The sequence below is a fragment of the Pseudomonas batumici genome (assembly GCF_000820515.1).
GTDB classification, from domain to species: Bacteria; Pseudomonadota; Gammaproteobacteria; order Pseudomonadales; family Pseudomonadaceae; genus Aquipseudomonas; species Aquipseudomonas batumici.
Window position 1 is genome coordinate 55520 of sequence record NZ_JXDG01000031.1, and the last position, 57011, is coordinate 112530.

Here is a 57011-nt window from a genome sequence, read left to right on the forward strand (position 1 = left end):
GCAAGTCCTCGGCCTCCAGGCGAAAGCCGCGTACCGCCGACTCGACCTGGACCTGCTCCAGCCGCCCACGGGCCAGTTCGAAGAGCATCGCCGGATCACGTTCGGCACTCAGCAGGCCGACCTTGATCCGCGTGTCCGCAATCCCGGCATGTTCCAGGATCAGTTCGAAACGCTGCACGCCGCTGTCACGTCCACAGAGAAATGCCGACAGGTCCCCGGTCAGGCGCCGCAAGGGAAACAGCAGGGCTTGGTGCGAAGTCACGTCGAAATTCAGCTCGATCCGCGCCGCGAAGCGATCCGGCGGCAGGTAGAACGCCAGGGCCAGCGGTCGCTCGCCGAGCAAGGTGTCGAGGTGCTTGAGCAACGACGCCTCGAAGCGCCGGGCCAGGCTATGCCGGGGCAAGGCCAGCACCTGGTCCAGGGTCCGCAGCCCCATGCGCGACAAGGCCGTGGCCGCGTCTTTTTCCAGCCCGGCCCGGTCGATCGGCATCGGCCCCAGGGCCTGGCGCAGGGCTTCATCGTCCACCAGCGCAAGGCCATCGTAGGCATTGGCCAGGACCCTGGCCGCCGCCGGATTCGGAGCGACGACAATCCGGTGACGAAAACCCAGGTCGCTCAGTTCCTTGCGCAGGCGTGCTTCCAGCTGCGGCCAGGGGCCGAACAAGCCCAGGCTGGATTCGATCTCGAACAGCAAGGCGCGGGGATAACGCAGGCTGACCTGGGAGCTGAACCGATAGGCCCAGGCGGCGAGAAACTGTTGCCACTGCTCGATTTCAGCGGGGTCGTATTCGGCGCTGGCAAACGCCTTGGTCAGGGCATGGGCGGCGGTCAACGATTGCCCGGGACGCAGGCCCAGGGCCCGGGCCGCCGCGTTCACCGCCTGTATCACCCGGCGTTGCGGCGACCCCGTCAGCAGCGCCAGCGGCGCTTCAGGTTCCGGGGTACGGCGCAGCACACCGTCCAAGGCCAATTGCGGAAAAACAATGCAAACCCAACGCATGCCGACCTCAATGCCCTGTGTTGAAGGCAATCGGTGCCGAATGCGCCAGCCCGCCCCGGCACTTGAGCACGCGCAACTGGGCGGGCCGGCCTTCGACGGCAAGCCGCAGGGCCGCCGGTGACGGATTGATCGCCTCCTCCAGCGAGCGGTAGGCGAAGGCCAGGGTCTGGCCGCTTTCCGCCGCCACCTGCAAACGCCGCAAGGCCCGGTCGTCGACCTGTTGCGGCCAGCACAGCACCGCCCCGCAACTGCCGGAGCGCAGGCACTGTTCGGCCGCCCACAAGGCATCACGCGCTGCCGCCTGGATCACCGACAACTGCCGCAGGTCCACACCCGCGCTCAACCACGCCTGGGGATAGGGCACATGGGGCGGCGCCACCAGGACGATCCGTTCGCCCCGGGCGGACAGGCGCGCCAGGGTCGGCCAGACCAGTTGCAACTCACCGACACCCTCGCCGGCGATCAGGATTTCGCTCAAGGCCGACTCTGGCCAGCCGCCACCGGGCAATACCGCATCCAGCGCGGCATGCCCGGTCGATGGCAGGCGGGGGGCCTGTACCGCGGGCCGACCTTTCCAGACCCGGCGCTCGTTCAGCAGCGAATCCAGTGCAACCACGGCGCCCATCACCCTGGCCTCACCAGGCCGCAGAACACGCCTTCGATGGCCAGTTCCTGATGCTCGGGGTCGATGACGATCGGCTCATAGGCCGGATTGCGCGCCAACAGGCGGATGCCCGTGGCACTGCGTTCGAAGCGCTTGATGGTGACCTCGCCGTCGAGCCGGGCCACGACGATCTGGCCGTTGCGCACCTCGCCCGTACGGCGTACCGCCACCAGGTCACCGTCGAGAATCCCATCGCCGATCATCGAGTCGCCCTGCACCCGCAGCAGGTAATCCGGTGTGCGGGAAAACAGCGTCGGGTCGAGCAGCAGCCGGCGATCCACCTGGGCATCGACATCGATGGGCCGCCCCGCCGCCACCCGGCCCAGCAGCGGAATATCCAGCAACTCGGCCCGGGGCGCCTGATCGAGCAGGCGGATGCCCCGCGCCTGATGGGCATTGACCTCGATAAAGCCGGCCTCGGCCAAGGCCACCACGTGCTTGCGCGCCACGCTGCGGGAGGCGAAACCGAAGGCCTCGGCGATCTCGGCGAGGCTCGGGGGCTGACCGTTTCGCACGATGCGCTCGCGGATGAAGGTCAGGATGGCGGTACGGCGGGGGCTTAAAGTCGTCATGGAGTACATTTGTACTCCTGTGAGATTTTCCTGACAAGAGCCGTCAGTCAGAGACAGGACCCCGGGCGCCACGACGCCGTGAAAACCGAATGGCCGGGCCCGGATGGCATCACCGGCATTCGTTTTAATGTACGAATAAAACTACAGAACTATCCCACATATAAAACACTGTAAGAATTTTCTACAGACATTATCAAGACACTTTCAAAGCCCGCCCCTGAAACTTTCATAAAATTAATAACCTCAACATTGAAAAACAAAATCACCTTGCTATATTCACTCGCACATCCCTCTTGTTAAAACAGCCTTCCGGCCTGTTATTTCGCCTTGTGCCCTAAAAGTTTCAACCGTTATCTGGAGATCACCATGCCCGCGTCCAATACAAACAATCAGGAACGTCTCGCCGCTATTCTGGGGCGCGCAATCAGGGACGAGTCATTCGCCAAGGAGCTGCACAAGCATCCGGCCAATGCCGCCAAATATATGGGCATGATCCTGCGTATCGACGAGGTGGTGGCGTTCAAGGGCCTGGACGTTGCCCAGTTGGCGACGACCTCGACAATCCTGCGCAGCCCTCTCGCGCCTCACATCACCTTCGACCAGCAGCGGATTCGAATGGATTAAACCTGCGCAAACACGCTTGATGTATCACAAGGGTAGTGATCGTGAAGTTATTACCCCGCCACTGCCGTGAATCAATTCCCACGGACGGTTATTGATTCCCGCCACTACCCAAGTACGGTCAAGATTTAAAAATCCAATACGTCTATTTCTTGAAGGCGCGTCATTGCGCGCTCGTCATTCATCGAGTCAGATCCCATGGACGCCCACATGACCACCCGGCCGCAACCCCAGCTCGACGACCTCTTCCAGCACAACACGTTTTTACCCGACGCCACCCCGGACAGGTTTCACCGCCTGCTGGATCGGCTCAGCCAGCAGCGCTACAGCACGTTCGCGGCACTCTATGCCGAATGCTTCCAGCGCTTTGAAGGCAGCGCCCGGCTCAATCCGTTTTTCGCCTGTGCGACGAACCTGATCCTGCTGCCGGTCGCCCAGCGCCGCCTGATCATCAACGACCCGGTGTTCCGGATCTGGATGGCCCTGGCGTTCCAGCATGCCAACGCGGTACTGAGCGGGCACACGGACAACCCGTCGTCCTTGCAGGGCATGCTGCTGGAACTGCCGGCGGTCCTGCAACGCATCACCCAGACAGCGGCCGACCACCAGTACTCGAACCATCCGCCGATCCGGCGTTTCAACGTCGATCCGCTGATCGCCGCCGCGACACCGCCCGGCTATGAATTCCCCGAGGACGAAAGCACGCGCCGGCAGCTGGAGCGCAGTGGTTACTCCATCCATTTCTTCCGCGACGTGGTCAGCGTCGCCCTGTCACGCATCGCCAACACCTGGCCGGCCTGCTACGAGCAGTTCCGGCACCTGGTCAAGCTGATCTGCTACCTGCCCGACGGCACCTTCCGCAGTTGTTCGGCGGCGCGCTATACCGGCGCCATCCTGTTGTCGGCCAAGGACCACTCGATCCTCGACATCGAGGAGTCACTGGTCCATGAAACGACTCACCAGTTACTGTACAGCCTGGTTGAAGTCTGCCCGATCATCGATGAACAACGCGCCGGGGAACGCCTGTTCAGCCTGCCCTGGTCCGGCCTGCAGCGCGATCTCCAGGGTTATGCCCATGCCTTTTTCGCCGCGCTCGCCCAGGTCAAGTACCTGGAGCGCGTGCGTCAGCGCCCGGCCGCGGAGATGCAGCAGGCGGAAGAACGGATGCTCGGTATCCTGCGTGGCCTGCTCAAGGCCCTGCCGGAACTCGAGGCCTGCGACGACTTCTCGCCCCGTGGGCGGATCCTCCTGGACAATCTCGCCCAGGAGGTGCATGCCCTGCGCAACCGCCATGCCGGCCTGCTGAGCCGCCCCACAACAGTAGGTCCCCGCTCGGCCCTGGGCATGGCCATGTAGGCGCCGCCCATGGCGTGTGGCCTAGTTGGGATCGAGCAAGCCGCCCGCCCAGTTGCGCGACACCCGGCTGCCGGTGAACTTCGCCACCACCGAGCCCTGCGCTATCAGGCGGTCCCGGTAGCGGGTGACCATCCGCCCGGCCTGGGCTGCGTGCAGGATCACTTCGGAAGAGGCGTCCCCCGGACGCCCGAGGATCCGGGCAAACCGTTGCCCCTCCTCGACGAAGTCGCCCAGTTCCTTTTCGAAGACCAGCACCCCGGGCCGTGGCGCCAGAATCGTCTCCATATGCCCCATCTCCACCGCTTGCACCGGCCACTGTGCCAGCGGCCGTACCTCGTCGATCACCCCGACGCTACACAACCAGGCGTACAAGCCGTCGGCATCCTGCCCGGCCAGGCGATCGCTGACATCGGCCTGGCCGCGCAACTCCAGGGTGGCGGCGAAACGCTGCGCGGTATCGCCGTCGCGTAGCCAGGGCGCGATGAGGGTTTCCTCGAAAGAACCGTCACCGCCCTCATCCCAGATAATCGCCAGGTCCATCTTCAGCGCCGCCGCCAGCGCCCGGCCCCTGGGCCAGAACGCACGATGGACATAGACATAGGGCAGCGCTTCGTCATCGGTATGCAGGTCGAGCACCAGGTCCGCCGTGGCCGCCAGTTCCACCAGGCTTTTTTGCCAGTGCTGGACATTGGTCGCCGGCCGCCGCAACGCCTGCGACTGGTCGAACGAGCGGTTGAAATTCTGCCCGGTGGCGTCATGAAAACGCCCGAGAATCCGCCCCTGGCGGAACTGCCCGATGCCCAGCGGGTTGGCCTGTGGCACCAGCGTCACGCTGCCCTTGAGACGACCCTCCGACTCGGCTTGCCGAAGGCGCGGCATCAGCAGGTGCAGCACCAGCATGCCGGCGATTTCATCGGCATGCACCCCGGCCTGCACATGCACCTTCGGGCCGTTGCCGGCGCCGTCGAAACGCCAGGCGCCAACCCGCAGGTCCTCGCCGTTGTTACCCCGGACATTGAACGAAATATCCTGCGCCATCCCCTTGCCCTCCCCTCATGAGCGTTGAAAATCAGTTCGTCGCCAGCCTCGACAGTGGAAATTGAACGTACGTTCAACTAAGCTCGCCGATCTGGCACCGCATCCAAGGACTCCCGTGAGCACCGACACCCGCAAATTCCGTCGCGCCGAACCCGACGAGCGCCGCGACCTGCTGATCGCCGCCACCCTGCGCTGCCTGGCCCGGGACGGCCATGCCGGCATCTCCGTGCGCCGCATCGCCAGCGAGGCCGGCGTCTCCGTCGGCCTGCTCAACCACCACTTCGGCAGCATCGATGCACTGATCGCCGACACCTACCACAAGCTCGCCAGCGAGCTGACCAGCACCCTGCACGAGGAGGTGCGACAAGCCGGCAGCGCCGCCGAAAAGCTCGACGCCTTCCTGGTCGGTTCCTTCTCGCCACGGATCATGGACCCGCAACTGCTCGGGGTCTGGGTGGTGTTCTGGAGCCTGATCCGCCACTCCGGGCACGTCAGCCAGTCCCATGAAAAAAGCTATCGCGCCTACCTCGACCTGATCCGCCAACTGCTCGACGACTTGGCCCGCGCCGAAGGTTTCACGATCCACGACAGCCGCCTGGCCGCCATCGGCCTATCGGCGATGCTCGACGGACTCTGGCTCGAGTGGTGCCTGAACCCCGAGACCTTCAGCCCCGCCAACGGCCTGCATATCTGTCGCTGCTGGATAAAGGGGTTGCGTCACGGAGCATTCGGCACCGACGACGTCCTGTGAGGCGTGGCGGCCGAAGACCATCGCCAGGGTGCCGCTGAGCGCGATCAGCCCGGCGCCGATGATCAGCGACACGTCCATCAGCGTGCCCCAGATCAGGCTCGACAGCAGGAACGCCCAGATCAGCCCGGTGTACTCGAACGGCGCCAGCAGGGTCGCGGTGGCCCGCTGGAAACTGGCGAACAGCAGGAACTGGCCGATGCCGCCCACCAGCCCCGCCCCGAGCATCCCCAGCCAGGCCGGGGTCGACGGCGGGGTGTGGGCCCAGGGCAGCGCCAGCGCCATGCAGATGACAAACACCCCATTGGTGATCAGCATCTGTTCCAGCACCGAGGTCTGTTCGTCCACCTGCCGCAGCTGGATGTAGGTAAAGGCCCAGCACAGCGCCGCCAGCAGTGTCAGCACGATGGGCCAGGGGTCGGCCATGTGGCTCGGGCGACAGGCGATCACCACGCCGCTGAAACCGATGACCAGGGTGAACCATTGCCAGCCCGTGGCGCGCTCCTTGAGGATCAGCGCCGCCAGCACCGTGACCATGATCGGCGCGGAGAAATACAGGGTGGTCATCTCCGCCAGGGTCAGGTCCCGCGCCGCCGTGTAATACAGCAGCCAGGCGACGATCGACAGCAGCCCGCGCACCACCAGCAGGCGCCGGCTGGGCGACTGCCAGGCGCGCCGGACCAGGCACAGGCGCCCGGCCAGCAGGCAGGCCACGACCACCACCAGGCCGCGCCAGAACAGCACGGTGATCACCGAATAATCCGCCACCAGCCACTTGATCGCGGCGTCCTGCAAGGCCAGGAAGGCATACCCCAGCGTGCACAGGCCGATGCCCTGCAGCGAACGATCGACCCGTGGCGTCGTCATCAGACCGACCTGCGCAGCGGCGTCCCGCGCCGTTCGGCGAAGGCAAACAGCGCCTCGATCAGGAAGGTCAGGCAGACATAGACCCCGGCCACCAGCAGCAACGGCTGGTAGACCTGCAGGGTCTGCGCGCGCACCACGTTGGCGGCCCCCAGCAGGTCGATCACCGCAATGGTCGAGGCCAGCGCCGTGGACTTGAGCAGCATCACGCTCTCCCCCGCCAGCGTCGGCAGCAACAAGCGCAGGGCCCGCGGCAGGCGCACCCGCAACAGCGACTGGCGCGGCGTCATGCCAAAGGCCGAGGCCGCTTCCATCTCGCCCTTGGGCACCGCCAGCAAGCCCCCGCGAATCACTTCGCCGACATAGGCACCCACCGACAGCACCAGGGCGAACACGATGTACCAGTAGCCGTCACGCAGGTAGGGCCAGAGGAAACTGCCGCGAATCAGCGGAAACTGCGCGAACAGGCTGCCCAGCCCGTAGTAGAAGATGTAGATCTGGATCAGCAGCGGCGTACCGCGCAGCACGCTGGTGTAGAACAGGCTGGCCTTGGCGACCAGGCGGTTTTTCGACAACCGGGCCAGGGCCACCAGCACCGCCAGCACGAACCCCAGCACACTGGAGATCAACAGGAGGCTGATGCTCGTTTGCAAGCCGCGACCCAACAAGGCCACGTATTCAAATATCCACGCTGGAATCATTTCATTCACTCCGCCAAGGGCATCCAGCGACGGATACGTCGCTCGAACCGTGCCGACAGGCAGTTGGACACCAGCGTCACCGCGTAATACAGCGCGGCAGCGGTGAGGTAGAACAACAGGTAGTGGCGCGTCGACCCCGCGCCCTGCTTGGCGGTGTACAACAGCTCGTTGGTGCCGACCACGCTGATCAGCGCACTGTCCTTGATCAGGTTGATCCACAGGTTGGCCATCCCGGCCATGGCATAGGGCGCCATGATCGGCAGCGTCACCCGGCGGAACAGAGCGAAACCGCTGAGGCCGAAGGCCCTTGCCGCCTCGATCTGGCCATAGGGAATCGCCTGGATCGCCGCCCGGAAAATCTCCGAGGCATAGGCGCCCTGAACCAATCCCAGCACCAGGATCGCCGCCAGCGGACCGCTGACATTCATCGCGTCGTAGCCGAGCTGGGCCAGCCACGCGTTGAGCAGCATGGAACCGACGTAGTACAACAACAGGATCAGCAACAACTCCGGAACCGCCCGGAACAACGTGGTGTAGCCGCGCATCAGCGCCGCGATCGGTTTCGGCGCGCCCAGCTTGAGGCACGCCACCACCAACCCGATGAGCAGCCCGACCGCAAAGGCCCCGGCCGATATCTGCAGGGTCATCCAGAGCCCCTTCAACAGCGCACTGCCCCATCCCTGTTCGCTGAAATCGATCAATTCGAACATCGCTGGCATTTCAGTCTCCAGTCAGCGGCCTTGAAAGCACCACCTCACCTGTGGGAACCGGGCTTGCACTCATACCGGTCAACCAACCTTGCAATACAAACCCTGTGGGAGCTGGCTTGTCGGGACGCCGCATCGCAGCGATGAGGCCCTTAAGCCTTGCGGTGCTCATCCAGACGCCATCGCCAGCAAGCTGGCTCCTACACAGGTTCTGCGTTTTCCATAGGTTTTTTGTTCAGGTCAGAACGCAGGTTTCACACTGGTACCGAAATAGCTCTGGGAGAGCTCGTCATAGTCCTTGCTCGCCAGCAAGGTCTTGATCGCCTTGTCGAGACGGGCCTTGAGCTCGGTGTCATCCTTGCGCAGGCCGGCGCCCACGCCCTTACCGAAGATCGGGTCATACGGCACCGCGCCCAGGTAGGCCAGGTCCTTGGCATCGGCGGTCTTGATGAAGGCCACCATGGCCGTGGCGTCCGCCATCATCAGGTCGATGCGCCCGGCAATCAGGTCGGCGTTGGCCGAATCCTGGGTGTCGTAGTACTTCACATCGGCGATCTTCTCGTAGTAGGCCTTCAGGTAGCTGGCACTCACGGTCGAGTTCTGCACGCCGATGATCTTGCCCTTGAGGTCATCCGGATACTTCTTCACCGAAACGCCCTTGGGCCCGACCAGCGCGACCGCCGAATCGTAGTAGGCCTTGCTGAAGGCGATCTGTTTCTCACGCTCCTCGGTCACCGACATGGAGGAGAAAATCACGTCGATCTTCTTCGCCAGCAGCGACGGGATGATCCCGTCCCAGGCCACTTCCTTGATCTCGCACTCGGCTTTCATTTCGCTGCACAGCTTGTGGATCAGGTCGACTTCAAAGCCCTTCCATTCACCGTTGGCCTGCTTCTCGGTGTACGGCGGATAGGGTTCTGCCGCGACCGCGAATCGGATGGGTGCGGCCTGCGCCGCACTCATGCCGGCCAGGAGGACACAGGCCACGCCCGTCAACCAGTTTGCCAAACGTCGATTTCCCATGATGTTGCCTCGTTTTTTTTATATGCGTTAGCGAGTCTGATGAGCGTTGACGAATTGCCGGCAACGCTCGCTGCGTGGGTGTACGAACACTTCATCCGGCGAACCGGTTTCCTCGATCAGCCCTTGATGCAGAAAGGCCACTTTGGAAGAGACATCGCGTGCGAAGGCCATCTCATGGGTCACCAGGATCATGGTCCGGCCTTCTTCGGCGAGGGAGCGAATCACCCGCAGCACTTCCCCGACCAGTTCCGGGTCGAGTGCCGAGGTGGGTTCATCGAACAGCATGACCTTGGGCCGCATGGCCAGGGCCCGGGCGATCGCCACCCGTTGTTGCTGTCCCCCGGAGAGAAACGCCGGGTACTCGTTGCGCTTGGCCGCGAGGCCCACGCGTTCAAGCAAGGCTTCGGCCCGTTCAGTGGCCTCGGCACGGCTCTCACGCAGGACCTGGGTCGGCGCTTCGATGAGGTTCTCCAGCACCGTACGATGGGGCCAGAGGTTGAAGTTCTGGAACACCATGCCCAGGCTGGAGCGGATGCGCACCAGCTGCCTGGCATCGGCCACCAGCGGCGCGCCAGGCCGGTCGAAATTCAGGTGAATGCTTTCGCCGTCCACCAGGATCCGGCCCTGGTCCGGCACTTCGAGCATGTTGATGCAGCGCAGCAAGGTACTCTTGCCCGAGCCGCTGGCGCCGATCAGCGAGATCACCTCGCCCTCGCGAGCCGTCAGGGACACGCCCTTGAGCACCTCGATATTGCCAAAGCGCTTGTGCAGCCGGTCGACCTCGATCATGGTCCTGGTCGCGGCCGGTTCCGCGGCGCTTTCAACCGTCACGCGGCTGATCGGCGGCCGGGGCGCTTCGCCCATGAGTCCCCGGACAAACTCGCGGATCCGCTGGCAGGCCTGGGCCAGGCGTTCCTCGCCGAGGGTGAAGGAGATCCGCACAAAGCCTTGCGCCGGCTCACCGAAGGCCGCCGCATCCAACACCGAGACCCCGGCCTCGCGAAACAGACGCCAGGCAAACTCCAGGGAGCTGAGTCCGGTGCCGCGTACATCCACCAGCACGAACATGCCGGCATCGGGCTTGAGTACCGTAATCCCCGGGCAAGCGGACAGGCCCTCGACCACCAGGTCGCGGCGCCGGCGATAGATCTCGCTCATCCCCTGGGTCACTTCATCGTGGGCCTGCACCGCCTTGAGCGCGGCCTCCATGACAAACCCCGGCAGGCCGTAGAGCATGCTCAACACCAGAGTTTCGGCATGGCCGACCAGGACCGGGTCGGCGACCAGCCAGCCGATCCGCCAGCCGGTCATGGCGTGGGACTTGGACAGGCTGCCGATGGTCACGCAGCGCTCGGCCATCCCCGGCAGGGCCGCCAGGCTGACGTGCTCGCGCTCGAAGGCCAGGCTCTCGTAGACCTCGTCGACCACCACCCAGAGGTCATGGGCGATGGCGAGGTCAGCGATGCCTTGCAGCTCTTCGCGGCTGAGCACCACGCCGGTGGGGTTGTTCGGGTTGGAGAAAAAGATCGCCCGGGTGCGCGGCGTGATGGCCTTGGCCAACCGCGCGGCATCGAGACGAAAACCGGCGTCCGCCTCGCACGGCACCCGCACCAGGGTCGCACCGGAGGCCTTGAGGGTGGCCTCGTAGGTCACGTACATCGGGTCCAGGGCAATCACCTCGTCACCGGCACTGAGCAGGCACAGCGAAGCGATGAACAAGGCGTTCTGCGCGCCGGCCACGGTGATCACGTTTTCGGCTTGCAACGGGCGCTCCAGGCGCTGGCTGTAACGCGCGGCGATGGCTTCGCGCAGGGCCAGGCGACCGGCGATTTCGGTGTAGTGGGTGTCGCCTTCGCGAAGCGCCTGGATGGCCGCCTCGGTGATGAAATCGGGGGTAGGGAAATCCGGGTCGCCGACGCTGAGGATGATCACATCCTCGCCACGACGCTGGGCTTCGAACGCTGCGTGATGAATATCCCAGGCGGCGACGCCGTCACCGCAGATCCGCTCGACAAAAGGTGAAAACCGCATGCCAGTGCCTCGTTCTGATTGGAAGAAACGCAAGCCCGCAACCCGCCGGGATGGAGCCAACATAGTCGAAGCTGAACAGTCGTTCAACAGGAAAGATCGGTCAGCTTCGCGTTCAGCGCAAACAGGTCGTTTTCACGACAGTCGCGCCGCTTTTCAGCACTGGATCGCCTTGGTCTCGACGAATTCCGCCAGCCCTTCCTCACCCCATTCGCGACCGTTGCCCGATTGCTTGTAGCCACCGAACGGGGCCCGGTAGTTGAAGGCGGCGCCGTTGACAAAGCACTGTCCGGCGCGCAGCCCGCGCGCCAGCTCCAGAGCCCGCGCCGGGGTGCCGGCCCAGACCGCGCTGGACAAGCCGAAGGGCGATTCGTTGGCCAGGCGCACGGCCTGTTCCTCGTCCTCGTAGGGCAGCAGGCACAGCACCGGACCGAAGATTTCTTCCTGGGCGATGCGCATGCCGTTAGCGACCTCGGCGAACAGCGTGGGACGCACGTAGAAGCCGCGTTCCAGTCCGGCCGGCAACGAAGCGCCACCACTCAACAGCCGGGCGCCCTCCTGTTGGCCGACGCGAATGTAATCGAGCACGGTGCGCCGCTGGGACGCCGAGCACATCGGCCCGAGAAAGCTCTGCGGGTCCAGCGGGTCGCCGACCTTGAGGCTTTCGCTTTCGGCCCGCGCCAGCTCCAGCGCCTCGGCATAGCGACTGCGGGGAATCAGCATGCGGGTCAAGGCGGTGCAGGTCTGCCCGGAGTTGATCATCACGTCCTGCACGCCATGGCGCACGGCGGCGCCGAGGTCGGCATCGGCGGTGATCAGAAAGGGCGACTTGCCGCCCAGCTCCAGGCAGACCCGCTTGACCGTCGGCGCGGCGGCCATCGACACCCGCACGCCGGCGGCGGTCGAGCCGGTGAACGAGACCATGTCCACGTCCGGATGCCGGGCCAGGGCTTCGCCGACCTTGGCACCGGGTCCGCTGACCAAGTTGAAGACCCCGGCCGGCAGGCCGATAGCGTCGATCATTTCGGCCAGCAGGAAGGCATGCAGCGGGGTTTCCTGGCTCGGCTTGACCACCACCGTGCAACCCGCCGCCAGGGCCGGCGCTAGCTTGCCGATCAGTTGATGCAGCGGGTAATTCCACGGGTTGATAAAGGCACAGACGCCCACCGCTTCGCGGATCACCAGGGAGTTGCCGACTTCGCGCTGCTGCTCCATCAGCGCGGCGATTTCGGCGTAGCTGAGCAAGCCCTCCAGCGGACCGTCGACCTGCACCGACTGGCACCATTGCACCGGCATGCCCAGCTCGGCGGTGATCAGCGCGGCCATCTCCCCGGCGCGGGCCTTGAGTTGCTGGCCCAGCGCGAGGATATAAGCGGCGCGCTCACTGGCCGGGGTTCGCGACCAGTTGGGAAAGGCCCGGCGTGCGGCGGTGACGGCGTGTTCGACATCCCGTTCATCACCGAGGGGGACGTGCCCGGTGATGGCTTCGGTCGCCGGGTTGATCACCTCGGCGACACCGCTGCCATGGGGCATGACCCAGTCACCGTTGATATACAGATGGGTGTAGGTGCTCATTGTTATTGTTCTCCATCAGTCGGTCTGGAAAGTCTGTCTGGCAGTGTGGCGAGCGGGCTTGCCACAAAGACTCAGCGAGCGCAGGCGTGCTTCAGCTCGATCAGGGTCACACCGGCATGGGCGAAACCCGCCCGCAGGTCGCGCTCCAGCTCATCCAGGCTCAGCGGCTCGCACACGGTGCAGCCGAACGCCCGGGCCAGCAGCGCGAAATCCGGATTGCGCGGCAATACCCCCACCGGCTCGATATCCAGGTTGAGCATGTCGTCGCGGATCTGCCCGAGGGCGTCGTTGTTCCAGAGCAGCACCACCAGCGGGCTGTCCAGCTCCTCGACGGCGGTGGCCAACTCCTGGACCGTGTAGAGAAAACCGCCATCCCCCACCAGCACCAGGGCGGGACGCTGCGGGGCGCCGAACTTGGCACCGATCCCCGCCGGCAACCCGTAACCCAGGGTGCCGTAGCCGGTGGGGTGCAACCAACTGCGCGGGGCCCGGCTGGCAAAGGCGTAGTTGCCGGTGTAGGCCAACTGGGTCATATCACTGCTGATCACGGTGTTCGCCGGCATCGCCGCCGCAATGCGGTCGAGAATGTGCTGGTGGATGCTCTGCAACGGAGCATGGCCGGCGCGCACAGCGGCTCTCAAGGTCGCCACCGCCGTCACCGCTTCCCGGGCATCCCGGGGCTGCAGCGGCAGGCGTGTCAGCAAGTCGGCGAGGGTCTGTTGCGCATCCCCGTGCAAGGCCACGGCACAGGGATAGAAATCGTTGAACTTGCGCGGGTCGATATCGACCCGGATCACTTCGCCACTCAGCGGCAGGCGTTCACGCCAGTAATCGGTATCGGCCATTTCGGTGCCGACCGCGAGCACCACATCGGCTTGCGCGATCAGTTCCCAGCCCGGCTCGACGCACAGGCTTGAACCGGCATTCAACGGCGCATCCGGGGCCAGCAGACCTTTACCGGCGACGCTGGTGAACAACGGCGCGGCCAGGCGTTCGCTCAAGGCCTGCAATTGGGCCCCGGCGGCCAGCGCGCCGCCACCGGCGATGATCATCGGCCGCCGGGCCTGTTGCAGCCGCCGGGCGGCCTCTTCCAGTGCCTGGGCGCTCGGCAACCCGCGCCCGGGGCGGCGCACAACCTCATGGCTCCAATCACGGCTGATCGATCCGGCCAGCACATCCAGCGGCACCGAAATATGCACCGGGCGCGGCCGCTCGCTGTCGAACACGGCGAAGGCGCGGGCGATCAGTTCCGGCAGGTCATCGGTGCTCAGGGCCACCGCGGAAAACGCGGTGATGGGCGCGGTGATCGCCCGCTGGTCCTGGGTTTCATGCAGACAACCCCAGCCTTTGCCCAGGCTGGCAGTGTGGTTGACGCTGGAAATCACCAGCAGCGGAATCGAGTCGGCGTAGGCCTGGCCGATGGCGGTGGCGGCATTGGTCACGCCGGGGCCGCTGATGATGAAGCAGACACCGGGCTTGCCGCTGACCCGGGCATAACCGTCGGCCATGAAACCGGCACCCTGTTCGTGGCGGGTCAGCACATGCCGGATGCCGCTGCCGGGCAGGCCGCGATACAGCTCCAGGGTGTGCACGCCGGGAATGCCGAACACCGTGTCGACACCATAGTGGGCCAGCAGGCGTACCAGGGCCTGGCCGCCGGTGAGCGGGGTGGAAGCAGCTTGCGGGGTCGATTGGGAGATCATGGTAGCCCTCGTCTTGTTGTTCTGCGTGATGGGGGACCGCTCGACGATATTAAACACTTGTTCAATAGCATGGCAATCCTTTCACGGAGCCCCCAAAAAAGCCGCCAATTCGATCCAACCCATTGTTTTAAAAAGCAATAAACCCATCGCTGATTGCGCCCGGCGCGGACCTGTTACATCTTTGAACATCCTCGCCTCCAGCATTAATTACCGCCCGCCGCCTTGGGCTTGCGCGTTGAATGACGTCCATCACGCAACGACAAGGACCCTCGACATGAGCCCTCCGATCACCCCGAGCGAGCCCCCCGCAGGCGCCGCCGCGTCGGTTTCACTGGAACACGCCATCGAGCATTTTCTCCGCGACCTGCCCGACGAGACCGCCCGACGCATTCGGCTTGCCAGCGGTATCGACAGCCCCGCCTTGCGCGCCGCCTACAGCGAATCCCGACAGGTGCCGGCGCTGCTGCTCGACACCCGCGCACGCTTCGAACTGGAGCAGGAGATACAGCACTTCATCGACGGGCTGAGCCATGACCCTGCCCCCATCTCCGGGGTGACGTCCCTGTACTGGCAGTTGCAACTGGTCAGCCTGGAACTGATCTGGCCAGCGACGAGTGTGTTGCAGGTGTACGACTCCCCCGGGGATTCGGCCGCCGCCGAGTACGGCCCCGACCTGTCACCCAGCCTGCCGAGGGTGCGGGTCAGCCGGGCCCGGGTGCTCGATGGCACGCTGTGGAGCAGCGTTCTGCAACACATGAGCCCGGCCCAGAAAGAGTCACTGCTGGGCGCGCAGTACGCCACCCTCGAGACCCAGTTGTCGGCGCTCAAGCGCAAGGCTGCCCCCCTGCTGTCCTCTCGCCGGGAGGAACTGTTCGACAACCTCCATGCCTTCAGGCAGCAATCCCGTGATCCGCTGGTGAATCTGCTGCGCACCCGAATCCCCTTGCTCTCCCTGTCGGCGGCCCAGGAACTGCTCGCCAACTCGACCGAGCCTGACCTTCAGTCGCTGAAACTGTCCGAGGGCGAACTGAGCGAGCGTCAACGGCTCGACGCCCACTGGTATCTGCAAGAGGAACGCCTGAACCAGGCCTATGAGGGTCTCTTTCTGCAGAGCCGGCAGCGCAACGACGACACTCACCGGCTGATACTGCACACCCTCGCCACCTTGCCGAACTGGCCGCCGAGCGGTGTGCGGCTGGACCTGCGCGACCAGACGCCGGACGGCGCCCTCCTGACCAGCGTCGGCGACCCACAGGCACAACAGATCCACCTCATCCTGCGCCGCGATGGCCACTTCACCCTGCATGCCGCCGAAGGTCTGGTGCAAGCACCGAAGCCCGACCTGCCCGCGGTCCTGGCGACCCTGCCCGACTCGCTGCGCAACCGACTCGGCCTGACGGACCGCCAGGCCATCCAGCGCCTGCTACGCCAGCACCCTCCTCTTTCACGCGCCCATCTACGCGCCTTGCTAGGACTCCCCCCCATGGAACCCTCACACCGTCTTTCCGATGGCAATGGCTACCAACAGGATCCCTCCACCAGCTTCGCCGCCCCCGACCCACTCGCCCAGAGCCAGCGAGCCACCTTCGATGCCCTGGCCGCCACCAATGAACGCACCCTGCTGCTGGCGCGCCAGCAGCCTAATTTCCGCTGGTTCGCCGCGCTGCTCCTGGGCCGGCAACTGGCGCGCGACTTTCCCCAGGCGGCCTCGAAGGATCCCGATGGGATCTTCCTCAACACCTATGAGCAAACCCTGTACTGGCCCCTGTCGGACACCGAAGAACGCGGCGAGCAGGTCCGCTATCGCGCTGTCAGGCAGTCGCGCACGCTGACGGAGGTCTTTACCCGGCACCTGGCCGGCAATGTCCAGACGTTCGACCCGGCCACGAACGGCTTCTACGCCAACCCAACCGACGCCTACGCCGAACAGCAACTGAGTGGCCTGGACCTCGGGCGCTTCGGCAAAACCCTGGATGACGCGAGCCTTGGCTTCGACACGCGTCTTGCAGAACACCTGGACAGTTTCTGGATCAGTGCCGCGCCGCTGCTGCGGGAAAACCTGCAGACCCAGATTCGCCTGGAAGCGCAGTTGCGCGAACTGGATCTGAACCTGGATAAAAGCAACCGGGAGGACCTGGAGCGGGTCCTGGACCACCCCACCCATGAGCAACGCCTGAAAAAATTCCCCGGGAGCGGGCCGGTTCATGTCTACCGGATCGCCTTGCAACCGCAGGGCCTGATTCTGCAAGGCTGCCTGGTCATCACCCGCAGTCCCGATGAGGACACTTACAAACTGCCTGCGTTGCTCTATCAGATCGGTCGCGGCCTGGAGCAATTCACTTCGTTGCAGGCACTGAGGAAGAGCCTGGTCCAGCGCCTCGATGACGAGGTCGAGCGCGAATCGCTGCTCGATCTGCTGCCGCAGAGCCAGCGCACCTGGAGTCCCGCGAGCGCTGCCGATCGCAGCGCGCCGTTCAGCTTCCGGATCGAAGAAGGCGATCCCTTCCAGCGCCTGGTGGACGGCCTGCTCGCCAAGCAGAAAGCCGATTTCATCGATACCTGGCGCTTCGCCAAAGGCGCTCCGGGCCTGCACAATGATGTCGGCGAGTTCGCCCGGCAAGTGAACGGCGCCATCAGCCTGGCCAGGTTGCTGGATATCGTCCCGGTCCTCAGGCGGCGCAATCGCGACCTGATGTTCAGCGACCTGTTGAACCGAATCAACAGCATCAGCCCGGACGAACAGACCCGACTTGCCGCCTTGTGGCGGCCCACCCTGGAAGCCAACCCGGTCCCGGCTTCGCTCAGCGACCTGCCGGTCCTCAAGGCCTACGCCGCCGGTCTGCTGAAGACTCATCTGCAACAGCACTATCCCCAGGTCCTGATCGCCCCCGACAACATCGTGGTGCATGTCACTCGCACCACCCACCACCTGAGCCCGGCCTGGCAAAGCCATCCACCGGTCGACAGGGTACGTGCCCCCCGCAGTCTGTCGTTGACAGCCCTGGCGCTGGAGAACATCAAGGGCGTGCGCCTGGGCGAAACGGTCCGTTACAAGGCCGAAATCAGCAATCCGACAGGGCCTGCATTCAGCCTATCGGACAGCCAGGTGCGGGGTATCGTCACCGCCGTGGACGCACCTGGCCGCTACAAGACGCTGCTTGAGCAGAAACTGCTGGGCCCGGACCATGCGTCGCTGCGCGCGACCTGGCTCGAAGGGCAACGGGCACGGATGAAGCTGCAGGCCTATGTCGCGCGCCTGAGCGGGGATTTTCTCGATCCCAAGGACAGCGCCCTGGAGCGTGGCTACAGGCGCATCGAACATCTGCTCAAGTACCCCTCGGCACAGCGCCGCCCGCTGCTGGATGGCTACGCGGTCCACGCCAACTACCTGATGCTCGGCGGTACGGACCAGGCACGCAACGGCATGACCATCGACGAGGTACTGGTCATCAGCACCAACGCCCCCGCCAGCACCTTGTTGCTCTACACGCCGCAAGCTCCCGATGGGAAAGCCTGGCGCGAGCTGGCGGATGCCTCGGCGATCAAGGCGTTGCTACGCCGGCAAGACTGGAAGAACTACTGTATCGCACGGGCCGCCCGGAACGAACAATGGGACCCAGCCAAGCTGTTCGCCCGTCAATTCCCGCTGGTCCGTTACGTTCCCATCGAAGGCGATCTGTTCACCACGCTGTACGAGGCCAGGGCCAGGCATCTGATCAACAGCGTGGAATACTTCGCAGCCAGCAACCAACGGGTGGGCAGTGAAACGCTCTGGTACTGGATCAACGCGGGCTGGCGCTTCGTCATGGAGGTAGTCCTCGCCGCTGCCCCCTTGCAGCTCAGCCTGCCGGTCTATCTGTTGCGTGGCATGTACGGCCTGGCCAACTTCGGCCAGGCACTTGCCCTGGGTCATCATCAGGAAGCCGAGGAGGCGCTGATCCAGACGCTCCTTGACGCCGCGGCACCCTTTCCAATGCAACCGATCAGGCCCCTGTTGCGGCAGCTACGGTCGCTTCCCGGCGCGAAGACTTCCCGTCTGGTCAAGACCAGCCGGATCGGCGACGACGGTCTCCGAGAATCGCTGCTGACCGCGGAGCCTTCGACGGCGACATCCCTCAGGTCCCTGGCCTCGGACCTCAAGGACTATGAAGTTCGCACGCCGCCGGAACTGGACTATACCCGCAACGGGCTGTTCGTCGACCGCGCGACACGCAAGGAACAGTACGTGAAACTGGAAGGCAAGTGGTACCGCACCGGCTCCCGGGGTGACAAGCGCTACGTGCTCAAGGAACACTACTGGGCGGAAGACATCGAGCTCGTCCAGGTCGGCAACCATTGGCAGGCCCTGCCCAGGAATCGCCTGCTGGGCGGCGCACCCGAGACGGTCGGCACCGCACGTTATGAGATCCCGGCCGCTCACCGGGGGGCGCTCGAAGAGATCATTCGCTCGACCACCGCAAGGCTTGATCCTGCTTGGGTTGTTCCGAGTGCTACCGCACTGGAGCGGCAGGCCGCCGCGCAAGTGCACTCAATCTCGCAACGGTTGCTTGAAGACGCACACAGTTTCTTCGCCGAAAGACCGCTCCCCGTGGCCAGAACACTGGCGCCCGACCTGCTGGAGGCCGGGCTGGCAACACAACTGATCGGACGTGGCTACCGGACCGGGAACGGTATCGTCCTCAGTGCCGCCTACCGGGGAAGAGGCGGCCGCAGGTTCCTGATCGACAACATGCAGTCGCTCGCCACGGAACACCAGGTCAAGACCCTGTACCTGGAAAACCTCCTGACGGACTTCGACCAGGTTCACCTCAATGATTTCCATCGTACCGGCGTCATGCCCCAACGCCTGAGGGACACACTGAGACGGCAGGATGCCGCTCAGGGCATCGACCCGAACGGCCCGCACGCATTGCATGAGGTGATTCGCAGCGCCCAGGAGAATGGCATTCGCGTCCAGGCGCTCGACTGTGCCACGAGCTACCGCCAGGGCCTGGGCGGCTACACCCCGGATCGGGCCAAAACCCTGAAATACTATGGCCGCCAAGTCATCATTGCGGACCAACTGCAACAGGGCCCGCATCGCTGGATGGCCCTGACCCAGGACTCACACGCCGGCGCCCTGCGCCGCGAGCCGGGCCTGGCCGACCTGTTGGGGGCCGTCAACCTGCGAACTGTCGATGTCGGCGGGCAACCCTTGCCGTTGCGCGTCCTGCGTGATCCAGGAGAGTTCACCCAAGGCAAATACGCACAGGATATCCAGCCAGTACAAGGCGATGCGAAGCTGGAAGTGAACGTGGCGCCCCAAGCTCTGCCCCAGGTACCGAAGCCTCACAGGGGGCTGCTGATCAAGCCCGGGGATTTCCTACTCGAACAAACCGGCGATCAGTACACGATCGTCTACCGGCCGATCGATCCCCAGAACCCTGGACGCCAGTTGGTCGCGCGGGAGCAGCCGGTGATACGGAGCCAGCTTCCCGACGGTTCAGAGGTGTTTCATATCGATCTCGAGGGCCCTCTGAACATCAAGATCCGTGGAATCCAATACAAAAGCATTGACGACCTGATATGGGTACTCAAGCAAGCCGATATGCAACAAGTGGTCGAACTCAGCAGCGTCAACTACCTGCGCCAGCCCAGGCTCGACACCCATCCAAAACTCACCCAGGCAGGCATGTTCACTATCGAAATGGCCCCGCAGGGGCCTGTGATCATCAATCGTTCCAAGAACCGCGCCCTGGTCACGACGCTTATCCGAACCGACAGGGGCACTGGCAAGTTCTATATCGTTCATCCGCGCTGGGGATTCAACGAAACCCGGCTGTTCGCCAGCATCGACGACCTGAGCCAGGCGCTGGTCAAGGAGGTGGCGCTGGTACGCCTGGTCGAATCCACCAACGTCTGATTCAAGCCGCCCTTGAGGTCCGGGCGGTGAACAGATAGCCCGCCCCATGGATGGTCATGATCAGTTCCGGCGCGGCCGGGTTGTCATGGAGCTTGCGCCGCAGGCGCCCGACCAGGACATCGATGGAGCGGTCGCTGGGCAGCCATTCGCGGTTGCGCAACTGCTCCATCAACTGGTCGCGGCTCAGCGTGTGGCCACTGTTGCGCATAAACACGTTGAGCAACTGGAACTCACCGTGGCTGAGCAGGGTTTCACTGCCGTCGCCGGCCTTCAGGCGACGGCGGTCGGCGTCCAGGGTCCAGTCGGCGAAATGCTCGAGGTGCGGGCTGGACAGCGTCGACATGACCGGTTGCAGGTGACACACCCGGCGCGTCAGGTTGCGTGCACGGGAAACCAGCTCGCGCAGATTCAGGGGCGTATCCAGGTAGTCGTCGGCACCGCACTCCAGGCCGGCGATCCGCTCGGCATCGTCGTTGTGCTCGCCGATGAGGATGATCCCGATCTCCGAGCGCTGCCGCCATTGGCGGGTCAGGTACAGGCTGTCCGCCCCCGGCAGCTGCCTATCGAGCAACACCAGCGCCACCGGGGAATGGCTCAGGCAGGCCTCGGCCTGCTCGGCGGAGTCGACACAGTGAACTTCATACCCATCCTGGGTCAGACACGCCTCCAACTGTTCACGGATCAGCCGATCGTCCTCGACGATCAGCACGCGCGGCATCACCTTCATGACCTGGCTCCTGTTCGTGCCGCGAACGGCCGATGCTTGGAATTATGCGAAGCGGTAGGCATTTGCGATGCACTGTAGCGCTTGTTGAACAGTTGATCAACAAGCCGCGAAAAGCTATTGGATGAAACGCCGGTAGCCGCCCATTTGCAGGCCATCGACCCAGGCTTCACAGATCTGCACGCCCTGGGCCGGGGAAAAGGTGCTGGGGTTGAGCCCGCATTCCAGCCACAGGCCGTCGAGCAAGGCGCTCAGGCCGATGGCCGCCAGGCCGCTATCGAACCCGCTCCAACCCTCCTCTTCGGCCAGTAGGGTCAGGGCATTGCCCACGATGGTGCGGTACTCGCCATAGGAGTGATCGTGCGCGCGGTTGATGGCCTCGGCGGTTTTCACCGCGCCCCAGAACGCCAGCCAGGCTTCGAGCAGTTCGGGGTCGAGCAGGCGCTCGGAGAACGACGCTTCGAAAAACGCCGACAGGTGCCGGCGGGCGCCACTGCCCGCCTTCGCCACCGAGTCGCGCAACAGGCCCATGACCTGCCCGGTGATCTGCAGGTAGGCATCGGCCACCAGTTCGTCCTTGCCGGCGTAGTGATGGCTGATCAAGCCCACCGACACCCCGGCTTCGGCGCAGATCTTGCGGATCGAGGTGCCGACAAAGCCGTACTTCTTCAGGCAACGCAAGGTCGCGGCGACCAGATTGGCCTTGCGCAATTCGGGGTCCATACGCAGAAAACGCGCTTCCTCGGCCATAGTGCTCCTGCCCTCTTCAAGGTCGATGGCTGACTGTACAACGTCATGTCAGCGGATGGGATACAGCGCCTCGTCGAACTGTGCCAGGCGCGGGAAGACCAGGGGACTGTCCTGGTCGAGGTTTTCCAGGCGCTGATGGTAACCGACCAGGAATTGCTCGCGGGCATCGGCACTGATATAGGGCACGTGCCAGGCCACGAACGGCGGCAGCACGTCGAGTCCGACATAGGCCAGGGTGCCACGCAGCAGCGGGCGCAACATGTCTTCCAGTGGGCCGTGGATCGCGTCCTCGCCGAACATGTGCTCGCGCCCGCCGAGGGTGACGCTGACCAGCGCTTTCTTGCCCGCCAGGCCGCCCTGGTCGTAGAAGCGCTTGCCGCCGTAGCAGACGCCGGACACCAGCACCCGGTCGATCCAGCCCTTGAGGATGGCCGGCACGGAGAACCAGTAGATCGGGAAATTGAGGATCAGCAGGTCGGCCCAGAGCAGCTTGTCCAGTTCCTCCTGGATGTCCGGGGCGAGGCTCCGGGTCTTGACGCCGAGCCGTTGTTCCAGGGCGTAGACCAGGTAGTCGGGGTTGTCCCGGGCGGAGAAGTCCTCGGCGCTGGCGACCGGGTTCCAGTGCATGGCGTAGAGGTCGGACACGTTCACGGTGTGGCCCTGGGCTTGCAGGGTCTGGACCGCCTGGTCACGCAGCGCGGCGGTGAAGGATTGCGGTTCGGGGTGGGCGTGGACGATCAGTACGTTCATAAGGGGTTCCTGGGGGTCGAAAAATCTGTTTTCAGATCGGTCACTTATCTTGAAAACACCTTCCCCCTGTAGGAGCCGGCTTGCTGGCGATGAGGCCCTTGAATCATGGGGTGACCGTCAGGCCGCCATCGCTGGCAAGCCAGCTCCTACAGGGTTTTGCGTAATGCACAGAATCCGTGTTTGACGCCGGACTGTAGGAGCAGGCTTGTCGGGGCGCCGCATCGCAGCGATGAGGCCAGCAAGATCGCCAAAAACCTCAAGCCAGACGAATCAAGGCATCCACCGCCACCGCGCCCTCAGCGTTGACCAGCAGCGGATTCACATCCAGCTCCAGCAGCGCTCCGGCGTTTTCACAGGCGTAGTCCGCCACCGCGCGAATCGCCTTGACCAGGGCCAACATGTCTACTGCGGGCCCGCCACGAAAGCCGGTCAGCAGCGGCGCACAGCGCAAGCCCAGCAGCGCCTGGTGAATGGCCTGGTCGGTGGTCGGCAGCAACAGGCTGCAACTGTCCTTGAGCAACTCCACCAGAATCCCCCCGGCGCCGATCACCAGCGCCAGGCCGAAACCGGCTTCGCGCTTGATGCCGACAATCAGCTCCGCCAACGGCGCCGAGGCCATGCGCTCCAACAGCACCTGGTCGAAGACCAGCCCCGGCGCATGCCGGGCCAGGTTGCCACGCATCGTCTCGAGCGCGACCTGCAACGCCGCCTCGTCCTTGAGGTTGAGGGCGACGCCACCGGCCTCGGTCTTGTGCGGCAAGTCGGCGCTGACCACCTTGAGTACCAGCGGATACCCCAGGTTGCGCGCCTCGGCCAAGGCCTGCTCCGGAGGGCACAGTCGACCTTCGGGCAACGGCAGGCCGAAGAGTCGCAAGGCCTGCTTGGATTGCCATTCATCCAGCAGCCGGCCGCTGCCCGCCCACGCGCGGGGGCACACGAGCGCCAACGCCGCCTCGCCCCCCGCCAGCAAAGCCTCGCGCCGACGGCGGTAATGCGCGATCCGGCCCCAGGCCGCCAACCCATCCTCCACCCCTTGCAGCGCCGGTACGCCGTGTGCGTGCAGACGCTCGCGGGCATGGGCCGGCAGCAACTCGGGAAAGGCCGAGGCGACGAAACCGCGCTTGCCATGCCGCTCCAGGCATTCGCAATACAGCTCCAGCAAGAGGTCGCACTCCTTGCGCTCGCCGGTAAATTGCGCCGGATAATCGAGCACCAGCAAGGCGGCATCGGCCGGGGTACGCAAGGCACTTTCCAGCATCTTCTCCAGGGCGTCGCGATCGCCCCAGATCGCCGTGGTGAAGTCCAACGGATTGACCAGGTTGGCGTAGCCGGGCAGCACCTGCGCCAGCTCGCTGCGCTGGCCGTCGTCCAGTGCGGGCAAGGTCAGGCCGTTGCGCTCGGCATAATCGGCGATCAACCCCGCATCGCCACCGGAGCAGGCCAACCCGGTCAGGCTCGGCCCCGCCGGCAAATGACCGCAGGCCGCGGCCTTGAGGGTTTCGACAAAACTCACCGGGCCACTGACCCGGATCACCCCGAGGCGCTCGAACAGGCTGTCATACAGCGCATCGGAACCGGCCAGGGAACTGGTGTGACTGAGGGCCAGTTCGGCACCGATCTGCGAAACCCCGGTTTTCAGGGCGATCACCGGAATGCCTTTCTCCAGCGCCTTGTACGCGGCACGGGCAAAGCCCTGGACGTTCTTCAAGCCTTCCAGGTGCAGGCCGATGGCGGTGACGCGCGGCTCATCGAGCAGCACATCCATCAATTCCGCCACGCCCAGTTGCGCCTGGTTCCCCACCGAGGCCATGTAGGCCAGGGGCAACGAACGGTCGCTCATGGACAGGTTGTAGGCGAAGTTGCCACTCTGGGTCAGCACCGCCACGCCCTTCTCCACCGCCTTGCCGCCATGGGCCACGGGCCACAGAGCGACGTTGTGCAGGTAGTCGAGCAAGCCGTAGCAGTTGGGCCCGAGCAGCGCCATCTCGCCCGCCGCCTGCAGCAGTTGTTCCTGCAAGGCCTGCCCCGCTTCACCGGTTTCGGCAAAGCCGGAGGCATAGCAGATCGCCCCGCCCGCGCCCCGGGCCGCCAGTTCGGCGACGCAGGCCAGGGTCAGTTCACGGTTGGTGGCGATAAACACCGCGTCGGGTCCACAAGGCAGGTCTGCGACCGACGCCACGCAGGGAATGCCGTCGAGCTCGGCATGCTGCGGGTTGACCAGCCACATCCGGCCCTGGAAGCCGCCGTCGGCGCAGCGCTTGAACGCCCGCGCCATGCTGCGCCCGCCGACGAACGCCAGGTGGCGCGGCGCGAGCAGGCGCTTGAGGTTGTCTCTGATGGACATCGTGTTCTCCTGGTCCGATCAGCGCAGCAGTGGCCGCAGCAGTTCACGGGAAATGATGTGGCGCTGGATTTCCGAGGTGCCTTCCCAGATCCGCTCGATCCGCGCATTGCGCCAGATCCGCTCCACCGGTCCTTCGTCCATCAGGCCCATGCCGCCGAAGATCTGCACCGCTTCGTCGGCGGCACGCCCCAGCACTTCGCTGGCGAACAGCTTGGCCATGCCGGCCTCGCCGTCGGTCATGGTGCCCTGGTCCATTTTCCAGGCGGTGTGCAGGGTCATCAGTTCGGCAGCGCGGATTTGCGTGGCCATGTCCGCCAGCTTGAAGGAGATGCCCTGGTAAGTGCCAATGGCCTGGCCGAACTGCTTGCGATCGGCCGACCATTGCAGCGCCACATCCAGCGCGCGCTGGGCCTGGCCGACACAGTTGGCCGCGACCATCACCCGGCCGGCGGTCAACCAGGCATTGGCGACCTCCCAGCCCTTGCCGACTTCGCCGAGGACCTTGGAGGCCGGGACGCGGCAGTCGTCGAAGAAGATCTCGCTGGTGTGATAGCCGCGGTTGCTCACGCATTTCGGGCCACGGCGAATGGTCATGCCGGGGGTGTCGCGGTCCACCAGGAACGAGGTCACGGCGTTGCGCTTGCGGCCGTTGTGTTCGTAGGTGTCGGTCACCGCGAAGACGATGGCGAAGTCCGCATGCCCGGCATGGCTGATGAAATGCTTGCTGCCATTGAGCACGAAGTCATCGCCATCGCGTACCGCGCGGGTCTTGATCGCGTTGGCATCGGAACCGGCGCCCGGTTCGGTCAGGGCGAAACAGTCGACCTTTTCACCGCGCACGCACGGCAACAGGTAGTCCTCAATCTGCGCGCCGGTGCAGGCCATCAGGATCTTCGAAGGCCGGGCGACGAACACGTGCAGCGCCCAGGACACCTTGGACAGCTCGCGCTCGATCAGGGCCTGGGACAGGTAATCGAGACCGCCGCCGCCGACTTCCTCCGGCATGTTGAAGGCATAGAAACCCGCGGCAATGGCCTTGGCGCGAATCTGCGCGGCCAGCTCCGGCGGTACCGCGTCGGCGCGGTCAACGGCTTCTTCATGGGGCAGCAGCTCTTTCTCGACAAAGCTGCGCACCGCGTCGACCAGCATGTCCTGCTCTTGGGTCAGTTGGAAATTCATGGAATACCTGCTGTTCGATTACTGGCCGATAAAATGGGGGAGGCGTTTTTCCACGGCGGCCTGCAGCGCTTCGGCGCCATCGCGGCTGCGGCCGCAGAGCAGTCCGGCGGCCTGTTCGGCCTGGAGCTGTTCGGCCAGGCTGCGCTGGACGCCGTCGCGGATCAGCACCTTGGTCTGGGCAAAAGCGAAGGTCGGACCCGCCGCCAGTCGAGCGGCCAGTTCGGCGACGGCGGATGGCAGTTGCTCATCGGCGCAGACCTCACTCACCAGGCCCGTGGCCAGGGCGCGGTCGGCGCCCCAGAGTCCGTCGAGGAACAGCAGGCGCTTGGCCTGCTCCGTGCCGATCAGCCGCGGCAGGTGCCAACTGGCCCCGGCGTCCGGCGAATAGGCCATGCCGGTGTAGCCGGCCTTGAACCGCGCCGATTGCGCGGCCAGGCGGAAATCGCAGCACAGGCTCAGGTCCATCCCGGCCCCCACCGCCGTACCGTTGATGGCGGCAATGGTCGGCTTGGCGAAGCCGTGCAGGCGGTTCATCAGGACATGGGCGGTTTCGGTCCAGCCGTAGCTTTCGAGGATCCCGCGGCGTTCGGCATCGGCCCATTCGGCGAGGTCCGCGCCGGCGCAGAAGCTGCGTCCGCTGCCGGTCAGCACCAGTACCCGTACCGCCGGGTCGGCGGCGTGGCGATCGAGCAGGTCGATCAGTGCCTTGAGGGTGGGAATGTCCAGCGCATTGCGTTGCTCGGGACGGTTGAGGGTGATCCGGGCGATGCCGGCCTCGACCGTGTCGAGCAGTGTCGGGTGGGAGGTCATGAAGGGCCCTCGTCTTGTTGTTCTTGAGCGTGAGGTGAAGTGCTGGCGTCGATACTAAACAAGTGTTCAGTAAGACCGCAATCTCTCGGAAAAATCCGGGGAGCGCCGGATTTAAAGGGCAAGTCATTGATTGAAAATGAGATTTATAAAATCGAAAGCGATGCTGCGGGCAAGTTGTTACATCTTCGAACAACTCCCCCTGATGACGGCCCTGGCGGCGAGGCAGGCGAAACAGAGGGCTCGGGACAATCAACACGGCTGATATCGACTATGCCTGTGATCGTCTTACTCCGGCGCCCGCCAGTCTCTAGACTCGCTTTCCACCTGTTCCAGAGCCTTCGCCGATGAATACCCAGACTCACGCCGCCCCCGTCATGACCCGTGCCCTGGTGATGCTCTTCGCTTTCTGCTGCGGCGCCATCGTGGCCAACATCTACTACGCCCAGCCGATCATCGAACTCATCGCCCCGGACCTCGGTATCTCCGCCCACAGCGCCAGCCTGATCGTGTCCCTGACCCAGATCGGCTACGCCCTGGGCCTGTTTTTCCTGGTGCCGCTGGGCGACCTGCTGGAAAACCGCAAACTGATGCTCGGCACCGCGATGATCGCGGTGATCAGCCTGGTGGCCGCCGGCCTGGCCCGGCAGCCCGGGGTGTTCCTGGTGGTGTCGCTGCTGATCGGCTTCAGCTCGGTCTCGGTACAGATCCTGATCCCCCTGGCCGCCCACCTGGCCCCTGAAGAATCCCGCGGACGCGTGGTGGGCGGGATCATGGGCGGCCTGCTGCTGGGCATCCTGCTGGCACGGCCACTGTCCAGCGTGGTCGCCGATCACTTCGGCTGGCGCACGGTGTTTATCGCCGCCGCCGTGCTGATGCTGTTCATCATGCTGGTGATCCTCACCACCATGCCCAAGCGCCAGCCCAGCCACAGCGCCAGCTATGGGCAACTGCTGGGGTCGCTGGGGAAACTGTTCCGCGACCAACCGGTGCTGCGTCAACGCGCCTGGTACCAGGGCCTGATGTTCGCCACCTTCAGCCTGTTCTGGACCGCCGTGCCCCTGGAGCTGTCGCGGGTCCACGGCCTGTCGCAGTCCGAGATCGCCCTGTTCGCCCTGGTCGGTGCGATGGGCGCCCTCGCCGCGCCGCTGGCCGGTCGACTGGCGGATGCCGGGCATACCCACCGGGCGTCCTGGCTGGCGATGTTGCTGGCGACCCTGAGCTTTGCCCCGGCATTGATCCATCCGGCCTACAGTGTGATCGGCCTGGCGGTGACCGGCGTGCTGCTGGACTTCGCGGTGCAGATGAACATGGTGCTCGGACAGCGCTCGGTCTACGCCCTCGACGCCGCCAGCCGCGGTCGCCTCAACGCCCTGTACATGACCAGCATCTTCATCGGCGGCGCCAGCGGCTCGGCCCTGGCCAGCATGCTGTATGAACAAGGCGGCTGGCTGGCGATCATGGCGCTGGGCAGCGCGATGCCGCTGGTGGCGCTGTTGAGTTTCCTGACCGTAGCCAATCGCCAGAAGCGTCAGATGGCGCTGGCATAATCCCGACAAAGACAACGTTCCCCTTGTATGATCTGCGCTTTGCACACCACAGGGCGTGGATCATGACCGCAACGAAAGACCGGGTTCGCATCGTCGACAGCACCGTCCTCTCAGACGACTGGTACCTGCTGAAGAAAACCACCTTCGACTTCCTGCGCAGTGACGGCACCTGGCAGCGGCAAAGCCGCGAGACCTATGACCGTGGCAATGGCGCGACCATCCTGCTGTTCAACCGCGAAAAACAGACCGTGGTGCTGACCCGGCAATTCCGCTTCCCGGTGTTCGTCAACGGCCATGACGGCATGCTGGTGGAAGCTGCCGCCGGCCTGCTGGAGAACGCCTCGCCCGAGGACCGCATCCGCGCCGAAGCCGAGGAGGAAACCGGCTACCGCGTGCAGAACGTGCAGAAGATCTTCGAGGCCTACATGAGCCCGGGCTCGGTGACCGAGAAACTGCATTTCTTCCTCGGCGAATACGATGGCGACAGCAAAGTCAGCCACGGTGGCGGCCTGGAAGCCGAGGGCGAGGACCTGGAGGTGCTGGAGCTGTCCCTGGACGACGCGCTGCACGCCGTGCGACGCGGGGAAATCGTCGATGCCAAGACCATCATGCTGTTGCAGTACGTGGCCTTGAACAAGACCCTCGACACCCCGCGCTGATCCCGGCTCACACTGGCGCGTAGGGCAAGGCCCGCTTGTGCGCGGTCCTGGCGTAGGCCGCCTCGATGATTGCGCGGGCCTGCGCCGACACCGGCTGCCCCATCAGGTAGGCATCGATCTCGGCATAGCTGCAGCCATAGGCGACCTCGTCCGGCTTGCCGGGCAGCAGCTCCTCCAGATCGGCCGTCGGCGCCTTGTACACCAGTTGCTCCGGCGCCCCCAGCGCCGAAGCCAGCCGACGCACCTGGCCCTTGGTCAAGCCGGACAAGGGCGCCAGGTCGCAGGCACCGTCGCCGAACTTGGTGAAGAAGCCCATCAACGCCTCGGCGGCGTGATCGGTGCCGACCACCAGCCCGTTGACGAAGTTGGCGAGCGCGTACTGGGTCATCATCCGGGCCCGGGCCTTGACGTTGCCTTTGACGAAATCCACCTGCACCGGCGTTGCTTCCAGGCCCTCGACGTCAAGACTGCCCATCAACCCCTCCACACAGGCCGAGATATTCGCGGTGCTGACCTGGTCCGGCCGGATAAACGCCAGGGACGCCTGGGCGTCGCTTTCGTCGGCCTGGGTCCGGTATGGCAGGCGCATTGCGATAAAGCGGGCCGTGCCACCCTCCTCCCGCAACTGCTCCACCGCCAACTGACACAGCCGACCGGCCGTCAGTGAGTCGACGCCGCCGCTGATCCCGAGCACCAGCGCCTCGCAACCGGAGCGTTTCAACACCGCCTTGATGAAATCGATGCGGCGGGCCAGTTCTGCCGTCTCGTCGCCCTGTGCCAGTTGCCGGTTCACCCCAAGCGCCGCGGCAATACGATCCTGATTCTCGGTCCCCATCTCACACCCCCAGTTGCTGGTTGATTTCAGTCACATTGAACACCTGCGCCGCATAACGCAGGAACGAAGGGTCTTCACAGACGTTCTTCACCGGGTCATCGGAAAACTTCACCACCGGTTCACCGTGGACCCGCACCAACTTCATCACGATGCTCAGCGGTTCGACCCCCTCGACATCGCAGGCCAGGCTGGTGCCCATGCCGAAGCCGAACCGGGCCTTGCCACGGACGTGACGCAGGATCGGCAGGCACGTCTCGAAGTTCAGGCCATCGGAGAACATCAGGTCCTTGGTCATCGGATCGATCCCCAGTTGCGCATAACGCGCCAGCACCTTGTCGGCCCAGGCAAGCGGGTCCCCCGAATCCTGGCGCAAGCCGTCGTAGAGCTTGGCGAAATACAGGTCGAAGTCCTTGAGGAAAAAATCGGTGCTGATGCAATCGGTCAGGGCGATCCCGAGACGGCCGCGGTATTCGCGCACCCAGTTTTCCAGCGCCGCATTCTGGCTTTCGCGCAGACGGCCGAGTTGCTGGTGCACCATCAGCCATTGGTGGGCCATGGTGCCGATCAGCGGCAGGTCGAACGCGTAGGCCAGGTGCGCATTGCTGGTGCCGACGAACACGCCGGGGAAATCACGCCGCATGATGTCCACCACCTCGCGCTGGGCGCGGAACGACAAGCGCCGGCGGGTCGAGAAGTCCGAGACCCGCAGGTCGGCCAGTTCGTCGCGGCTGAGGTTCTTCTCCAGCCATTCGAACTTCTGGTAGAGCTTGCGGCTGACGTCTTCCAGAGCCACTTCCGGGTATTTTTCGCGATTGCGCAACTCGCTGACCAGCGCCAGCACCGGCTGTTCGAACATGATGCAGTGCAGCATCGGGCCACGGACGCGGATGCTCAGTTGACCGTCGACTTCAGCGACCTGGATGTAGCGCAGATTGAAGCGGAACAACTCGAGGAATTGCTCGAAGTCCGGTGTCAGGTACTCGCGAAAACGCCGATTGAACAGGAAACGCAATTCGCCTTCGCGCATTTGCAGGTCGGCGAGTTTTTCAAGCTCCAGGCGCAGCTCGGGGATCAGGTGCGTGAGTTTTTCCCGGGAACGCACGATGAACTGATACTCCACCTCGACATTGGGGTACTGGTGCAGCACCGCCTGCATCATGGTGAAGGTGTAGTAATCGGTGTCCAGTAGTCCCTGGATGATGCCGCCTTCGCGGTTGAATGCACTTTCCATGACTTACTCCTTGTGGCCCGCCGCGCGGACCAGTTCTTCGCGACTGTCGACGACCTCGACACCTGCCTGTTGCAGGTCGTGGACCGCCTGCTGTGCGCCATCGGCACTGAGGGCGCGACAGGCCGGCAGGTAGACGATGACCTTGAACCCAGCCCCCGCCAGTTGCAGCGCAGTGGTCTTGACGCAGAAATCCAGGGCCAGGCCGCCGACGATCACCTGGCGGACTTGCCGGGCGTTCAGGTACTCGATCACACCGGTGGAAAGCTTGTGATGGAGGTCGTGGAAGCAGGCGCCGTAAGGGTGCAATGCCGGCTCCACGCCCTTCCAGACGAAGTAGTCGTAGTCTTGCGGCGCTGGCAGTTCGTCGAGCAGGGTGAAACCTTCGGTACCGGGTACGCAGTGGCTGACCCAGGTCAGGTCGGCGTGCTCGAGGCCAGTGGGCTTGAGCATCTCTTCGTGGGAGCCCACCACCCAAGGCGCCTGGGGACTGTGGGCGTCCTTGCTGCCGACGCGGATATCGGCCAGCGAGGCCATGAAGTTCAGCTCGGCACCGATCAGGTGGCCGCCCACCACCGGCAGTTCATCCGGGCAGAGCGGCGTGAAGCCCTTCTGGGCATCGACATCGAAGGCGGCGGTCTTGATCACTTGAGCGTTCATGGCGGGTTCTCCCTTTGCGATGAGACAAAGGTACACGTCATGTACTTTCAAAGCAAGCACGATATTTCTGATTTTAAGCAGTTCAAACCTTGATAGGATTTTTTCAAAAATAAGTCTCTTGATAGATAAGTACATGACGAGTACCTTAAAAACAAAGGAGACCCATCCATGTACGAACTCGCAATCTACGGCGGCGCCTTCAACCCCCCTCACGCCGGTCACGCCCGGGTTATGATCGAGGCGTCCCGTCACGCGCGCTCGGTGTGGGTGGTGCCGTCCTTCAGACACCCCCATGGCAAGCGCATGGCCGAGTACGAGCGGCGCCTGGGCTGGTTGCAATCGATCGTCGAACGGGTGCGTCCGGCCTGCTCGTCGACGATTTCGGTGTGCCGGATCGAGCAGCAACTGGCTCGGGACAACGAGACGCCGGTCTACAGTTATGAGCTGCTGTGTGCCCTGGCCGAGATGACCGGCCTGCCCACCCGACAGATCGCCCTGGTGGTCGGGCACGACGTCGCCGCGCAGTTGCCGGACTTTCATCTGGGCGCGCAACTGCTCGAACGTTTCTCGGTACTGTGCGTGGAAGAACAGGCTGGCGTACGCAGTACCTTGCTGCGCGAGCGATTGGCGCTGGGCGAAACATTACCCACCCACTGGATGGCACCCGGGATGGATCCGGTAGACTACGGCGTCTATGCCGCACACAGGAATTGATATGCCGGACCGTACCTCCACCGCGCCGAAGAAAAGCGACTACCTGCACACCGTCGACCTGTGCGTGCTCTTCTACTGTCGTGACGCCCAGTCCTTGCAAATCCTGCTGCACCAGCGCGAGGCCGATCCCTTCCAGGGCCATTGGGCCTTACCCGGCGTGGTGGTCAACGGCGCGGTGGCCGACCTGACGCTGGAAGACGCGGTGGAACGCTTGCGGGCCAGCGACAAGGTCGACCTGCCGCTGGCCTGGATCGAACAGGTGGGCACCGTGGGCGACGCCTTTCGCGACCCGCGCTGCTGGTCGTCCTCGACTTTCTACCTGGCCATCGTCAGTGAAGAGCCGAGCCTGAACGAGCAACAGGCCTGGTTCGATCTCGACAGTGTCGCCAACGGTTCGGTCAGGCTGCCCTTCGATCACAACGCCCTGGTGGCGGCGACACAGGAACGACTGTTTTCCAAATCGCTGTACAGCAGCCTGCCGCTGATGTTTCTCGGCCCCGAGTTCAGTGCCCCGGAAGCCACCGCGATCTTTTCCCGGGTGCTGGCGCGGCCGGTGCTCAAGACCAGCACCCGGCAACGCTTGCTGAAGATGACCGACGCCGGTTACCTGCGTGAAACCGGGCGCAAGAAACAGGGTGACGGCGGTCGACCGCAAGCCACCCTGGAAAACCTGAAACCTGATGCACTCTATCTGTTCGACCGCTGCTTTCTGGAGTAACGCCACGTATGAAGCCCGACACCGCATCCCAATGCCTGCTGCACACGCCCTACTTCGATGTAGTCAAGGAGCGGGGTTATTTCATCGTCAAGGAACCCCAGGCCATCAATGGCGTGGTGGCGGTGCCCGTGCTGCCGGACGGACGCCTGATGCTGGCGGTGCTGCAACGCCGGGCCATTGGTGCCCAGTCGATCGAGTTCCCCCGTGGCGCCATCGACAGCGGTGAGACCGCCACCGATGCCGCCGCTCGCGAGCTTCTGGAGGAGACCGGCTGGCCGGCCCTGAAGGTCACGGAACTGGGTCTGCTGCACAGCAACACCTCACTGATCGCCAGCGCGGTTTCCGTCTGCCGGGTGGACATTGATGGCGAGGCCGTCGAGAGCACCGATGGCGAGGTCGACAAGGTGCTGTTCGTCAGCCTGGCACAACTCAAGGCGATGATTGCCGCAGGCAAGATTACTGACGGGCATACCTTGTCGGCGGCGATGATGCTGATCGCCCATGCAGAGGTTGCGTCGTCGTAGGCCGACGCTCTCCACCCTCCACCTCCCGCCCCACCCGGCATTCCCCCATGCCGGGACCTCCATCATTACCGTCGATGGTCACCATCGACCCAATGAAGTTCTCTTAAAAATCCAGGCGCGTAACCTTTGCTCCATACCCAACGCATAACACCCGGAGCACACCACCATGAAACGCCAACTCTTCCTCGGCCTTGCTTTCTCGGTACTGGCAGTCAACGTTTTCGCTGCATCCTCGGCTCAACCTGTCGTCGCCCACACTCAACAAGCTGTCGCTGAAGGCGGTTCTGATCGCCTGATCGATCGCCGTGTGGCTGAAGGTGGCTCCGATCGCCTGATTGATCGTCGTGTAGCCGAAGGTGGCTCTGATCGTCTGATCGATCGCCGTGTCGCCGAAGGTGGTTCTGATCGTCTGATCGATCGCCGTGTGGCTGAAGGTGGCTCCGATCGCCTGATCGATCGTCGTGTAGCCGAAGGTGGCTCCGATCGTCTGCTCGATCGCCGTGTGGCTGAAGGTGGTTCCGATCGCCTGATGGATCGTCGTGTAGCTGAAGGTGGTTCCGATCGCCTGATGGATCGCCGCGTAGCCGAAGGTGGTTCCGATCGCTTGATGGATCGCCGTGTAGCCGAAGGTGGCTCCGATCGTCTGATCGACCGCCGCGTAGCTGAAGGTGGTTCCGACCGTCTGATCGATCGCCGCGTAGCCGAAGGTGGCTCCGACCGTTTGATCCAGAATCGTGCATGAGTCGCTTTACTGCAGCATCCAACCAAAAGCCCGGCCTTATCAGCCGGGCTTTTTTTGTCCGCATCGGTGACGCGTCAGATCCCGTCGCGAGCAATGTCCATCGCGAAGTAACTGAGGATGATGTCCGCCCCGGCGCGCTTGATCGCCCCCAGGCTTTCGCGAACGACACGGTGCTCGTCGATGGCCCCGGCCAGGGCGCCGAACTTGATCATCGCGTACTCGCCACTGACCTGATACGCCGCCAGCGGCAAGCGTGACGCTTCGCGGATATCGCGGATGATGTCCAGGTAGGCACCGGCCGGCTTGACCATCAGCGCATCGGCCCCTTCCTGCTCGTCCAGCAACGATTCACGCACCGCTTCGCGCCGGTTCATCGGGTTCATCTGGTAAGCCTTGCGATCACCCTTGAGCGCCGTGCCGCCGGCCTCGCGGAACGGCCCGTAGAGCGCCGAGGCGAACTTGGTCGAATAGGCCATGATCGAGGTGTCGAGAAAACCGGCGGCATCCAGGGCGCTGCGAATGGCCTGGACCTGCCCGTCCATGGCCGCGGACGGCGAGATGAAGTCCGCCCCCGCCTGTGCCGCCACCACCGCCTGGCGCCCGAGGTTTTCCAGGGTGGCGTCGTTGTCGACGGCATCGCCATGCAGCACACCACAGTGACCATGGGAGGTGTACTCGCAGAAACAGGTGTCGGACATCACCACCATTTCCGGTGCCGTGTCCTTGCAGATCCGCGCCATGCGCGCGACCAGGCCCTGCTCGTTCCAGGTGTCGCTACCCGTGGCGTCCAGGTGATGGGACACGCCGAAGGTCATCACCGACTTGATCCCGGCCCGGGCGTAACGCTCGATCTCGCTCGCCAGTTTCTTTTCCGGAATCCGCATCACCCCGGGCATGCTGGTGATGGGCACGAAGTCATCGATGCCCTCCTCCACGAAGATCGGCAATACCAGGTCGTTGAGACTGAACTCGGTTTCCTGGAACAAGCCGCGCAGGCTTTCATTTCGGCGCAGGCGACGCAGGCGCGTCGTCGGAAATAGCTGTGACATCGTGTTTCCCGAGGCGGATTCAGAAGCTGCCGAGCTTAGGCCAGTCTCGCGCCGATTTACACCGACAGATCAAGAAAGGTCTGTTACGAAGGCTGCAACAGTGCCGCACTCGGCGAATTCGCCGGTTGTACCCGGCAACCCGCTGAAAACAAGACTTACCGGTCATATTTCGTCCATTCGGCCCTTTCCCAATGTTGTAAGAAATCACGAATTTGCAAGATGTAGTGCTTAAAAATATTCACTACAAAATGATTGACGCCTGCTTTCAGCGCTTGCATGATGGGCCCGTCTCCCCGATCGGGAGCGTTGCAAAAGCTGTTGCTACAACAGGCTCGACAAGCCGTCGAGCTGTTCCGGATCTGTACTGCCCACAAGGCAGATTGATGAAGCTGACCTGGCGTGATCGTCCCAACGGGCGATGAGCACTGGCCTAACGTCCTCAAAATGCTTGTGGCTGACTTCGTTACTGTCGTCGGCGCCGTTCAAGGATCGCGCTGCTGCTTGTTCTCGTTGAAACGTTGTGTGTAGCAGGCTTTCACCTCCGCTACACGAATCACGCCCAGGGCCGGCGCCACACTCGACGGACACCACTGTCCGCGTGCGGCTCCACAGCGATTCGCCGTCTTGGCATCGATACACGCGTAAACCAGACAGATTAACGAGTGGTCAAAGGGGCTTTAACATGAATCTGAACAATCAACCGACTATCGATCAACTGGCTCGACTGTTCGCATCGCGCAAGGACAGCCACGACGACCATATCCTCTGGATCAGCGAAACCGGCGATGTAAAACTCGACGGTCGCTCGCCCTACACCGACGAGCGCGCCTTCAGCCAGGCCAAGCCCGAGCTGTTCGCCTGCATCAAGATGTACCGCCGGGGTCAGGGCTACGTCGGCAAGAAAGCGGCGGCGGACAACGACTTCATGGGTCGCGTGCTGCAAACCCTGAAGTCGGAATGGGCCTCCCACCACGCTCTGCCGAAGAGCGCTTGACGACTGCTACGGCCGAGTTTTGTAGCAAAGCTGACAGGACTCAGTCATTGAACGGGAAGCTGTGCTTCCCGTTCCTTCCCTCTTACACCTTCTTCCTCGCCACCTGAGTCCGTTTTTTTCGACTGGCCGACTTCACCGCGGCTTCCCTTCCCGGCCATAGCGAGACGCCTAGCGCAATAAGAATCACTGCGCCCAGACCACACACCGCTATCATCACAAAATTCGCGTTCCACTCCCCCCTCGCGACAGCTTCGCTTCTCCACGCCATCCATGGATGGTCTGGCGACACCCTCAGCCCTTCGGCTGCCGCCTTATCGCAGAATCGTTTCGCGAGCGCGTTCTGCTCACTATCGCTGATCACAGGATCAGGGTGACGGCCATACCTCGGCGTATCTGGCGGCGTCCAGGTTTCCTGGTGGTGACGAGCGAAGTCGTCCCCGTAGCTGAACGCGGCCGAAACTTCCCACCACGAGTCCTGTTTGCTGTAGCGCATGTTCATCGAACATTGATCGACTCGAGCCGCAACCGATGGCCAGTCGCGTGCTTGCCAAAGCGTGGCGGCATCGTAAAGCGCCATGCCAGCGCAAACGAGGAAGACTATCCCGAACACCATGAGGACAATCGAACGAATACCGGAGAAAAAGCTTATGGCCGAAGTAAAAAGTCTCTGCATGATTTCCTTGAGAGGTGGCGATTTATTTAGCATCCGGAATAGACAAGGGTATCGGACACGCATGAAAAATAAATCTATCCCCTTTTAGCGGCCCCTTCGAATCATGCGCGACACTCGATGCTCAACACACCGTCTGCCGCTGTCGTACAGGCAATCCTGAGCGGCAGAAAACACTCGATCACCCGAATATTGCTTTGCAGATGCTCGGTCATGCCGGGCGTGGTGAAACTCCCGCCACCGGCCAGCGCCATGGGCAGCAACAACTGATCGGCCAGGTGCTCGCCCACCGCGGCGCTACTGTTCAACCAGCGCCTGGCGGCCTCGACCGCTTCATCAGCCACGGCCTCGGCCCGCAAGCGGGCTTGTCCGAACGCACAGAACACCTCGGTCATCTGCTCACAGCGGTATTCCAGCAACACCGCGTTGCCAGGACCTTCAGCCGGATCGATCAGCAGCGTACGGCGCGACTCGCCCGGGAAATCCAAACGACTGCCGACCCTGGCCAACTCGCGCTCGGCCACAGACTCGGCAACCCCGCTGAGCAATACGCAGGCTTCACGCGCAAGCACAGCTCCCCGCTCGCCCAGGTGCAAAGGCTTCAACAGCGAAGGCTGGATAAAGGCCTCCAATTCACCGCCCCCCGCCGGCACAAAACCATGACGCGAGAGCTGCAACTCGACCTTCGCGCCCATCCGCCGCAACAGCGGCAACCAGGCACGTTCGAGAAACTCGAACGGCGGCGCCAACGGGTTATGGGTTCCGCCGGTAATCACCACACGGCTCGGCACTGGCGCCTGCAACAAGGCAGGCAAAACGGTTTGCAGCACCAAGGTGCAGCTCCCGGCCGAACCGATAACGAAGCGAAAATCCCCACCACGAATCGGCCCCGGCTCGAAATACAGGCTTTGCGAACCGAGTTGCGCGCCCTCCACCGTCGCCCCACAGACCTCGGCGGACGCCAGCACCGCCGCCAGGTGCTGGCGCATCAAGCCGGGACGACTGCGCTTCGCCCGAATATTGCCGATCCGCAGCGCCCGCCCTGTCACCATCGACAGGCTCAGCCCGCTGCGCAACACCTGGCCGCCGCCCATGGCGCCATCCAGTTCGATCACTTCCCTTTCCATATCCTTCCTTTACACATAGGTGCGAACCATCTCCCTCAGGTAGCGGTCCAGGCGCTGGCTGTCTTCAGTGGTACGCGGAAATACCGGTACCGGGCGTTCCAATTGTGTTTCGATGAACCCGTGCAGCGCCGGACGCCGAGGGCCGTAGGCCGATTCATCGGCACTGCGCTTGAGCCTCAGCAACTCATCGACCTCCTCCAGCAGCCGCGGGTCGTCGACGGTCTTGAGCAAGGCGTCGAACGTCATGGGCGGACGCCCCAGCCCCATATCGATCCAGCGCACCGCCAACAAGGGTCGCAGCACGTAGAAATATTTCTTGAAACGCACCGTCTCGCCCTGCAGGTAGCCGCGAAAGTTCTTCCTGGCCATCGACAAGTAGTGATTGCGCGCGGCCGGCGGGCTATAGAACGCCTCTGCCAGTTCACGCAATTGCCGGGTCGCGACTTCTTCGCTGCGGTACACCAGGGGCGAGTCGAGCCACTCGAGCAAGGTCGGGTTGGACTTGCGCAATAACCCGAGGGTCTTGCGCAGTTCCCAGCCGCTGATATCCAACTCGTCGTCCAAGGGCCGTTCGATCACATCCCGCGCTTCGCTGACCTGGATGAACCAGTCCGGCTTTTCCACGTAGACAAACCGTACGTCGTAATCACTGTCCGTCGACGAAAAGCCCCAGGCACGGCTACCGGACTCACAGGCATACAACACCTTGACGTTGCGCTCGCGCTCTATCCGCGCAAGCTCCTCCAGCACCCGGGCGCGCATGGCGTTATCCAGCGGGTGACGCTCTGTATGTTCCATCTTTATGTCCTTTCAATCCGTTCTATCCCTTTACACACACCACCTGCCGCAAGGTGTGCAGCACTTCCACCAACTCGCGCTGGGCGTGCATGACCTGGTCGATGTCCTTGTAGGCCATCGGAATTTCGTCGATCACCGCCGCATCCTTGCGGCACTCCACATGGGCCGTTGCGCGGACCTGGTCCTCGACGGTGAACAGTTGCTTGGCCCGGGTGCGGCTCATGGTCCGACCGGCGCCATGGCTGCAGGAGCAAAACGACTCCTCGTTGCCCAGCCCGCGAACGATGAAGCTCTTGGCTCCCATGGAACCGGGGATGATGCCCAGTTCGCCCTTCTTCGCCGACACTGCGCCCTTGCGGGTCACCAGGACCTCTTCGCCGAAGTGCCGCTCCTTCTGCACATAGTTGTGATGGCAGTTCACCGCTTCCAGCGCCGCGTCAAACGGCTTGCCGATCACCTGGCGCGCGGCGGCGATCACCGCCTGCATCATCAGCGCACGATTCTGCCGGGCGAAGTCCTGAGCCCAGCCGACCGCTTCGACGTAATCGTCAAAATGCCGGCTGCCCTCTTCGAAGTACGCCAGGTCCCGATCCGGCAAGTTGGCAATGTGCCCACGCATATCGGCCCGGGCCAACTCGATGAACAGGTTGCCGATGGCGTTGCCAACACCACGTGAGCCGCTGTGCAGCATGAACCAGACGCGATTCGCCTCATCCAGGCAGACTTCGATGAAGTGGTTGCCTGAACCCAGGGTCCCCAGGTGGTTGCGGTTGTTGGTCTTCGCCAGCTTGGGGTACTTGTCGGTGATTGCCTTAAAACGCGACCCCAGCACCGACCACGCCAGATCGGTCGAGGTCGGGATATGATCCCAGGCGCCCTTGTCCCGCCCGCCGCGAGTACTGTTGCGCCCGTGGGGCACCGCCCGTTCGATGGCCGTGCGCAAACCGTGCAGGTTGTCCGGCAGATCGCTGGCAGTCAGCGATGTGCAGGCGGCAATCATGCCGCAACCGATATCCACGCCGACTGCCGCCGGAATGATTGCGCCCAACGTGGGAATCACGCTGCCGATGGTCGAGCCCTTGCCCAGGTGCACGTCCGGCATAACCGCCATGTGCTTGAAGATGAACGGCATCTTCGCCGTGTTCATCAGCTGCTGGCGAGCCTCGGGCTCGACCGGAACACCCTGGGTCCAGAGTTTGATCGGCTTGCCGTTGGCGACTTCGAGCAGGGTGTAAGTCTGTGCTTGCATACGCGGTTCGGCCTGGACTGGAAGCAACTGAATACCAATAACTGAGTTTATTTTTTCAACCTTGTAACAAAAAAGCTACTCACCCTCTCCACAGCTCAAACTCCGTGAAATCACGGGGACCGGTGCTCGTGCTCCGGTTCAAAAAAGCTGGCTGAGGTGGCAAGTTGATCAATACACGATTTTCCTGCGTGGGCTGCGGCAAATGCTGCAACGACCACCATGTTCCGCTGACACTGGCCGAGTCCCGGCAGTGGGCGGCAGACGGCGGTACCGTGATCATCCTGGTGGAGGCTTTCCTGGAAAACGGCCATGGCGTTCCGGCCTTGCAGTTCGAACATGCCCGGCGGCGTTCGACCAAGGTGCCCAGCGGCACGACCCATGCCTGGCTGGCGGTAACGTTCGCCGCCTATAACAAGGGCCCCTGCCGCAACCTCGACGCCGATAACCGCTGCGCCATCTATGAGCGGCGGCCGTTGGTATGCCGCATCTATCCGGCGGAAATCAACCCGCACATCCCATTGCGCCCCGGCATGAAGGATTGTCCGCCCGAATCCTGGGAACAGGGAACGCCCCTGATCGTTGGAGGCCAGCTGGTCGACAGCGAGCTGGCAACGCTGATCGAGCGCTCACGCCAGGCCGATCGGGACGATATCCAGCAGAAAGCGGCGATCTGCACGCGGCTGGGCATCCGCACGACCGCCCTCAAAGGCGACGGTTTTGCCACCTATCTGCCCGACATGCAAGGCTTTATTGCCGCGGCCAATGAGGTCTGCGACAGCCCACAGGCAGCCCCGGACAACACACCCTGGGGGTTTCAACTGGCGAATCCGTCGACCGCGCGGATCCTCCTTGAACACGGCGCCGCACTGAGCCAGCCAGACGACGAGCGCTACGCGTTCATCCCACTGCAAATCCAGGATTAAGGCTGCCGAACCCGCCATCCGCCACCGTACTCCGGCCAAAAACGCCAAGATGGCGTTTTTTCAATCTCTAAATGCCGCTTTCTGTATTGCCCTCGCGGTATCCGTCTACGATTCTGTAAGAACGGTCACGATGGAATGTGACCCCCCGCCCAACAAAAACAGCAAGAACAGCCAGAGAGAGCCGTCCATGAAAACCGTCGCAGAGCTGTTGAAACTCAAGGGTAGCCAGCATCAGGGCGTGCATACGATCGCCCATGACCATACGGTGTTCGAAGCCCTGATCCTGATGGCTTCGAAAAATGTCGGCGCCCTTCCGGTAGTCGACAACGGCCAGGTAGTAGGCATCATCAGCGAACGTGATTACGCCCGCAAAGTGATCCTGCACGGACTCAGTTCGGTCACCACCAAGGTCCACGAGATCATGAATGCCCCGGTCATCACCGTGGATTCACGCCAGAACGTGCAAACCTGCATGAACATCATGACCGACAAGCATCTGCGCCATCTTCCGGTGGTCGACGACGGGCAACTGATCGGCTTGCTGTCCATCGGTGACCTGGTGAAGGAGGCCATTGCCGAACAGGCCGACCTGATCCGGCAACTGGAACAGTATATTCGCGGTGAGTAAGACCGGCCCCCGGGGGCATGAACAGGATCACGGCAGGCGCGAGCCCACTCGCGCCTGCCGCGTCGATTACCGCCGGAGAATTATGTCAAAATGTTTATGAAGCCCAGGTAATACGGGGCTTTCGGCGATATTTCCGATTTTTTCACAACGCTTTCACTTGACTCCCACCTGCGCGTCTCTACATTCCCCCTCCGTCCGCGCCCAGCCTTGTCCACCCTTTACAGTTTTAAACATCGACAGCCTGGATCGGACCATCAAGTACATGCATTGTGCGTGATCCGCTCAAACCCTAGCCGCGGCGCTCACCGCTAAGGTCGACCCATGAACCCTCACGTCTTTCCCCTCTCCGCCGAAACGCTCAGGCGCTGGTCCGTACCGGTACTGCTGCTGGGCTTCGCGGTGTTCTACCTGCTGCCTCTGATGAGCCACGGCCTGTGGATTCCCGACGAACCCCGCTACGCCCAGATCAGCCAGGAGATGCTGCTGAGCGGCAACTGGACCTCTCCGCACTTCATGGGCCTGCGCTACTTCGAAAAACCCATTGCCGGCTACTGGATGATCGCCATCGGCCAGGCAATATTTGGTGACAACCTTTTCGGGGTGCGTGTGGCGTCGGCTTTCTCCACCGGCCTCAGCGTGCTGCTGACCTACCTGATCGCCCGACGCCTGTGGAACGACCCGCGCAAGAGCTTCGCCTCGGCCTTGCTGTTCATGAGCTTCGGCTTGATCGCCGGGCAAGCCGGCTACGCCAACCTCGACCCGCAATTCACCCTGTGGTCGAACCTGAGTCTCTTCGCCTTCTGGTTCGCGGTCGACAGCACCGAGCGACGCCATCGCCTGTACGCCTGGGCCGGGCTGGGCCTGGCCTGCGGCATGGGCTTCCTGACCAAGGGTTTCCTCGCCTTGCTGCTGCCGGTACTGATCGCCCTGCCCTACATGCTCTGGCAGCGTCGCCTGGGTGAACTGTTGCGCTATGGCCCGCTGGCGGTAGTCGTGGCGGTCATCGTCGCGCTGCCCTGGGTGTTGGCGGTCAACGCCCAGGAGCCCGACTACTGGAATTTCTTCTTCTGGCATGAACACATCCAGCGCTTTGCTGGTGATAACGCCCAGCATGCCCGGCCCTGGTGGTTCTACCTGCCGCTGCTGGTGGTGTCCTGCCTGCCGTGGTCGGTGCTGCTGGTCCCGACCTTCAAGCAGGCCTGGCAGGAAAAGCGCCAGGCCGGCACCGGCTTCCTGTGGCTGTGGTTCCTGTTGCCCCTGGCCTTCTTCAGCCTGAGCCGAGGCAAGCTGCCGACCTACATCATGCCGTGCCTGTTGCCACTGGCGCTGATGATGGGCAATGCGTTGATCGATCGCGTGGCCCGTGCCGAAGGCCGGCTGCTGCGGATCAATGGCTGGCTCAACCTGGTCCTGGGCGTGGTCGCCCTGGTCGCGCTGATCTACCTGCAAACCAGCCGTTCGATCTACAGCAACAGCCATGCGGAAGTCTTCAATCTCTCGCTGGTGTTCATCATGCTGATGGGTTGGATCATTGCCAACGCCCTGCAAGCGTTGCGCCCGCTGACCCTCTGGGCCATGCCGGCGCTGGGGATCGGCTTGCTGGTGGCGCTGCTGCCGGCGGGCATGCCGGCCAGCATCATCAACGAGAGGATGCCGGATCAATTTATTGCAGAACATGTCGATGAATTGCGCCAGACCAACCGCCTGCTCAGCAACGAACTGGGCGCCGCCTCCGCGCTCTCCTGGCGCCTGCAACGTCCGCGGGTGGATTTGTTCAACACAGCGGGTGAATTGAAGTACGGTCTCGACTATCCTGATGCCGCCGAGCGGCAGGTCAACTCCGCCAGCATCGAACAATGGATGACCGAGGCCCGTAAACAGGGCTCGGTCGGTGTAGTCCTGCGCGTCAAGAGCGTGGACGAAATGCGTGAAGTCGAGCAGCTTCCACTGGACGGCAAGCGTTATCAGAAGGGTAATACCATCATCATGATCTTCCCGCAGACCCAACCATGAATCCCCACCCCATGAATCAAAGTTTCTGGAAAACCGACAAAGGCGCACTGACGCTTCTGCTTATCGTAACCGCCCTCCTGCTGCTGGTTGGCCTGGGCCAACGGGAGTTGTGGGGCGCGGAAACGCGCTGGGCCAACATCGCCCTGCAGATGTTGCAGTCGGGCAACTACTTCGACCCCTACCTCAGGGGGTCTCCCTACTACGACAAACCACTGCCCTCCTACTGGCTGATCACCGCCAGCGCCGGCCTGATGGGTGGCCTGGGCCACTGGTCGCTGCGACTGTCGTCGGTGATTGCCGCCTGGCTGACGGTCTGGCTGGTCTACCTGATCGGCGAGCGCCTGTGGCGCAAGGGCACTGGCCTGATCGCCGGCTGGATGCTGGCCACCACCTTCTATTTCGTGTTCTGGGCACGGGTGGCGACAGCCGACATCCTCACGGTGTTTGGCGTGGTCGCGGCCATCTGGTGGTACTGGCGTGGGCCGGATGACACCCGACTGGGCCGCTACACGGTGTTTTTCCTGATCCTGTCCCTGACTTCGCTGCTCAAGGGGCTGATCGGTTTCATCCTGCCGGGACTGATCCTGCTGCCGCACGTACTGGCTGACGGGCGCTGGAAACGTCACCTCAACCCCCGCCTGTTCGTCGCCCTGGCGATTGCCGGCGCGCTGTATGCCACCCCCTTCGCGCTGTCGCATTTCTACGGTTCGCCGACCTATGGCGAGAGCGGCCTGGCGCTGGTGTTCAAGGAAAACGTTGTCCGTTTCTTCAACCCCTTCGACCATATGGGGCCGATCTACACCTACCTGATCTACCTGCCGGCCTACACCCTGCCCTGGGCTCCGTGCTGGATCCTCGGCCTGTGGGTCGCCATACGCCAATGGAAAACGATCGAGCCCAATACCCGCTGGCTGGTCTGGGCACTGGGGCTGTTGTTCCTGTTCTTCACCCTCAGTGGCAGTCGGCGCAGCTACTATGTGCTGCCCCTGGTGCCGTTCGCCCAATTGCTGGCGGCCTGGTGGGTCACCCGGCGCCTCGAAGAGAAGCGCGCTGCCGGCAAGGTCGCGGGACCGGGCTGGGCCAAGGGCTTCGGTGCGACGGCGGTGTTTCTGCTGCTGGTGATCGGCGTGCTCTATCCATGGACCAACGGCGGCGGCGGCGTGATCAAGTTCGCCGACGACGTGCGTGCCAAGGCCAGTCAGCAAATGCCTTGGGATGAATGGAAAATGGTCATGATCGAGGTGGACAACAAAGTGCCGATGTACATGAACAACCAGGGCACGCCGTTCTACTACGTCAACAACTCCCAGGACTACCCACGTACCGGCGATAGCGCTGCGTTCATGGCCTGGCTGGAGAAGACCAGTGGCCAGCGCTGGGACCCGGCACGCACGCTGATCGTCACCAGCTACAGCAAGCACGACGAGGTGCCGTTGAGCTACTTCTCGGCCGACCATGACGTGGTCACCACCGAGCTCACCAATGGGGCGCGGATCGCCAAGAAGAAAGAGAGTGGCAGCGTGGCCTACATCCCCAAGGCCAAGGGCCTTTAGCCGATGAACAAGGGCACCGGAAGGTGCCCTTTTTTTCTTTCAAGGAGACGCGATGAACCCCCGCATACGGACATGCCCTCTTCCCATCGACTCGGCCATTCATCAATACCTGCCGGGCGCGAGTTTCATCGATAGCCAATGCGTGGAGGTCGACAACACCGAGCGCACCGCCCTGCGGCATGCCTTGAACCTGATGTCGATGACACCGGCCTGGATCGATAACCTGATGGTATTGCGCAATCGCCTGGTCCAGCTATTCGGGCTCAAGGACCTTGGGCACCTGACCCGGGTCGACCTGTCCAGGGACGATGCGTCCTACGGCGAAAATGACCGGGTGGGCATCTTCACCCTGATCGCCAATCGACCCGATGAAGTGGTGCTCGCCGACAAGGACAAGCACCTGGACGTCTACCTGACACTCAATCGCTCAGCAGCGACGCCGGAAGGCACACGCACGCTCACCCTGTCAACGGTGGTGCGCACACACAATCTCCTGGGCAAGCTCTACATGCTTCCCGTAGGGCCTTTTCACCGGATGATCGTGCCGATCACCCTGAGAAACATCTCCCGTCTCTGAGTGAGTAGCCGGCTGCCGGCCTTGGGCGCCATCGTCCGGTCAAATCAACCGTTCGATCCGCTTATAGCGCCACACGCCCCGGTAATAGGTGGTCTGCATCCCCAACATGCACAGGTAAGCCACCGGAAAAGCCATCCATACCCCTTCCAGGCCGAAACGCGCATCGAGCAGATAAGCCACCGGCAACTCCACCCCGACGATGCAGAACACCGAGATGAGCACCGGTGCCAGCACCGTGCCGCTGGCCCGCATGATGCCGCCTATCGCCGCCTGGAAACCGAAGACCAGGATGCTCCAGAGCATGATGTGCAACAGGTGCTCGGCCTGGGCCCGGGTGGTCGGGTCGGTGATGAACAGGCCCAGCAACCAGTGGGACAACCCATACCCCAGGACGATCAGTGCGCCGGTCAGGCAGGTGTTGATCATCAGGCCCGTGCGCAGGATCGGTCCCATGCGCTCCAGACGCCCCGCGCCAATGGCCTGGGCACCGAGAATCGACGCGGTAATCGCAATCGACAACGCCGGGAACTGTACGTAGTTGACGATCTGGGTCACCGCGCCATACGCCGCCGTCGCCTGGGAGCCGTGATGGTTGACCAGGGACAGGATCACCAGCTCGGACAGCGACAGCACCACCATCTGCAAGCCCGTGGGCAGACCGATTTTCAGGACTTTGCCCAGGATCTCCCAATCCAGTCGCATCGCCATCAGCAACGCCCGGTCCGGGGCCAGGACGCTGGCTTTACGAAGCAGGCGCAAGGCCAGGAAGATCATCGCCAACGCAGTACCCACCAGCCCGGCCACGGCCGCGCTGCGGATGCCCATCTGCGGCAATCCCAGCCAGCCGCGAATCAGCGCCGGGGTCAGGAACAAGCCGGTGCAGGTGGAGACCGCCAAAGCCAGCAGCGGCGACAGCGTATCGCTGATGCCACGCAGCAACTGGGTGAAGAGCACGAAGACCAGCAACAGCGGCATGATCAACATCATCACCTGGGCATAGCCGACCGCTTCGTCGAGCACGTCGGCGGGCGTGCCCAGGCCGATCAGGGCCGGGCGCGCAAACACGCTGCCCAGCACGGCCGCGACCAGGCCGATCAGGACACCCAGGGCCAGTGTCGTGCCGGCAACCGCCTTGACCGAGTCCGGCTCGCGGGCGCCCCAGGCTTGCCCGATCAACACCGAGGCCCCCGCCCCCAGCCCGATGATCAGGGCGATAAAGAAGAAGACGATGGGAAACATCCCCGACACCGACGCCAATGCCTGGGTGCCGAGCAGTTGGCCGATGTAGATGCTGTTGAGGGTGCCGGAGAACGACTGGAGGAAATTGGAAAGCACCATGGGTGCCAGAAAAACCAGATAGGTTTGCCAAAGCGGGCGCTGGGAGTTTTTTTGCATGAAGGGGTCGGATTCCGATGGATAGGCAGCTACGTGCCCGCCGACTCTACCTGATAGAGGAGCCCGTGTTGAGTCTCATCGCCTTGCTCAAAGACCCGGGGTCACCTTCTGCGCGGGTTCGGTCCCGCCCCGCTGCTCCATCGCTGTCGCGAGATGCCCTTCGATCTGTGCCGAAAGATAGTAGGTCGCGGCCATCACCCCGGTGTTCGGATCCGATACCAGCTTGAGCCACGCCTTGTCGAAGGCCTCCCCCAGGCTCTTGCGAAGTCGCACCCGGGTATCCGGTTGCTCATGCTCGTGGACGACGGCACGCAAACCCGCCACCCCCAGGGAGATCATCGCCCCGGCCACCCGCCCGACCGCCGTCGCGACCGCACCGGCCGCCCCGCGACTGGCGAACTCACCCTGGAGTTTCTCGCTGGTCTGTTTCGCGACCAAATTGATACCCGCGCTCGATGTGCCTTCACTCGCGCCCCCTGCCTTGTGAATACGGGCGTCCAAGGCCACATAGGCCGGCAACCGGGCCAACGGCGCAGCCCTCAGCGCTTGATAGAGCGACACGTTATGATCCGCGGGCGGGGCCAGGGAAATCGCCGGGATCTGGTTGATGTGCTGGTCGAACTGGTCCGCCGGCACACCATAACGCTGAGCGATCAACCCTAGCTGCTTACCCAACTGCTCAAGGTAAAACTGCGCCGCCTGATCCATGATGGCGTCGGGATCGGTCTCCAGCGCCACAGGGGCCAGTACCCGTGCTCGATACTGCTCCTGCAGATAGCTCGCCAGGCGCGTGGCTGACGCATCCTGCTCGCCCCGGTCATTGAGCTGGTACCAACCGACTTTGATCGACAACCACTCCTGGGTCCAATAATCGTCAAACCAGGGAATGAATTTTTCGTCGGTCTGCTGATAGATCCGCGTACGCCAATACTCCATGGCGCTGCGCGCCCAGGCGTCGGATTGCAAAGTGGCCTGCTCGGACGCCTGGATGAGATCGACATCGACTTGCTGCCAGACCGCCGAGGAAACCGAAGACGGTGCCGACGTTTCACGGGCGCGGTCAAGACCGGCGCATCCGGCCAACACCATCACCAAGGCAACGATCAGCACACGCGGGCTCAAGATTGCAACTCCCGAAAGCCGGGTCAAGCACACGCGTGCCGCCGGCATCCCCTGTCTTGAGTATAGGTCGCCACCCCGTCAGGCCCGGGCGCTTGCCGACCTTGACCGGGCAAACAACGGTAGCGACAGGTGTCAAAAATGTTACCCGCCGGAGAATCGCCTGAAACCCGCCCCCTTACAGAATGCGCCCACGCCTGAACATCCAGGCACTCACATCAGCCCATGAGCGAGGCTTTATCCATGATGGTGCGCACGCGTCCCCTTCAAGCGAACTTCAGCATCGTGCTGGTCAACTACAAGACCCCCGAACTGACCCGGACCTGCCTGGAGTTGCTGCAAACAGCCCTGCACGGAACCGATGCCCCGGTGTTCGTGGTCGATAACGATTCGAACGATGCCAGTCTCGACTACTTGCGCAGCCTGGACTGGATCAACCTGATCGAGCGCAAGGGCCACGCGCCGGAGGCCGGGAACGCCGCCCATGGCCGGGCCCTGGATCTTGCCTTGGCGGAAGTCGAAACCGAGTACCTGTTTCTGCTGCACACCGACACCTTTATCCATGACCCGGAGGTTTTCCGCCTGATGCTCCAGCGGTGCTCGGCGCCACGGGAAGTCGTGGCGGTCGGCTGCCTGGAACAGTTGAACCGAGGGGTTGTCCGTTCGACCTGGCGCCTGGCCTCGCGCTTTGTCCAGCATTACACCCGACGTGGCCTACGTGCCGTGGGCCTGAACGCCAGGACACCCAAACCGTTCCGGGAAAAGCATCTCAAGAGCTTTTGCGCGCTGTGGAATGCGCGACTGATCAAACAACACGGTCTGCACTTCCATATAAACGGCGGCAATCCCGGCTATGAGCTGCAGGATCGGATGACTGAACTGGGTTACGGGGTCGAGTGCATTGCGCCACGCCAGCTCTTTCGCTATCTGGACCATATCCAGAGCGGGACGGTGGCGGCCTTGGGCGGCTATGGCAGGAACCACCGCCGGGTCAAGATGTACAACCAACTGAGTCGGGGCCCCGTGCCCGCCTGACAGCCATGGGGAGATATAACCCGGCGTTTGAATCATCATTTCGATTAATCATTCAAATCGCAAAACAGAATTTTTTATTTTTCCGAGATTCGTCCAGGATATGCTCGCCCCTACTCTCCCGGACGAAGCCCATGAATCTCAATTTTGCCATTGCCTGCGCCGTTGTCGTGTCCTTCGCCATTGCCCTGCTTCACACTTGAACGCGGCTCAAGCCGTGGCTACGGCTTCCACCAACCAGCCCCTGAACGCCACCATCGCCGAGGTTTCAGGACGGGATTGCAAACGCGTCAGCCAATAGCTGCCCGTGGCGATACCGATATCGAAAGGTTGTCGAACCTCCTCGGCAGCCAATTGCCGGGAGAACATCATCACCGGCACCAGGGCGACGCCAATCCCCTGCAGGGCCGCCTCCATCATCGCCAGCGAGGAATCGAAGACGATGCTGTCGGGTACCCTCCCCTCGACCGGCAAGCCGGCCGCCTGAAACCATCGTGGCCACTCGTCAGTCCGATAGGAACGCAACAGCGTCTGCTTCAGCACATCGGCCGGGCTCTTCAGTTGTCGCGCAATCTGCGGAGTGCACACCACCGATAGGGGCGTTTCCAGCAGGTGCATGGCCTCCACGCCGTGCCACGCCCCGGCGCCGAAGCGGATGGCAAAATCAAGGCCTTCGGCGGCCACATCGACCCGGTTGTTGTGGGTCGACAGACGCAAGTCGATAAAGGGATAGCGGGCGCGGAAATCAGCCAGGCGCGGCAACAGCCAGCCCAGCGCAAAAGTCCCCACGGCACCCACCGTCAACACCTCCCGATAGTGCCCACCCTCGAACCGCCCCAACGTCTGGGCAATCCGGTCGAAGGACTCGTTCAGCACCGGCAACAGGCTTTCGCCTTCGGCCGTCAACATCAGTCCTCGCGCAATTCGCTTGAACAGTGTCACCTTCAGCTGCCGTTCAAGCCCCTTGACCTGATGGCTCACCGCCGCCTGGGTCACGCACAGCTCGATCGCCGCCCGGGTGAAGCTCAGGTGCCGCGCGGACGCCTCGAAGGCGCGCAGCGCATTAAGCGGCAAGTGCGGTCGAACCATGATCGAGTTCCTAGTTTTCCTAATGGCTAATCCGAAATTTCATTGTTTGTCGATTTCCCCCACGCTGACTACATTCAGCGTCCAGGCACGTGCATGGACCGCTAAAACTCACGAAAAACCGCGTAAATAGGGGGTTACCACCCTCCATTAACGCAGAGGGGTCATCCGACCGGCGTATTTTCGACGCAAAAAACCGCTCCAGGGTGAGCGGTTAACATAATGAAACATATTGGGAGCCTTCGAGCCATGTTCAAAAAGAACCTTGCCAAACTGGAAGTCCTCGTAACGTCCCTCCTGCTGATCGGCGCCAGCCACAGCTTCGCGGCGGACAACACCCAGGACAACATCAAGGCCATCGTCGACGCCGCCATCGGCCCCGTCATGCAGAAGCAGAACATTCCCGGCATGGCGGTGGCTGTCCTCGTCAACGAGAAGCCGTATTACTTCAACTACGGGGTGGCTTCGAAGACGAACCAGCAACCCGTGACCGATGACACGCTGTTCGAGATCGGCTCGGTCAGCAAGACCTTCACCGCGACCCTTGCCGGCTATGCCCAGGCGCAGGGCAAACTCAACCCGTCGGAGCGCGTCAGCCACTACCTGCCGGAGCTGCAAGGCAGCGCGTTCGACCGCATCACGGTGCTCCAGCTCGGCACCTACTCGGCCGGTGGCCTGCCCCTGCAGTTCCCGGACGCGTTCGACACCCAGGACAAGATGCTCGACTACTTCAAGCAATGGAAACCGACCTATGCGGCGGGCACCCATCGACAGTATTCGAACCCGAGCCTGGGACTCTTTGGCTATGTGGCGGCGAAAAGCCTGGGGGCCCCTTTCGATGAGCTGATGGAGAAAACCCTGTTTCCCAAGCTCGGCCTCAAGAACAGCTACATCCACGTTCCAGAGGCCCGGATGAGCCATTACGCCCAGGGTTACACCCAGGATGACGAACCCGTCAGAGTGGGTCCCGGCGCACTGGATGCCGAAGCCTACGGTGTCAAGACCACCTCGACCGACCTGCTGCGCTATGTCGAGGCCAACATCCGGCCGGAACCCCTCGAGGCCCCGCTGCACAAAGCCATCGATCTGACGCAGAGCGGTTATTACCAGGTCGCTGGCACCACCACTCAAGGACTGGGATGGGAGTTCTACCCCTACCCGGTCAAGCTTGATCGGTTGTTGACGGGCAACTCCTCGGAAATGGCACTCGAGGCCTACAAGGTCAGCCCATTCAATCCGGCGCACCCGCCGCAAAAGAATGCGCTGTTCAACAAGACCGGCTCGACCCGCGGCTTCGGCGCTTATGTCGTCTACGTACCGGCGAAGAAAGTCGGGATCGTGATGCTGGCCAATAAAAACTATCCCAACCCGGTCAGGGTCAAGGCCGCCTACCAGATCCTGAACGCGCTGGAGGGCGTTCAGTAAGCGGATAGGCAAAGGCCGGCCGGGTTGGCTATGATCGGAGTCCATGACAGTCTCACTCCCGATCCGCCAGCCCTGCCCACCCGGCGCCTGCATTTGCGAGCGGGAGCAACTGCTGCAGCTGCCGGGCGCCGACCTGCGCATCCTGAGCCTGACGCGCCAGGAGGAAAAGCGCCTGGTCGAGCGTCTGGAAAACCTGCAGAGCCTGGCCGACCTCGAACGCCTGCAACAGCGGATGTACGATCAGTTGGGCATCCGCGTGAGCGTCGCCCCGGGCTTCAATGAAGTGCGGACCATGCGCGGCATCGACATCCAGATCGACGAACATCCCGGCCTGTGCCGCAAGACCCGTCAGTCGATTCCGGCGGCGATACGCCGGGGCCTGGAGAAAAACCCGCAGATCGCCTACGCCCTGCTCAACGCCAACGACCTGTTGCGCGATACCTGAGACGCAATCTCAGCGCAGCCGCTGCCCGCGCTTGAGGGTCTCGCTCGGCAGTTCGCCGAACAGCGCCCGATAGCTGTTGGAGAACCGCCCCAGGTGCCAGAACGACCAATTCATCGCCACCTCGGCCACCGTCTTGTCCTGGGCGTTGCGCCCGAGCAGTTCATGGCGGGCGCTGTTGAGCCGGCGCAAGCGCAGCCAGTGGCTCGGCGTCATCCCGGTATAGGCCTTGAACGCGTGCTGCAGCTGGCGCAATGAAACCCCGGCGACCTGGGAAAGCTCCAGCAGATTAAGGGTCTGCTCAGGCGAGTCGGCCGCCCACTCGCCGATGTGCTTCATGATCGAGCGCTCTTCGGCGCGCCGTTGCAAGGAGCCCCGGTCCAGGCGGACACAGGCGTTGTCGAGGATGTAGAGACAATCATCCAGCAGTTGCTGCGTGAGGCTTTCCCGGCTCGGCGGGTCGAGGGTCTGCGCCAGGCGGGTCAAGGTCCCGCTCAGCCAGCGGCTGAACAAGCCGTTCTGCTGCGAGTTGAGCGGCGCCATGAACAGCCCCTCCAGCCGCGCCACATCCAGGCCATGCTGCTGAACGAACTCCGAACCGAACACCACCGCCACTTCCTGATAGTTCTCGGGGGTGATCCAGATATTGCGGCTCTCGCCGTTGAGCACATACAAGGCGTTGTCGCTGCGATCGAAGCAGAAGGCCAACGCCCCCGACGGCGCACTGAAGTTCTGTTCGACCCGGGTGTTCATGCACTCCTCGTAGATCTGCACCCCTTGCAGGTCCAGGTAACGAATCTGTCCGGCGAAATGCCCCGGCGACATCTGCTGGTAATGCTGCACCCAACCCGGTGTGACCCGTATCTGCTCGGCCACATCGGCGGTGTTGAACGCTTGAACCCGCAAGGCGTTTGACTCTGTCATCGGATGACCATTTGCACTCATTTGGTGCATTTTAGGCGTCATAAAGTGGATAGATGGAATCCCCGTCGTGCGCCCAAGATAGTCGCCAATGCGCCGCGGGGGAAGTCTCTCGCCGCTCGACCGGGATGAAGACACGGCACCCGGCGCAGAAAAAAACCAACCACGAGGTCTTTATGAATGCCCCTTTCGATCAGCTGTCTTCCTGGCTGAAAGAACACAAGATTACCGAAGTAGAGTGCGTGGTCAGTGACCTGACCGGTATCGCCCGCGGCAAGATCGCCCCCACCAACAAGTTCCTGCATGAGCGAGGCATGCGCCTGCCGGAAAGTGTGCTTTTGCAAACGGTAACAGGGGACTTCGTCGACGACGATGTCTATTACGACCTGCTCGATCCCGCCGATATCGACATGATCTGCCGGCCGGACTCGTCGGCGATCTATGTGGTGCCCTGGGCCATCGAACCGACCGCCATTGTGATCCACGACACCTTCGACAAACAGGGCAACCCCATCGAGCTGTCGCCACGCAATGTCCTGAAAAAAGTCCTCAAGCTCTACGCCGACAAGGGTTGGCAGCCCATCGTCGCACCGGAAATGGAGTTCTACCTGACCCAGCGCTGCGAAGACCCGGACCTGCCACTCAAGGCGCCGCTGGGCCGTTCGGGCCGTGCGGAAAGCGGTCGGCAGTCGTTCTCCATCGATGCCGCCAACGAATTCGACCCGCTGTTCGAAGACGTCTACGACTGGTGCGAAGCCCAGGGCCTGGACCTCGATACGCTGATCCACGAAGACGGCCCGGCGCAGATGGAAATCAACTTCCGTCATGGCGATGCCCTGGACCTGGCCGACCAGATCACCGTGTTCAAGCGCACCCTGCGCGAAGCCGCGCTCAAGCACAACGTGACCGCGACCTTCATGGCCAAGCCCATCGCCGACGAGCCCGGCAGTGCCATGCACCTGCACCAGAGCGTGGTCGACAGCGCCACCGGCAAACCGATCTTCGTCGATGCCGATGGGCAGATGAGCCAGCTGTTCCTGCACCATATCGGCGGCTTGCAGAAGTACATCCCCAAGGTGTTGCCGATGTTCGCCCCCAACGTCAACTCGTTCCGCCGCTTCCTGCCGGACACCTCGGCACCGGTCAACGTCGAGTGGGGCGAGGAAAACCGCACCGTGGGCCTGCGGGTACCGACCTCCAGCCCCGACGCCATGCGCGTGGAAAACCGCCTGCCCGGCGCCGACGCCAACCCTTACCTGGCGATTGCCGCGAGCCTGTTGTGCGGCTACCTGGGCATGGTCGAACAGGTCGAGCCGAGCGCCAAGGTCGAAGGCCGGGCCTATGAACGCCGCAACCTGCGCCTGCCGATCACCATCGAGGACGCACTGGCGCACATGGAAGAGTGCCCGACCCTCGAACGCTACCTGGGCACCCAGTTCGTACGTGGCTATGTGGCGGTCAAGCGCGCCGAACACGAAAACTTCAAGCGGGTGATCAGCTCCTGGGAGCGCGAATTCCTGTTGCTGAGCGTCTGATTCCGAACCTTTATCCCGACCGAAAACAACTCCAAGAGGTGTCGAATGCGTCTATTGAAATCCGCCGTTCCGCTGGCATTGGCGCTGCTGTTCAGCGCGACCGCCCAGGCCGAGCCGACCGTCAGCGTCTACAACTGGACCGATTACATCGGCGAGACCACCCTCGCCGACTTCCAGGGCAAGACCGGTATCAAGGTGATCTACGACGTCTTCGACTCCAACGAAACCCTGGAGGGCAAGTTGCTGGCCGGACGCACCGGCTACGACGTGGTGGTGCCTTCCAACCACTTTCTCGGTCGCCAGGTGAAAGCTGGGGCCTTCCTGAAGCTGGATCGCGCGCAATTGCCGAACTGGAAGAATCTCGATCCCAAGTTGCTCACGCTGCTGGAGCAGAACGATCCGGGCAATGAACACTCGGTGCCGTACCTGTGGGGCACCAACGGTATCGGCTACAACGTCGACAAGGTCAAGCAGGTGCTGGGCATCGACCATATCGACTCCTGGGCGGTGCTGTTCGAACCGGAGAACCTGAAAAAGCTCACCCAATGTGGTGTGTCGTTCATGGACTCGGCCGACGAGGTGTTCCCGGCGGTGCTCAACTACATGGGCATGGACCCGCGCAGTTCGAAACCCGACGACTTCAAGAAAGCCGAAGCCAAGCTGCTGACCCTGCGCCCCTATATCACCTACTTCCACTCCTCCAAGTACATCTCGGACCTGGCCAACGGCGATATCTGCGTCGCCTTCGGTTACTCGGGCGACGTGTTCCAGGCCGCCAACCGGGCCAAGGAAGCGAAGAACGGGGTGAACATCGCCTACTCGATTCCCAAGGAGGGCAGCAACCTGTGGTTCGACCTGCTGGCGATTCCCGCGGATGCGGCCAACGTCAAGCAAGCCCACGCCTTCATCAACAACCTGCTGGACCCGCAGGTGATTGCCAAGGTCAGCGCCACCGTCGGCTACGCCAACCCCAATCCGGCGGCCAAGCAGTACATGGACGTGGCGCTGGTGAACAACCCCGAGGTCTATCCGTCCCAGGAGGTCCTCGATAAGCTCTACATCTCCACCACGCCGACGCCTGAGATCATGCGCCTGATGACCCGCTCCTGGAGCAAAGTGAAGTCCAACAAATGAGTCAAGCCAGCCCAATGGAACATGCCCGCTCCTACTACGCGGCGACCGCCGGTTCGATGCCGGATCATCCCCGGCTCGAATCGCAGGTGAGCGCCGATGTGTGCGTGATCGGCGGCGGTTTTACCGGCGTCAACACCGCCATCGAACTGGCACAGCGCGGACTGTCGGTGGTGCTGCTCGAAGGCCGGCGGATCGGCTGGGGCGCCAGCGGGCGCAACGGCGGGCAGCTGATTCGTGGCATCGGTCATGATGTCAGTGGTTTTGCCAAGTACGTTGGTGAGGAAGGCGTACGTTACCTGGAGCGGGCCGGTATCGAGTCGGTCGAGGTGGTGGCCAATCGCATACACGAGCACGCCATCGACTGCGATCTACGCTGGGGCTTCTGCGAACTGGCCAACACCCCGGCACAGTTCGCGGCGTTCCGGGCGGAACAGGACCATCTGGCGGAATTGGGTTACGCCCATGAAACGCGGATTGTCGCGCCCCAGGACATGGCCCAGGTGGTCGCCAGCAGCATCTATGCCGGTGGCCTGATCGACCGGGGCTCGGGGCATTTGCACCCGCTCAACCTGGTGCTCGGTGAAGCGCGGGTGGCGCAGGCGCTGGGGGTGCGGATATTCGAGCACAGCCCGGTGCTGGAGCTGGTTCACGGCAG

50 protein-coding genes and 1 pseudogene (2 of these 51 running past the window's edge) are annotated in these 57011 nt (G+C 63.1%); 22 read left to right on the top strand and 29 right to left on the bottom strand.

The window, feature by feature from the left end; all coding sequences use genetic code 11:
* The 3 genes in view from UCMB321_RS11620 to lexA are tightly spaced (at most 7 nt apart) and all read right to left on the bottom strand, a layout consistent with a single transcriptional unit that may run on beyond the window.
* Positions 1–1000, bottom strand: the 5' portion of a protein-coding gene (locus tag UCMB321_RS11620) for a Y-family DNA polymerase (protein WP_040066694.1). It extends 419 nt beyond the left edge of the window; 1000 of the gene's 1419 nt are visible here — the first part of the coding sequence; the start codon lies at positions 998–1000; its stop codon lies off the left edge, out of view.
* Between the two features lie 7 nt (positions 1001–1007).
* A complete protein-coding gene (imuA, locus tag UCMB321_RS11625; protein WP_040066696.1) occupies positions 1008–1625 on the bottom strand; it encodes a translesion DNA synthesis-associated protein ImuA in 618 nt (205 codons plus the stop codon).
* On the bottom strand, positions 1625–2245 hold the full coding sequence (gene lexA / locus UCMB321_RS11630; RefSeq protein ID WP_040066698.1) for a transcriptional repressor LexA: 621 nt from the start codon (positions 2243–2245) through the stop codon (positions 1625–1627). The genes imuA and lexA overlap by 1 nt, the downstream gene beginning before the upstream one ends.
* 357 nt (positions 2246–2602) lie before the next feature.
* Between lexA and UCMB321_RS11635 the strand changes: the two genes are divergently transcribed.
* Positions 2603–2860 (top strand): Os1348 family NHLP clan protein, encoded by a 258-nt coding sequence (locus UCMB321_RS11635; protein ID WP_040066699.1) that lies wholly within the window; start codon positions 2603–2605, stop codon positions 2858–2860.
* A gap of 195 nt (positions 2861–3055) precedes the next feature.
* The gene (locus tag UCMB321_RS11640) at positions 3056–4213 is read left to right on the top strand and encodes an aKG-HExxH-type peptide beta-hydroxylase (RefSeq protein ID WP_040066702.1); all 1158 of its coding nucleotides are present in this window, start codon (positions 3056–3058) and stop codon (positions 4211–4213) included.
* Between the two features lie 21 nt (positions 4214–4234).
* On the opposite strand, the gene UCMB321_RS11645 is transcribed toward UCMB321_RS11640, so the two are convergent.
* Positions 4235–5251, bottom strand: coding sequence for a M14 family metallopeptidase (locus tag UCMB321_RS11645; protein WP_040066704.1), 1017 nt, complete (start codon positions 5249–5251; stop codon positions 4235–4237).
* Positions 5252–5477: 226 nt separating this feature from the next.
* On the opposite strand from UCMB321_RS11645, the pseudogene UCMB321_RS30020 reads away from it, so the two are divergent.
* A pseudogene (locus UCMB321_RS30020) lies at positions 5478–5906 on the top strand (TetR family transcriptional regulator C-terminal domain-containing protein); the annotation flags it as partial.
* Here the strand turns inward: UCMB321_RS30020 and UCMB321_RS31390 are convergent.
* From UCMB321_RS31390 to UCMB321_RS11685, 7 genes are all read right to left on the bottom strand, one after another.
* Complete coding sequence (locus UCMB321_RS31390) at positions 5862–6866, bottom strand: DMT family transporter (RefSeq protein ID WP_040066708.1); 1005 nt, start codon at positions 6864–6866, stop codon at positions 5862–5864. The pseudogene UCMB321_RS30020 and the gene UCMB321_RS31390 sit on opposite strands and share 45 nt — an antisense overlap.
* Positions 6866–7564 carry an ABC transporter permease gene (locus UCMB321_RS11660; RefSeq protein WP_040066710.1) on the bottom strand — a complete coding sequence of 233 codons (699 nt, stop codon included), beginning with the start codon at positions 7562–7564 and terminating at the stop codon, positions 6866–6868. The genes UCMB321_RS31390 and UCMB321_RS11660 overlap by 1 nt, the downstream gene beginning before the upstream one ends.
* 5 nt (positions 7565–7569) lie before the next feature.
* Entirely contained in the window at positions 7570–8283 is a 714-nt protein-coding gene (locus tag UCMB321_RS11665; RefSeq protein WP_040066713.1) for an ABC transporter permease, read from the bottom strand.
* A gap of 228 nt (positions 8284–8511) precedes the next feature.
* A complete protein-coding gene (locus UCMB321_RS11670; protein ID WP_040066715.1) occupies positions 8512–9294 on the bottom strand; it encodes a transporter substrate-binding domain-containing protein in 783 nt (260 codons plus the stop codon).
* A 27-nt stretch (positions 9295–9321) separates the two neighbouring features.
* On the bottom strand, positions 9322–11325 hold the full coding sequence (locus UCMB321_RS31595; protein ID WP_040066717.1) for an aminotransferase class I/II-fold pyridoxal phosphate-dependent enzyme: 2004 nt from the start codon (positions 11323–11325) through the stop codon (positions 9322–9324).
* Positions 11326–11478: 153 nt separating this feature from the next.
* Positions 11479–12897 carry an aldehyde dehydrogenase family protein gene (locus UCMB321_RS11680; protein ID WP_040066720.1) on the bottom strand — a complete coding sequence of 473 codons (1419 nt, stop codon included), beginning with the start codon at positions 12895–12897 and terminating at the stop codon, positions 11479–11481.
* Positions 12898–12968: 71 nt separating this feature from the next.
* On the bottom strand, positions 12969–14600 hold the full coding sequence (locus tag UCMB321_RS11685; RefSeq protein ID WP_052451148.1) for a 5-guanidino-2-oxopentanoate decarboxylase: 1632 nt from the start codon (positions 14598–14600) through the stop codon (positions 12969–12971).
* A 274-nt stretch (positions 14601–14874) separates the two neighbouring features.
* Here UCMB321_RS11685 and UCMB321_RS11690 point away from each other — a divergent pair, with 274 nt between their 5' ends.
* Positions 14875–20502 carry a membrane-targeted effector domain-containing toxin gene (locus UCMB321_RS11690; RefSeq protein ID WP_040066722.1) on the top strand — a complete coding sequence of 1876 codons (5628 nt, stop codon included), beginning with the start codon at positions 14875–14877 and terminating at the stop codon, positions 20500–20502.
* A 1-nt stretch (position 20503) separates the two neighbouring features.
* Here UCMB321_RS11690 and UCMB321_RS11695 read toward each other — a convergent pair whose 3' ends face one another.
* The 6 genes from UCMB321_RS11695 to UCMB321_RS11720 all read right to left on the bottom strand — a co-directional run bounded on the left by UCMB321_RS11695 (position 20504) and on the right by UCMB321_RS11720 (position 27059).
* Entirely contained in the window at positions 20504–21223 is a 720-nt protein-coding gene (locus tag UCMB321_RS11695; RefSeq protein ID WP_040066804.1) for a winged helix-turn-helix domain-containing protein, read from the bottom strand.
* A 120-nt stretch (positions 21224–21343) separates the two neighbouring features.
* Positions 21344–21976, bottom strand: a complete 633-nt coding sequence (locus tag UCMB321_RS11700; RefSeq protein WP_040066725.1) for a TetR family transcriptional regulator C-terminal domain-containing protein — start codon at positions 21974–21976, stop codon at positions 21344–21346.
* Between the two features lie 48 nt (positions 21977–22024).
* A complete protein-coding gene (locus tag UCMB321_RS11705) occupies positions 22025–22726 on the bottom strand; it encodes an NAD(P)H-dependent oxidoreductase (protein ID WP_040066727.1) in 702 nt (233 codons plus the stop codon).
* A 256-nt stretch (positions 22727–22982) separates the two neighbouring features.
* Complete coding sequence (locus tag UCMB321_RS11710) at positions 22983–25070, bottom strand: acetate--CoA ligase family protein (RefSeq protein WP_040066728.1); 2088 nt, start codon at positions 25068–25070, stop codon at positions 22983–22985.
* A gap of 18 nt (positions 25071–25088) precedes the next feature.
* Entirely contained in the window at positions 25089–26249 is a 1161-nt protein-coding gene (locus UCMB321_RS11715) for an acyl-CoA dehydrogenase family protein (protein WP_040066729.1), read from the bottom strand.
* 18 nt (positions 26250–26267) lie between these two features.
* Positions 26268–27059: an enoyl-CoA hydratase/isomerase family protein gene (locus UCMB321_RS11720; RefSeq protein ID WP_040066730.1), complete on the bottom strand. Its 792-nt coding sequence runs from the start codon at positions 27057–27059 to the stop codon at positions 26268–26270.
* A gap of 344 nt (positions 27060–27403) precedes the next feature.
* Between UCMB321_RS11720 and UCMB321_RS11725 the strand changes: the two genes are divergently transcribed.
* Both UCMB321_RS11725 and UCMB321_RS11730 read left to right on the top strand, forming a co-directional pair.
* A complete protein-coding gene (locus tag UCMB321_RS11725; protein ID WP_040066731.1) occupies positions 27404–28606 on the top strand; it encodes an MFS transporter in 1203 nt (400 codons plus the stop codon).
* 62 nt (positions 28607–28668) lie between these two features.
* Complete coding sequence (locus tag UCMB321_RS11730; RefSeq protein ID WP_040066732.1) at positions 28669–29265, top strand: NUDIX domain-containing protein; 597 nt, start codon at positions 28669–28671, stop codon at positions 29263–29265.
* A 7-nt stretch (positions 29266–29272) separates the two neighbouring features.
* On the opposite strand, the gene nadE is transcribed toward UCMB321_RS11730, so the two are convergent.
* The 3 genes from nadE to UCMB321_RS11745 are packed head-to-tail and all read right to left on the bottom strand — an operon-like array spanning position 29273 to position 31988.
* Positions 29273–30100: an ammonia-dependent NAD(+) synthetase gene (gene nadE, locus UCMB321_RS11735; protein ID WP_040066733.1), complete on the bottom strand. Its 828-nt coding sequence runs from the start codon at positions 30098–30100 to the stop codon at positions 29273–29275.
* A gap of 1 nt (position 30101) precedes the next feature.
* Entirely contained in the window at positions 30102–31331 is a 1230-nt protein-coding gene (gene pncB / locus UCMB321_RS11740) for a nicotinate phosphoribosyltransferase (RefSeq protein WP_040066734.1), read from the bottom strand.
* Positions 31332–31334: 3 nt separating this feature from the next.
* Positions 31335–31988, bottom strand: coding sequence for an isochorismatase family protein (locus UCMB321_RS11745; RefSeq protein WP_040066736.1), 654 nt, complete (start codon positions 31986–31988; stop codon positions 31335–31337).
* 168 nt (positions 31989–32156) lie between these two features.
* Between UCMB321_RS11745 and UCMB321_RS11750 the strand changes: the two genes are divergently transcribed.
* The 4 genes from UCMB321_RS11750 to UCMB321_RS11765 all read left to right on the top strand — a co-directional run bounded on the left by UCMB321_RS11750 (position 32157) and on the right by UCMB321_RS11765 (position 34686).
* A complete protein-coding gene (locus tag UCMB321_RS11750; RefSeq protein ID WP_040066737.1) occupies positions 32157–32702 on the top strand; it encodes an adenylyltransferase/cytidyltransferase family protein in 546 nt (181 codons plus the stop codon).
* Position 32703: 1 nt separating this feature from the next.
* On the top strand, positions 32704–33420 hold the full coding sequence (locus UCMB321_RS11755; RefSeq protein ID WP_040066738.1) for an NUDIX hydrolase: 717 nt from the start codon (positions 32704–32706) through the stop codon (positions 33418–33420).
* 8 nt (positions 33421–33428) lie between these two features.
* Positions 33429–33944, top strand: coding sequence for an NUDIX hydrolase (locus UCMB321_RS11760; protein WP_040066740.1), 516 nt, complete (start codon positions 33429–33431; stop codon positions 33942–33944).
* Between the two features lie 166 nt (positions 33945–34110).
* Positions 34111–34686, top strand: a complete 576-nt coding sequence (locus UCMB321_RS11765; RefSeq protein ID WP_040066743.1) for a hypothetical protein — start codon at positions 34111–34113, stop codon at positions 34684–34686.
* A 74-nt stretch (positions 34687–34760) separates the two neighbouring features.
* On the opposite strand, the gene hemB is transcribed toward UCMB321_RS11765, so the two are convergent.
* Positions 34761–35735 carry a porphobilinogen synthase gene (gene hemB, locus UCMB321_RS11770; protein WP_040066745.1) on the bottom strand — a complete coding sequence of 325 codons (975 nt, stop codon included), beginning with the start codon at positions 35733–35735 and terminating at the stop codon, positions 34761–34763.
* Between the two features lie 682 nt (positions 35736–36417).
* Between hemB and UCMB321_RS11775 the strand changes: the two genes are divergently transcribed.
* Positions 36418–36729 carry a hypothetical protein gene (locus tag UCMB321_RS11775; RefSeq protein WP_040066747.1) on the top strand — a complete coding sequence of 104 codons (312 nt, stop codon included), beginning with the start codon at positions 36418–36420 and terminating at the stop codon, positions 36727–36729.
* A gap of 82 nt (positions 36730–36811) precedes the next feature.
* Here the strand turns inward: UCMB321_RS11775 and UCMB321_RS11780 are convergent, their stop codons facing one another.
* The 4 genes from UCMB321_RS11780 to UCMB321_RS11795 all read right to left on the bottom strand — a co-directional run bounded on the left by UCMB321_RS11780 (position 36812) and on the right by UCMB321_RS11795 (position 40573).
* Positions 36812–37402, bottom strand: a complete 591-nt coding sequence (locus UCMB321_RS11780; protein ID WP_040066749.1) for a hypothetical protein — start codon at positions 37400–37402, stop codon at positions 36812–36814.
* 101 nt (positions 37403–37503) lie between these two features.
* Positions 37504–38526 (bottom strand): RNA 3'-terminal phosphate cyclase, encoded by a 1023-nt coding sequence (rtcA, locus tag UCMB321_RS11785; protein ID WP_040066751.1) that lies wholly within the window; start codon positions 38524–38526, stop codon positions 37504–37506.
* A gap of 9 nt (positions 38527–38535) precedes the next feature.
* Positions 38536–39324: a nucleotidyltransferase domain-containing protein gene (locus UCMB321_RS11790; protein WP_040066755.1), complete on the bottom strand. Its 789-nt coding sequence runs from the start codon at positions 39322–39324 to the stop codon at positions 38536–38538.
* 22 nt (positions 39325–39346) lie between these two features.
* Positions 39347–40573, bottom strand: coding sequence for an RtcB family protein (locus UCMB321_RS11795; protein ID WP_040066757.1), 1227 nt, complete (start codon positions 40571–40573; stop codon positions 39347–39349).
* A gap of 167 nt (positions 40574–40740) precedes the next feature.
* Here UCMB321_RS11795 and UCMB321_RS11800 point away from each other — a divergent pair, with 167 nt between their 5' ends.
* The 5 genes from UCMB321_RS11800 (at position 40741) to UCMB321_RS11820 (ending at position 46267) form a co-directional block, all read left to right on the top strand.
* Positions 40741–41496, top strand: coding sequence for a YkgJ family cysteine cluster protein (locus tag UCMB321_RS11800; RefSeq protein WP_040066805.1), 756 nt, complete (start codon positions 40741–40743; stop codon positions 41494–41496).
* A 187-nt stretch (positions 41497–41683) separates the two neighbouring features.
* Positions 41684–42124 (top strand): CBS domain-containing protein, encoded by a 441-nt coding sequence (locus tag UCMB321_RS11805; protein ID WP_040066760.1) that lies wholly within the window; start codon positions 41684–41686, stop codon positions 42122–42124.
* A gap of 321 nt (positions 42125–42445) precedes the next feature.
* A complete protein-coding gene (arnT, locus tag UCMB321_RS11810; protein ID WP_052451149.1) occupies positions 42446–44137 on the top strand; it encodes a lipid IV(A) 4-amino-4-deoxy-L-arabinosyltransferase in 1692 nt (563 codons plus the stop codon).
* 11 nt (positions 44138–44148) lie between these two features.
* Positions 44149–45690 carry an ArnT family glycosyltransferase gene (locus UCMB321_RS11815; protein WP_040066763.1) on the top strand — a complete coding sequence of 514 codons (1542 nt, stop codon included), beginning with the start codon at positions 44149–44151 and terminating at the stop codon, positions 45688–45690.
* Positions 45691–45742: 52 nt separating this feature from the next.
* A complete protein-coding gene (locus UCMB321_RS11820) occupies positions 45743–46267 on the top strand; it encodes a DUF2867 domain-containing protein (protein ID WP_040066765.1) in 525 nt (174 codons plus the stop codon).
* Positions 46268–46306: 39 nt separating this feature from the next.
* On the opposite strand, the gene UCMB321_RS11825 is transcribed toward UCMB321_RS11820, so the two are convergent.
* A complete protein-coding gene (locus UCMB321_RS11825; protein ID WP_040066766.1) occupies positions 46307–47662 on the bottom strand; it encodes an MATE family efflux transporter in 1356 nt (451 codons plus the stop codon).
* An 87-nt stretch (positions 47663–47749) separates the two neighbouring features.
* The gene (locus tag UCMB321_RS11830; protein WP_157015923.1) at positions 47750–48784 is read right to left on the bottom strand and encodes a hypothetical protein; all 1035 of its coding nucleotides are present in this window, start codon (positions 48782–48784) and stop codon (positions 47750–47752) included.
* 243 nt (positions 48785–49027) lie between these two features.
* Between UCMB321_RS11830 and UCMB321_RS11835 the strand changes: the two genes are divergently transcribed.
* Entirely contained in the window at positions 49028–49816 is a 789-nt protein-coding gene (locus tag UCMB321_RS11835; protein ID WP_157015925.1) for a glycosyltransferase, read from the top strand.
* A gap of 207 nt (positions 49817–50023) precedes the next feature.
* Here the strand turns inward: UCMB321_RS11835 and UCMB321_RS11840 are convergent, their stop codons facing one another.
* Positions 50024–50902: a LysR family transcriptional regulator gene (locus UCMB321_RS11840; RefSeq protein WP_040066769.1), complete on the bottom strand. Its 879-nt coding sequence runs from the start codon at positions 50900–50902 to the stop codon at positions 50024–50026.
* 246 nt (positions 50903–51148) lie between these two features.
* Here UCMB321_RS11840 and ampC point away from each other — a divergent pair, with 246 nt between their 5' ends.
* The gene (ampC, locus tag UCMB321_RS11845; protein ID WP_040066771.1) at positions 51149–52324 is read left to right on the top strand and encodes a class C beta-lactamase; all 1176 of its coding nucleotides are present in this window, start codon (positions 51149–51151) and stop codon (positions 52322–52324) included.
* A 43-nt stretch (positions 52325–52367) separates the two neighbouring features.
* Entirely contained in the window at positions 52368–52769 is a 402-nt protein-coding gene (locus UCMB321_RS11850; protein WP_040066773.1) for a hypothetical protein, read from the top strand.
* A gap of 9 nt (positions 52770–52778) precedes the next feature.
* Here UCMB321_RS11850 and UCMB321_RS11855 read toward each other — a convergent pair whose 3' ends face one another.
* Positions 52779–53690 carry a helix-turn-helix domain-containing protein gene (locus tag UCMB321_RS11855; RefSeq protein ID WP_040066775.1) on the bottom strand — a complete coding sequence of 304 codons (912 nt, stop codon included), beginning with the start codon at positions 53688–53690 and terminating at the stop codon, positions 52779–52781.
* A gap of 173 nt (positions 53691–53863) precedes the next feature.
* On the opposite strand from UCMB321_RS11855, the gene UCMB321_RS11860 reads away from it, so the two are divergent.
* The 3 genes in view from UCMB321_RS11860 to UCMB321_RS11870 are tightly spaced (at most 45 nt apart) and all read left to right on the top strand, a layout consistent with a single transcriptional unit that may run on beyond the window.
* Positions 53864–55222: a glutamine synthetase family protein gene (locus UCMB321_RS11860; RefSeq protein WP_040066812.1), complete on the top strand. Its 1359-nt coding sequence runs from the start codon at positions 53864–53866 to the stop codon at positions 55220–55222.
* 45 nt (positions 55223–55267) lie between these two features.
* Entirely contained in the window at positions 55268–56356 is a 1089-nt protein-coding gene (locus tag UCMB321_RS11865; protein WP_040066778.1) for a polyamine ABC transporter substrate-binding protein, read from the top strand.
* Positions 56353–57011: the 5' portion of an NAD(P)/FAD-dependent oxidoreductase gene (locus tag UCMB321_RS11870; RefSeq protein ID WP_040066780.1), read on the top strand. The gene runs 643 nt beyond the window's last position; the window shows 659 of its 1302 coding nt (coding positions 1–659); it begins with the start codon at positions 56353–56355; the stop codon falls past the right edge of the window. The genes UCMB321_RS11865 and UCMB321_RS11870 overlap by 4 nt, the downstream gene beginning before the upstream one ends.

Bases quoted from the DNA above. Each gene is read 5' to 3' on its own strand.
- imuA (WP_040066696.1), bottom strand. From the start codon at position 1,625: ATGGGCGCCGTGGTTGCACTGGATTCGCTGCTGAACGAGCGCCGGGTC.
- lexA (WP_040066698.1), bottom strand. From the start codon at position 2,245: ATGTACTCCATGACGACTTTAAGCCCCCGCCGTACCGCCATCCTGACC.
- UCMB321_RS11635 (WP_040066699.1), top strand. From the start codon at position 2,603: ATGCCCGCGTCCAATACAAACAATCAGGAACGTCTCGCCGCTATTCTG.
- UCMB321_RS11640 (WP_040066702.1), top strand. From the start codon at position 3,056: ATGGACGCCCACATGACCACCCGGCCGCAACCCCAGCTCGACGACCTC.
- UCMB321_RS11645 (WP_040066704.1), bottom strand. From the start codon at position 5,251: ATGGCGCAGGATATTTCGTTCAATGTCCGGGGTAACAACGGCGAGGAC.
- UCMB321_RS31390 (WP_040066708.1), bottom strand. From the start codon at position 6,866: ATGACGACGCCACGGGTCGATCGTTCGCTGCAGGGCATCGGCCTGTGC.
- UCMB321_RS11660 (WP_040066710.1), bottom strand. From the start codon at position 7,564: ATGATTCCAGCGTGGATATTTGAATACGTGGCCTTGTTGGGTCGCGGC.
- UCMB321_RS11665 (WP_040066713.1), bottom strand. From the start codon at position 8,283: ATGCCAGCGATGTTCGAATTGATCGATTTCAGCGAACAGGGATGGGGC.
- UCMB321_RS11670 (WP_040066715.1), bottom strand. From the start codon at position 9,294: ATGGGAAATCGACGTTTGGCAAACTGGTTGACGGGCGTGGCCTGTGTC.
- UCMB321_RS31595 (WP_040066717.1), bottom strand. From the start codon at position 11,325: ATGCGGTTTTCACCTTTTGTCGAGCGGATCTGCGGTGACGGCGTCGCC.
- UCMB321_RS11680 (WP_040066720.1), bottom strand. From the start codon at position 12,897: ATGAGCACCTACACCCATCTGTATATCAACGGTGACTGGGTCATGCCC.
- UCMB321_RS11685 (WP_052451148.1), bottom strand. From the start codon at position 14,600: ATGATCTCCCAATCGACCCCGCAAGCTGCTTCCACCCCGCTCACCGGC.
- UCMB321_RS11690 (WP_040066722.1), top strand. From the start codon at position 14,875: ATGAGCCCTCCGATCACCCCGAGCGAGCCCCCCGCAGGCGCCGCCGCG.
- UCMB321_RS11700 (WP_040066725.1), bottom strand. From the start codon at position 21,976: ATGGCCGAGGAAGCGCGTTTTCTGCGTATGGACCCCGAATTGCGCAAG.
- UCMB321_RS11705 (WP_040066727.1), bottom strand. From the start codon at position 22,726: ATGAACGTACTGATCGTCCACGCCCACCCCGAACCGCAATCCTTCACC.
- UCMB321_RS11710 (WP_040066728.1), bottom strand. From the start codon at position 25,070: ATGTCCATCAGAGACAACCTCAAGCGCCTGCTCGCGCCGCGCCACCTG.
- UCMB321_RS11715 (WP_040066729.1), bottom strand. From the start codon at position 26,249: ATGAATTTCCAACTGACCCAAGAGCAGGACATGCTGGTCGACGCGGTG.
- UCMB321_RS11720 (WP_040066730.1), bottom strand. From the start codon at position 27,059: ATGACCTCCCACCCGACACTGCTCGACACGGTCGAGGCCGGCATCGCC.
- UCMB321_RS11725 (WP_040066731.1), top strand. From the start codon at position 27,404: ATGAATACCCAGACTCACGCCGCCCCCGTCATGACCCGTGCCCTGGTG.
- UCMB321_RS11730 (WP_040066732.1), top strand. From the start codon at position 28,669: ATGACCGCAACGAAAGACCGGGTTCGCATCGTCGACAGCACCGTCCTC.
- nadE (WP_040066733.1), bottom strand. From the start codon at position 30,100: ATGGGGACCGAGAATCAGGATCGTATTGCCGCGGCGCTTGGGGTGAAC.
- pncB (WP_040066734.1), bottom strand. From the start codon at position 31,331: ATGGAAAGTGCATTCAACCGCGAAGGCGGCATCATCCAGGGACTACTG.
- UCMB321_RS11745 (WP_040066736.1), bottom strand. From the start codon at position 31,988: ATGAACGCTCAAGTGATCAAGACCGCCGCCTTCGATGTCGATGCCCAG.
- UCMB321_RS11750 (WP_040066737.1), top strand. From the start codon at position 32,157: ATGTACGAACTCGCAATCTACGGCGGCGCCTTCAACCCCCCTCACGCC.
- UCMB321_RS11755 (WP_040066738.1), top strand. From the start codon at position 32,704: ATGCCGGACCGTACCTCCACCGCGCCGAAGAAAAGCGACTACCTGCAC.
- UCMB321_RS11760 (WP_040066740.1), top strand. From the start codon at position 33,429: ATGAAGCCCGACACCGCATCCCAATGCCTGCTGCACACGCCCTACTTC.
- UCMB321_RS11765 (WP_040066743.1), top strand. From the start codon at position 34,111: ATGAAACGCCAACTCTTCCTCGGCCTTGCTTTCTCGGTACTGGCAGTC.
- hemB (WP_040066745.1), bottom strand. From the start codon at position 35,735: ATGTCACAGCTATTTCCGACGACGCGCCTGCGTCGCCTGCGCCGAAAT.
- UCMB321_RS11775 (WP_040066747.1), top strand. From the start codon at position 36,418: ATGAATCTGAACAATCAACCGACTATCGATCAACTGGCTCGACTGTTC.
- UCMB321_RS11780 (WP_040066749.1), bottom strand. From the start codon at position 37,402: ATGCAGAGACTTTTTACTTCGGCCATAAGCTTTTTCTCCGGTATTCGT.
- rtcA (WP_040066751.1), bottom strand. From the start codon at position 38,526: ATGGAAAGGGAAGTGATCGAACTGGATGGCGCCATGGGCGGCGGCCAG.
- UCMB321_RS11790 (WP_040066755.1), bottom strand. From the start codon at position 39,324: ATGGAACATACAGAGCGTCACCCGCTGGATAACGCCATGCGCGCCCGG.
- UCMB321_RS11795 (WP_040066757.1), bottom strand. From the start codon at position 40,573: ATGCAAGCACAGACTTACACCCTGCTCGAAGTCGCCAACGGCAAGCCG.
- UCMB321_RS11805 (WP_040066760.1), top strand. From the start codon at position 41,684: ATGAAAACCGTCGCAGAGCTGTTGAAACTCAAGGGTAGCCAGCATCAG.
- arnT (WP_052451149.1), top strand. From the start codon at position 42,446: ATGAACCCTCACGTCTTTCCCCTCTCCGCCGAAACGCTCAGGCGCTGG.
- UCMB321_RS11815 (WP_040066763.1), top strand. From the start codon at position 44,149: ATGAATCAAAGTTTCTGGAAAACCGACAAAGGCGCACTGACGCTTCTG.
- UCMB321_RS11820 (WP_040066765.1), top strand. From the start codon at position 45,743: ATGAACCCCCGCATACGGACATGCCCTCTTCCCATCGACTCGGCCATT.
- UCMB321_RS11825 (WP_040066766.1), bottom strand. From the start codon at position 47,662: ATGCAAAAAAACTCCCAGCGCCCGCTTTGGCAAACCTATCTGGTTTTT.
- UCMB321_RS11835 (WP_157015925.1), top strand. From the start codon at position 49,028: ATGGTGCGCACGCGTCCCCTTCAAGCGAACTTCAGCATCGTGCTGGTC.
- UCMB321_RS11840 (WP_040066769.1), bottom strand. From the start codon at position 50,902: ATGGTTCGACCGCACTTGCCGCTTAATGCGCTGCGCGCCTTCGAGGCG.
- ampC (WP_040066771.1), top strand. From the start codon at position 51,149: ATGTTCAAAAAGAACCTTGCCAAACTGGAAGTCCTCGTAACGTCCCTC.
- UCMB321_RS11850 (WP_040066773.1), top strand. From the start codon at position 52,368: ATGACAGTCTCACTCCCGATCCGCCAGCCCTGCCCACCCGGCGCCTGC.
- UCMB321_RS11855 (WP_040066775.1), bottom strand. From the start codon at position 53,690: ATGACAGAGTCAAACGCCTTGCGGGTTCAAGCGTTCAACACCGCCGAT.
- UCMB321_RS11860 (WP_040066812.1), top strand. From the start codon at position 53,864: ATGAATGCCCCTTTCGATCAGCTGTCTTCCTGGCTGAAAGAACACAAG.
- UCMB321_RS11865 (WP_040066778.1), top strand. From the start codon at position 55,268: ATGCGTCTATTGAAATCCGCCGTTCCGCTGGCATTGGCGCTGCTGTTC.